The sequence below is a fragment of the Streptomyces sp. NPDC058295 genome, assembly GCF_042880655.1.
Classification (GTDB): Bacteria; Actinomycetota; Actinomycetes; order Streptomycetales; family Streptomycetaceae; genus Streptomyces; species Streptomyces coriariae.
On record NZ_JBHVYO010000014.1, the window covers coordinates 1 to 55,900 of the forward strand.

Annotated in this window: 54 protein-coding genes and 5 tRNA genes (1 of these 59 cut by a window edge); 36 read left to right on the plus strand and 23 right to left on the minus strand. The window is 70.8% G+C overall.

Annotation, left to right across the window (positions count from 1 at the left end):
* The 8 genes from ACFVYS_RS16870 to ACFVYS_RS16905 form a co-directional block, all read right to left on the minus strand.
* Window positions 1–368 (minus strand): ATP/GTP-binding protein (locus ACFVYS_RS16870; RefSeq protein ID WP_046592961.1); only part of this gene is annotated, 368 nt, incomplete at its 3' end.
* Window positions 349–936 (minus strand): DUF742 domain-containing protein, encoded by a 588-nt coding sequence (locus ACFVYS_RS16875; protein WP_355705215.1) that lies wholly within the window; start codon window positions 934–936, stop codon window positions 349–351. The genes ACFVYS_RS16870 and ACFVYS_RS16875, both read right to left, overlap by 20 nt.
* A 95-nt stretch (window positions 937–1,031) precedes the next feature.
* Window positions 1,032–1,445 carry a roadblock/LC7 domain-containing protein gene (locus tag ACFVYS_RS16880; RefSeq protein ID WP_037737006.1) on the minus strand — a complete coding sequence of 138 codons (414 nt, stop codon included), beginning with the start codon at window positions 1,443–1,445 and terminating at the stop codon, window positions 1,032–1,034.
* A gap of 10 nt (window positions 1,446–1,455) precedes the next feature.
* Window positions 1,456–4,797: a nitrate- and nitrite sensing domain-containing protein gene (locus ACFVYS_RS16885; RefSeq protein WP_389502742.1), complete on the minus strand. Its 3,342-nt coding sequence runs from the start codon at window positions 4,795–4,797 to the stop codon at window positions 1,456–1,458.
* 376 nt (window positions 4,798–5,173) lie between these two features.
* Entirely contained in the window at window positions 5,174–5,749 is a 576-nt protein-coding gene (locus tag ACFVYS_RS16890) for an ATP/GTP-binding protein (protein WP_054239771.1), read from the minus strand.
* Window positions 5,730–6,128, minus strand: a complete 399-nt coding sequence (locus ACFVYS_RS16895) for a DUF742 domain-containing protein (protein WP_009190816.1) — start codon at window positions 6,126–6,128, stop codon at window positions 5,730–5,732. The genes ACFVYS_RS16890 and ACFVYS_RS16895 overlap by 20 nt, the downstream gene beginning before the upstream one ends.
* A gap of 112 nt (window positions 6,129–6,240) precedes the next feature.
* Window positions 6,241–6,654 (minus strand): roadblock/LC7 domain-containing protein, encoded by a 414-nt coding sequence (locus ACFVYS_RS16900; protein WP_020128762.1) that lies wholly within the window; start codon window positions 6,652–6,654, stop codon window positions 6,241–6,243.
* A 9-nt stretch (window positions 6,655–6,663) separates the two neighbouring features.
* Window positions 6,664–10,431, minus strand: coding sequence for a nitrate- and nitrite sensing domain-containing protein (locus ACFVYS_RS16905; protein ID WP_389502744.1), 3,768 nt, complete (start codon window positions 10,429–10,431; stop codon window positions 6,664–6,666).
* Between the two features lie 599 nt (window positions 10,432–11,030).
* Between ACFVYS_RS16905 and ACFVYS_RS16910 the strand changes: the two genes are divergently transcribed.
* From ACFVYS_RS16910 to ACFVYS_RS16950, 9 genes are all read left to right on the plus strand, one after another.
* Entirely contained in the window at window positions 11,031–11,219 is a 189-nt protein-coding gene (locus ACFVYS_RS16910) for a hypothetical protein (RefSeq protein ID WP_389502746.1), read from the plus strand.
* A 147-nt stretch (window positions 11,220–11,366) separates the two neighbouring features.
* Window positions 11,367–12,152, plus strand: coding sequence for a fumarylacetoacetate hydrolase family protein (locus ACFVYS_RS16915; protein ID WP_389502748.1), 786 nt, complete (start codon window positions 11,367–11,369; stop codon window positions 12,150–12,152).
* The gene (gene gltX / locus ACFVYS_RS16920; protein WP_389502750.1) at window positions 12,145–13,629 is read left to right on the plus strand and encodes a glutamate--tRNA ligase; all 1,485 of its coding nucleotides are present in this window, start codon (window positions 12,145–12,147) and stop codon (window positions 13,627–13,629) included. Before ACFVYS_RS16915 ends, gltX begins: the two co-directional genes overlap by 8 nt.
* A 95-nt stretch (window positions 13,630–13,724) precedes the next feature.
* Window positions 13,725–14,453: an HAD family hydrolase gene (locus tag ACFVYS_RS16925; protein ID WP_389502752.1), complete on the plus strand. Its 729-nt coding sequence runs from the start codon at window positions 13,725–13,727 to the stop codon at window positions 14,451–14,453.
* A 91-nt stretch (window positions 14,454–14,544) separates the two neighbouring features.
* A tRNA-Gln gene (locus tag ACFVYS_RS16930) sits at window positions 14,545–14,616 on the plus strand.
* A gap of 42 nt (window positions 14,617–14,658) precedes the next feature.
* Window positions 14,659–14,731, plus strand: a tRNA-Glu gene (locus ACFVYS_RS16935).
* A gap of 62 nt (window positions 14,732–14,793) precedes the next feature.
* Window positions 14,794–14,866 (plus strand) — tRNA-Glu (locus tag ACFVYS_RS16940).
* 20 nt (window positions 14,867–14,886) lie between these two features.
* Window positions 14,887–14,958, plus strand: a tRNA-Gln gene (locus tag ACFVYS_RS16945).
* A 29-nt stretch (window positions 14,959–14,987) separates the two neighbouring features.
* A tRNA-Glu gene (locus ACFVYS_RS16950) sits at window positions 14,988–15,060 on the plus strand.
* Window positions 15,061–15,130: 70 nt separating this feature from the next.
* Here ACFVYS_RS16950 and ACFVYS_RS16955 read toward each other — a convergent pair.
* Complete coding sequence (locus tag ACFVYS_RS16955) at window positions 15,131–15,775, minus strand: MerR family transcriptional regulator (protein WP_389502754.1); 645 nt, start codon at window positions 15,773–15,775, stop codon at window positions 15,131–15,133.
* A gap of 38 nt (window positions 15,776–15,813) precedes the next feature.
* Between ACFVYS_RS16955 and ACFVYS_RS16960 the strand changes: the two genes are divergently transcribed.
* Window positions 15,814–16,308, plus strand: a complete 495-nt coding sequence (locus ACFVYS_RS16960; RefSeq protein ID WP_389502756.1) for a DUF4188 domain-containing protein — start codon at window positions 15,814–15,816, stop codon at window positions 16,306–16,308.
* 155 nt (window positions 16,309–16,463) lie between these two features.
* Here ACFVYS_RS16960 and ndgR read toward each other — a convergent pair whose 3' ends face one another.
* Entirely contained in the window at window positions 16,464–17,180 is a 717-nt protein-coding gene (ndgR, locus tag ACFVYS_RS16965; protein WP_007384919.1) for an IclR family transcriptional regulator NdgR, read from the minus strand.
* Window positions 17,181–17,369: 189 nt separating this feature from the next.
* Here ndgR and leuC point away from each other — a divergent pair, with 189 nt between their 5' ends.
* From leuC to ACFVYS_RS16985, 4 genes are all read left to right on the plus strand, one after another.
* Entirely contained in the window at window positions 17,370–18,800 is a 1,431-nt protein-coding gene (gene leuC, locus ACFVYS_RS16970) for a 3-isopropylmalate dehydratase large subunit (protein ID WP_389502758.1), read from the plus strand.
* A 6-nt stretch (window positions 18,801–18,806) separates the two neighbouring features.
* Window positions 18,807–19,400 (plus strand): 3-isopropylmalate dehydratase small subunit, encoded by a 594-nt coding sequence (leuD, locus tag ACFVYS_RS16975; RefSeq protein ID WP_383469244.1) that lies wholly within the window; start codon window positions 18,807–18,809, stop codon window positions 19,398–19,400.
* 275 nt (window positions 19,401–19,675) lie between these two features.
* Entirely contained in the window at window positions 19,676–19,906 is a 231-nt protein-coding gene (locus ACFVYS_RS16980) for a hypothetical protein (RefSeq protein ID WP_028806672.1), read from the plus strand.
* Window positions 19,907–20,044: 138 nt separating this feature from the next.
* Window positions 20,045–20,716 carry an HU family DNA-binding protein gene (locus ACFVYS_RS16985; protein WP_389502760.1) on the plus strand — a complete coding sequence of 224 codons (672 nt, stop codon included), beginning with the start codon at window positions 20,045–20,047 and terminating at the stop codon, window positions 20,714–20,716.
* Window positions 20,717–20,819: 103 nt separating this feature from the next.
* Here ACFVYS_RS16985 and ACFVYS_RS16990 read toward each other — a convergent pair whose 3' ends face one another.
* Window positions 20,820–21,023, minus strand: a complete 204-nt coding sequence (locus tag ACFVYS_RS16990) for a hypothetical protein (RefSeq protein WP_062641780.1) — start codon at window positions 21,021–21,023, stop codon at window positions 20,820–20,822.
* A gap of 9 nt (window positions 21,024–21,032) precedes the next feature.
* Complete coding sequence (cofC, locus tag ACFVYS_RS16995) at window positions 21,033–21,671, minus strand: 2-phospho-L-lactate guanylyltransferase (RefSeq protein WP_389502761.1); 639 nt, start codon at window positions 21,669–21,671, stop codon at window positions 21,033–21,035.
* A gap of 164 nt (window positions 21,672–21,835) precedes the next feature.
* Between cofC and ACFVYS_RS17000 the strand changes: the two genes are divergently transcribed.
* The 3 genes from ACFVYS_RS17000 to ACFVYS_RS17010 are packed head-to-tail and all read left to right on the plus strand — an operon-like array spanning window position 21,836 to window position 24,959.
* Window positions 21,836–22,735 carry a lysophospholipid acyltransferase family protein gene (locus ACFVYS_RS17000; protein WP_389502762.1) on the plus strand — a complete coding sequence of 300 codons (900 nt, stop codon included), beginning with the start codon at window positions 21,836–21,838 and terminating at the stop codon, window positions 22,733–22,735.
* The gene (locus tag ACFVYS_RS17005; protein ID WP_389502763.1) at window positions 22,732–23,742 is read left to right on the plus strand and encodes an NAD(P)H-dependent glycerol-3-phosphate dehydrogenase; all 1,011 of its coding nucleotides are present in this window, start codon (window positions 22,732–22,734) and stop codon (window positions 23,740–23,742) included. Before ACFVYS_RS17000 ends, ACFVYS_RS17005 begins: the two co-directional genes overlap by 4 nt.
* 59 nt (window positions 23,743–23,801) lie before the next feature.
* Window positions 23,802–24,959: a D-alanine--D-alanine ligase family protein gene (locus tag ACFVYS_RS17010; protein ID WP_389502764.1), complete on the plus strand. Its 1,158-nt coding sequence runs from the start codon at window positions 23,802–23,804 to the stop codon at window positions 24,957–24,959.
* 84 nt (window positions 24,960–25,043) lie between these two features.
* Here the strand turns inward: ACFVYS_RS17010 and ACFVYS_RS17015 are convergent, their stop codons facing one another.
* Together ACFVYS_RS17015 and ACFVYS_RS17020 are read right to left on the minus strand one after the other, a co-directional pair.
* Window positions 25,044–25,559 (minus strand): DUF3515 domain-containing protein, encoded by a 516-nt coding sequence (locus tag ACFVYS_RS17015; protein ID WP_389502765.1) that lies wholly within the window; start codon window positions 25,557–25,559, stop codon window positions 25,044–25,046.
* Between the two features lie 20 nt (window positions 25,560–25,579).
* Window positions 25,580–25,813 (minus strand): Lrp/AsnC family transcriptional regulator, encoded by a 234-nt coding sequence (locus ACFVYS_RS17020; RefSeq protein ID WP_020128743.1) that lies wholly within the window; start codon window positions 25,811–25,813, stop codon window positions 25,580–25,582.
* A gap of 206 nt (window positions 25,814–26,019) precedes the next feature.
* On the opposite strand from ACFVYS_RS17020, the gene ACFVYS_RS17025 reads away from it, so the two are divergent.
* On the plus strand, window positions 26,020–26,991 hold the full coding sequence (locus tag ACFVYS_RS17025) for a thiamine-phosphate kinase (RefSeq protein ID WP_389502766.1): 972 nt from the start codon (window positions 26,020–26,022) through the stop codon (window positions 26,989–26,991).
* Entirely contained in the window at window positions 26,988–27,803 is an 816-nt protein-coding gene (gene thiD, locus ACFVYS_RS17030; protein WP_389502767.1) for a bifunctional hydroxymethylpyrimidine kinase/phosphomethylpyrimidine kinase, read from the plus strand. Before ACFVYS_RS17025 ends, thiD begins: the two co-directional genes overlap by 4 nt.
* On the opposite strand, the gene ACFVYS_RS17035 is transcribed toward thiD, so the two are convergent.
* From ACFVYS_RS17035 to rpmB, 3 genes are all read right to left on the minus strand, one after another.
* Complete coding sequence (locus ACFVYS_RS17035; protein ID WP_389502768.1) at window positions 27,778–28,983, minus strand: FAD-dependent monooxygenase; 1,206 nt, start codon at window positions 28,981–28,983, stop codon at window positions 27,778–27,780. The genes thiD and ACFVYS_RS17035 overlap by 26 nt on opposite strands.
* Window positions 28,984–29,040: 57 nt before the next feature.
* The gene (locus ACFVYS_RS17040; RefSeq protein ID WP_389502770.1) at window positions 29,041–32,130 is read right to left on the minus strand and encodes a BTAD domain-containing putative transcriptional regulator; all 3,090 of its coding nucleotides are present in this window, start codon (window positions 32,128–32,130) and stop codon (window positions 29,041–29,043) included.
* Window positions 32,131–32,381: 251 nt separating this feature from the next.
* Entirely contained in the window at window positions 32,382–32,567 is a 186-nt protein-coding gene (gene rpmB, locus ACFVYS_RS17045) for a 50S ribosomal protein L28 (RefSeq protein WP_328678677.1), read from the minus strand.
* A gap of 279 nt (window positions 32,568–32,846) precedes the next feature.
* Here rpmB and ACFVYS_RS17050 point away from each other — a divergent pair, with 279 nt between their 5' ends.
* A complete protein-coding gene (locus ACFVYS_RS17050; protein ID WP_389502772.1) occupies window positions 32,847–34,607 on the plus strand; it encodes a DAK2 domain-containing protein in 1,761 nt (586 codons plus the stop codon).
* 94 nt (window positions 34,608–34,701) lie between these two features.
* On the opposite strand, the gene ACFVYS_RS17055 is transcribed toward ACFVYS_RS17050, so the two are convergent.
* Both ACFVYS_RS17055 and ACFVYS_RS17060 read right to left on the minus strand, forming a co-directional pair.
* Window positions 34,702–37,698, minus strand: a complete 2,997-nt coding sequence (locus ACFVYS_RS17055; RefSeq protein WP_389502774.1) for a tetratricopeptide repeat protein — start codon at window positions 37,696–37,698, stop codon at window positions 34,702–34,704.
* Complete coding sequence (locus ACFVYS_RS17060) at window positions 37,698–39,554, minus strand: HSP90 family protein (protein WP_389502776.1); 1,857 nt, start codon at window positions 39,552–39,554, stop codon at window positions 37,698–37,700. Before ACFVYS_RS17060 ends, ACFVYS_RS17055 begins: the two co-directional genes overlap by 1 nt.
* Window positions 39,555–39,721: 167 nt before the next feature.
* Here ACFVYS_RS17060 and recG point away from each other — a divergent pair, with 167 nt between their 5' ends.
* The 8 genes from recG to mutM all read left to right on the plus strand — a co-directional run bounded on the left by recG (window position 39,722) and on the right by mutM (window position 47,204).
* The gene (gene recG, locus ACFVYS_RS17065; RefSeq protein WP_389502778.1) at window positions 39,722–41,953 is read left to right on the plus strand and encodes an ATP-dependent DNA helicase RecG; all 2,232 of its coding nucleotides are present in this window, start codon (window positions 39,722–39,724) and stop codon (window positions 41,951–41,953) included.
* Between the two features lie 167 nt (window positions 41,954–42,120).
* Entirely contained in the window at window positions 42,121–42,708 is a 588-nt protein-coding gene (gene rsmD, locus ACFVYS_RS17070) for a 16S rRNA (guanine(966)-N(2))-methyltransferase RsmD (protein ID WP_389502780.1), read from the plus strand.
* 26 nt (window positions 42,709–42,734) lie between these two features.
* The gene (gene coaD / locus ACFVYS_RS17075; protein WP_314219165.1) at window positions 42,735–43,214 is read left to right on the plus strand and encodes a pantetheine-phosphate adenylyltransferase; all 480 of its coding nucleotides are present in this window, start codon (window positions 42,735–42,737) and stop codon (window positions 43,212–43,214) included.
* 110 nt (window positions 43,215–43,324) lie between these two features.
* Window positions 43,325–44,434 carry a cell division initiation protein gene (locus ACFVYS_RS17080; protein ID WP_389502781.1) on the plus strand — a complete coding sequence of 370 codons (1,110 nt, stop codon included), beginning with the start codon at window positions 43,325–43,327 and terminating at the stop codon, window positions 44,432–44,434.
* 151 nt (window positions 44,435–44,585) lie between these two features.
* Complete coding sequence (locus ACFVYS_RS17085) at window positions 44,586–45,239, plus strand: YceD family protein (protein WP_389502984.1); 654 nt, start codon at window positions 44,586–44,588, stop codon at window positions 45,237–45,239.
* 2 nt (window positions 45,240–45,241) lie between these two features.
* Complete coding sequence (gene rpmF / locus ACFVYS_RS17090; RefSeq protein WP_007493396.1) at window positions 45,242–45,415, plus strand: 50S ribosomal protein L32; 174 nt, start codon at window positions 45,242–45,244, stop codon at window positions 45,413–45,415.
* A gap of 19 nt (window positions 45,416–45,434) precedes the next feature.
* Window positions 45,435–46,250: a ribonuclease III gene (gene rnc / locus ACFVYS_RS17095; RefSeq protein WP_057601518.1), complete on the plus strand. Its 816-nt coding sequence runs from the start codon at window positions 45,435–45,437 to the stop codon at window positions 46,248–46,250.
* A gap of 93 nt (window positions 46,251–46,343) precedes the next feature.
* Window positions 46,344–47,204, plus strand: coding sequence for a bifunctional DNA-formamidopyrimidine glycosylase/DNA-(apurinic or apyrimidinic site) lyase (gene mutM, locus ACFVYS_RS17100; RefSeq protein ID WP_389502784.1), 861 nt, complete (start codon window positions 46,344–46,346; stop codon window positions 47,202–47,204).
* On the opposite strand, the gene ACFVYS_RS17105 is transcribed toward mutM, so the two are convergent.
* Window positions 47,177–47,578: a winged helix-turn-helix transcriptional regulator gene (locus ACFVYS_RS17105; protein WP_389502785.1), complete on the minus strand. Its 402-nt coding sequence runs from the start codon at window positions 47,576–47,578 to the stop codon at window positions 47,177–47,179. The two genes, mutM and ACFVYS_RS17105, sit on opposite strands and share 28 nt — an antisense overlap.
* A 107-nt stretch (window positions 47,579–47,685) precedes the next feature.
* Between ACFVYS_RS17105 and ACFVYS_RS17110 the strand changes: the two genes are divergently transcribed.
* The 3 genes from ACFVYS_RS17110 to ACFVYS_RS17120 all read left to right on the plus strand — a co-directional run bounded on the left by ACFVYS_RS17110 (window position 47,686) and on the right by ACFVYS_RS17120 (window position 49,695).
* Window positions 47,686–48,273 carry a flavodoxin family protein gene (locus ACFVYS_RS17110; protein ID WP_171399652.1) on the plus strand — a complete coding sequence of 196 codons (588 nt, stop codon included), beginning with the start codon at window positions 47,686–47,688 and terminating at the stop codon, window positions 48,271–48,273.
* 290 nt (window positions 48,274–48,563) lie between these two features.
* A complete protein-coding gene (locus tag ACFVYS_RS17115; protein ID WP_167532579.1) occupies window positions 48,564–48,737 on the plus strand; it encodes a hypothetical protein in 174 nt (57 codons plus the stop codon).
* A gap of 739 nt (window positions 48,738–49,476) precedes the next feature.
* Window positions 49,477–49,695 carry a hypothetical protein gene (locus ACFVYS_RS17120; protein ID WP_385254690.1) on the plus strand — a complete coding sequence of 73 codons (219 nt, stop codon included), beginning with the start codon at window positions 49,477–49,479 and terminating at the stop codon, window positions 49,693–49,695.
* Between the two features lie 486 nt (window positions 49,696–50,181).
* On the opposite strand, the gene ACFVYS_RS17125 is transcribed toward ACFVYS_RS17120, so the two are convergent.
* Both ACFVYS_RS17125 and ACFVYS_RS17130 read right to left on the minus strand, forming a co-directional pair.
* Complete coding sequence (locus ACFVYS_RS17125) at window positions 50,182–50,736, minus strand: AAA family ATPase (protein ID WP_389502787.1); 555 nt, start codon at window positions 50,734–50,736, stop codon at window positions 50,182–50,184.
* The gene (locus ACFVYS_RS17130; protein ID WP_389502789.1) at window positions 50,736–51,494 is read right to left on the minus strand and encodes a GntR family transcriptional regulator; all 759 of its coding nucleotides are present in this window, start codon (window positions 51,492–51,494) and stop codon (window positions 50,736–50,738) included. The genes ACFVYS_RS17125 and ACFVYS_RS17130 overlap by 1 nt, the downstream gene beginning before the upstream one ends.
* 192 nt (window positions 51,495–51,686) lie before the next feature.
* On the opposite strand from ACFVYS_RS17130, the gene ACFVYS_RS17135 reads away from it, so the two are divergent.
* Genes ACFVYS_RS17135 through ACFVYS_RS17155 form a run of 5 tightly spaced genes read left to right on the plus strand, consistent with a single transcriptional unit; the run spans window position 51,687 to window position 55,495 of the window.
* A complete protein-coding gene (locus ACFVYS_RS17135) occupies window positions 51,687–52,436 on the plus strand; it encodes a helix-turn-helix domain-containing protein (protein WP_389502791.1) in 750 nt (249 codons plus the stop codon).
* On the plus strand, window positions 52,433–52,639 hold the full coding sequence (locus tag ACFVYS_RS17140) for a hypothetical protein (RefSeq protein WP_389502793.1): 207 nt from the start codon (window positions 52,433–52,435) through the stop codon (window positions 52,637–52,639). The genes ACFVYS_RS17135 and ACFVYS_RS17140 overlap by 4 nt, the downstream gene beginning before the upstream one ends.
* A gap of 26 nt (window positions 52,640–52,665) precedes the next feature.
* Complete coding sequence (gene repSA / locus ACFVYS_RS17145) at window positions 52,666–54,063, plus strand: replication initiator protein RepSA (RefSeq protein ID WP_389502986.1); 1,398 nt, start codon at window positions 52,666–52,668, stop codon at window positions 54,061–54,063.
* Window positions 54,060–54,254, plus strand: a complete 195-nt coding sequence (locus ACFVYS_RS17150; RefSeq protein ID WP_070390434.1) for a helix-turn-helix domain-containing protein — start codon at window positions 54,060–54,062, stop codon at window positions 54,252–54,254. The genes repSA and ACFVYS_RS17150 overlap by 4 nt, the downstream gene beginning before the upstream one ends.
* Window positions 54,254–55,495: a tyrosine-type recombinase/integrase gene (locus ACFVYS_RS17155; RefSeq protein ID WP_389502795.1), complete on the plus strand. Its 1,242-nt coding sequence runs from the start codon at window positions 54,254–54,256 to the stop codon at window positions 55,493–55,495. Before ACFVYS_RS17150 ends, ACFVYS_RS17155 begins: the two co-directional genes overlap by 1 nt.
* 20 nt (window positions 55,496–55,515) lie before the next feature.
* Here ACFVYS_RS17155 and ACFVYS_RS17160 read toward each other — a convergent pair whose 3' ends face one another.
* Window positions 55,516–55,900, minus strand: the 3' portion of a protein-coding gene (locus ACFVYS_RS17160) for a CAP domain-containing protein (RefSeq protein ID WP_389502796.1). Its footprint extends 752 nt past the window's final position; the window shows 385 of its 1,137 coding nt (coding positions 753–1,137); its start codon lies beyond the right edge, outside the window; the stop codon is at window positions 55,516–55,518.

Below are 55,900 nucleotides of genomic sequence, written 5' to 3' on the forward strand. Positions count from 1 at the left end.
GGGAAGCAGTCGGCGAGACGGCGGGTGTCCACGAGCACGATCGCGCCGATCGCGCCGCGCACCAGGTCGTCCCACATGAACCAGAAGCGGTCCTGGCCCGGCGTACCGAACAGGTACAGGATCAGGTCCTGGTCCAGGGTGATACGGCCGAAGTCCATGGCGACCGTGGTGGTCGTCTTGTCCCCGGTGTGGGTGAGGTCGTCGATCCCCGCGGACGCGGACGTCATGACGGCCTCGGTGCGCAGCGGGTTGATCTCCGAGACGGCCCCGACGAACGTGGTCTTGCCCACGCCGAAGCCGCCCGCCACCACGATCTTCGCGGACGTGGTGGAGCGGGAAGGCCCTCCGCTAGAGCTTGCGAAGTCCACTGAGCACCCTTTCGAGCAATGTCACGGCTGGCTGGCCGCCGGCGCTCTCGTCGCCGCCGGGCTGATGGATGGCGACCAGTCCCGCCTCCGCCAAGTCGGCGACGAGGATCCTGGCCACGCCGAGAGGGATGGTCAGCAGCGCCGAGATCTCGGCGACCGACTTGATCTCTCGGCAGAGGTTGCAGATCCGCTGATGCTCGGGCAGTTGGCCCTGCATCTGGTGCGGCTGCGCAGTGGTGTGCACCAGCGCCTCGATGGCGAGCTGGTAACGCGGGCGGGTCCGGCCACCGGTCATGGCGTACGGACGCACCAGCGGGTTGTTCGACGCCCCTGCGGGCGCCGGCTCCGGGGTGCGGCGGTGCGGCTGTACGGGCTGGATGCGCGGGGCCGACGGCTGGTCGTACGGTGACGGCCCGGGACCCTGCGGACCCTGGGGCGTGTACGGCCGCTGCTGGCTGGGCGCGGAGGGGAAGTTGTAACGGTTCGGGTTCTGGGAACCGTCGCCCTGGCCCTGGGCAGGGCCGTACGACCAGTTGCCCGAATTCGATCCGCCTGGGGGTGTTGCCACTCTCTCTCCTCCTCCGATGTGCCTGGCACCCATCACGTGGAAGCCGCGTCCCGAAACCCTACGGCCTCGGGACGCCAAAACGCACCGTTCGTTTGTTAGTTGAGAAGGCTCCCTTGGAGCTCCGCACGAAGGTCAGGGGTCAGGACCGAACCCGCGCGGTCCACCAGAAGGGCCATCTCATACCCAATGAGGCCGATGTCCGCCTCGGGATGAGCAAGAACCGCGAGCGAGGAACCGTCGGAAATGGACATGAGGAAGAGGAATCCCCGCTCCATCTCCACAACCGTCTGGTTCACGCTGCCTCCCTCGAAGATCCGGGAGGCGCCTGCCGTCAGGGACGTCAGACCGGAGGCGACGGCCGCGAGCTGGTCGGCCCGGTCGCGGGGGAAGCCTTCGGACATCGCCAGAAGGAGTCCGTCGGCGGAGACCACCACGGTGTGGGACACCCCCGGGGTGTTGTCCACGAAGTTGGTGATCACCCAGTTCAGGTTCTGTGCCGCCTGGCTCATCGGGCTCACACTAACGCTCCTGGTTGTAGGTGCTGTCAGGACCGAGGCCCTGGCCGTTCGTTTCACTGCTGCCTGCGCTGCGTCCGCGCTGGACGCCCCTGCGCAGGTTGCTCAACCTGCCACGGACGTCCTCCGGGGCGCGGGAGACCTGAGGGCCTCCCTGGGGGGTGGTCTCGGCGGCGCCCTCGATCAGATTGGCCTTGGGCACCCGCCGCGGCAGGCCGGAGGAGGTGACCCCACCCGCCTTGGGCTTCTTCAGAGCGGAGGCCTGCTGCCAGCGCTCGTCGTTGGCCGAGCGCCAGGAGTCGCCGCCGCCGCCGTTGCTCTCCGCGGGGGAGGCCGCCGGCTCCTGCTTCGCGGGCCGGGCGCCGTTCGCACCGCTTGCGGCGGATCCGCGGCGGGGGAGACCGGCGTCGGTCAGCGCGTGGGAGGCGGAGGAAGACGGTCCCGGACGGTCGAAGCCTACGCGGTTCTGCTCACCCGCGTCAGCGGCCTGCGTGGATTCCGCTTCCGGAGCGTACTGGTCCTGGTAGCCGTTCTGGTAACCGTTCGTGTGGCCGTTCTGCTGGGGCCAGTCGTCCTGGTAGGACTGCTGCTCCTGGTACGGCTGGAAGCCCTCGGAGGCGGCGGCGGGGGCCGCCGGACGCTCCTCCCGGCCGGGCTCCGCATACGCGGGGTCCGGGTAGCCGCCGTTCGACGCGAAGCCGTCGCCCTGCGGAACGCCGTTGTGCGGAAGTCCGCTGTTGCCGGAGAACGACTCGCCCTGCGGCATGCCACCGTTCGGCGCGAAGTACTGGTCGTCGTACGCCGGGCGCTGCTGCTCCTCGTACGACGTCTGCTGGTCGAACGCCGCAGGCTGCTCGGCGTACCCGGTCGCACCGTTGTCGTAGCCGGCCCCGGTGCCCTGCTGGGCGGGGTCGTAGCCGTTCTGCCCGGCGTCGTACGACTGCTGCTGCTGACGGGGCGCGTCGAAGCCCTCGGCCTGCTGCTGCCCGGTCGGCTGGCCCTGCTGGCCCGGCTGGCCCGGCTGGCCGTCCAGGGCCGCACGGCGCTCCTCGCGCATCAGCGAGCGGCCCACCGGGTCCAGGTCGCGGATGTCGTCGGGAACCTCGTACTGGCTGTCGTCGAAGCCGAGCTCCGCGGCGGTGCGCATCGGCAGACCGCTGTTGAAGTCCTCGCCGGGACCGCCGCCGTAGTTCTGCTCCGGGATGATCTGCGAGACGGTGAAATCGTCGCGCGGTTGCTGCTGCTCGCCGCCGCCACCGTGGGTGATGGCGTCCGGGAGCATGACCAGCGAGGTGGTGCCGGCCTGCTCGCCCGAGGGGCGCAGCTGGACCCGGATACCGTGCCGGTCGGACAGCCGGCCGACCACGAACAGGCCCATGCGCTGCGAGATCGCGGCGTCCACCGTCGGCGGGTTGGCCAGCTTGTGGTTGATGTCCGCGAAGTCCTCGGCGGTGAGGCCGATGCCCTTGTCGTGGATCTCGATCATGACCCGGCCGTCGGGAAGACGGGTGGCCGTGACCCGGACCTTGGTCTGCGGGGAGGAGAACGTGGTCGCGTTCTCCAGAAGCTCGGCGAGCAGGTGCACGAGGTCGGTCACGGCACGGCCGTGGATCTCGGCCTCGGGTACGCCGGACAGCTCGATGCGCTCGTACTGCTCCACCTCGGAGGAGGCGGCGCGCAGCACGTCGACCAGCGGGACCGGCTGGTCCCAGCGGCGGCCGGGCTCCTCGCCGGCGAGCACCAGGAGGTTCTCGCCGTTGCGGCGCATACGGGTGGCGAGGTGGTCCAGGCGGAAGAGGTGCTCCAGCTGGTCCGGGTCGGCCTCGTTGTTCTCCAGGTCGGTGATCAGGGTCAGCTGGCCCTCGATCAGGGACTGGTTGCGGCGCGAGAGGTTGGTGAAGATCGCGTTGATGTTGCCCCGGAGCAGAGCCTGCTCGGCGGCCAGTCGGACGGCCTCGCGGTGGACCTGGTCGAAGGCGCGGGCGACTTCGCCGATCTCGTCCCTGGTGTTGATGGGGATCGGCTGGACACGGGTGTCCACCCGGCCCGGGTCGGTGCGCGAGAGCTGGTCGACCAGCATCGGCAGCCGCTGCTCGGCGATACCGAAGGCGGCGTTGCGCAGCTGGCGCATGGCCTGGCTCATCTGGCGGGCCATGAGACTGGCGACGATGAACGCGGCGAGCAGGGCGATGATGACGATGGCGCCGTTGATGATGGCGTCCTGCTGCGCGTCGGAGGCGATCTCTCCGGCGTCGGTCACCGCACGGTCGATGAGCTCGCTCTCGACCTGGCTGTAGCCCTCGAACTTCAGCGTCGCGGCCGCCATCCAGGCATCGGCGGTGACGCCCTTCTCGGCGAGCTGGGCCGGAGACTGACCACTGCTGATCGCCTGGATCATCTTGGTCATGGTCGGCGGAGCGGTGAAGTCCTCGCCCGCGGCGTCGGCCTTGGCCTTCGCGTCGGCGGCCTGCTGCGCGCCCTCCTCGGTCTTCTCCTTCATGACCTCGGTGAGCCGCGCGGCGTCCTCGGTGGTGCCACCGGAGACGTACTCCTGCTGGGCGATGCCCTCGAGGTAGGCGTACGAGGTGAAGGCGGTGAGCTGCTGCCGGAAGACCGTCTCGTCGGGGCTGGGCCGGACCAGCAGGTGCATGCCGATCGCACGCTGGAGGGACTCGGCGCCCTTGGCCAGGGCGACCGCGTAGACGGTACGGCCGTAGGCGGTGATGTTGCCGGTGCCGAGGCCGAGTTCGTTGGAGAACTCCATCAGCAGGTGCTCGACCGCGACGTAGCCCTCTTCGGTCTTCACCGGGTCCAGGGCCTTGGTGTAGGCGGCGGCGCGAATCTTCGTCAGAGTCGGCTCGGCCTCCTCCACCAGCTTCAGACGGCGCTTGAGACCGTCCTTGTCCGGCATCCCGACGACCTCGTCGTGGAAGGCGGTGGCCTTCGCGTCGGTGGTGGCGCGGGCCGCCTTGACGGTCGAGTCGTCCTTCTTGGACTGGAGCAGCGGCTGGGCGCTGACGTCCCGCTCGTTGAGCAGTGCCTCGGCGTACTCGCCGGCGGCGGCCACGATCTTCGCCGTCTTCTCGGCGTCGCGGGCCTCCTGCCAGGTGTCGATCGAGTTCTTCACCTGGAAGCCGCCCATGACCAGGCCGACCACCACGGGTATGAGCAGGATCGCGTTCAGCCGGGTGGGCACCCGCCAGTTCCGTGGGGAGAGACGGCCGCCGCTCTTCGCGGGTGCGGACGCCGGCTCCGAACCGGGCACAGGGGCGGGCGCCGCTCCGCGCGGCGGCGGGGTGAAGTTGCCCCGGGCCGCCGGCTCGGGACTTTGCTTGCTTCGCCTCACTCGACCAACAACCTCTCGGCGGTCGGCACCTTCGTCGTGCCGCAGTGTCTCAGAGCCCGGTCAGCCATCGACCATCAGTACGTCATTGACTATTGGGCAGTTCAGGCATTCCAGCACGACGACCAGCGCTCTTCCAAACATGGGAAAGCGCTGGTTCGATGTGATGTAAGCCCCAGATAAAACGGTCATAAAGAACGAGCCCCGCCAAAAGGCGGGGCTTTCGTGCGCGCAGCGAGACCAAGCGACCGCGACGCGTGTCGGTACCTGTGGATTCCACTGCCGAAACGTTATGAACACCGGAGCCGACCGTGTCAAAGGCCACAGTCGGCTCCAGAACGTCTACGACAACCGCCGTACGGCACCGGGTGCTTGAAAATTACCGCAGTCGCGCCATGAGCGCGTGCTCGACCAGCGTGATCAGCGCGCTCTTGGCATCCGAGCGGTGCCGGGCGTCCGTCGTGATGATCGGGGTGTCCGGTCCGATCTGGAGCGCCTCGCGCACCTCTTCGGGCTGGTAGGGCTGCGAGCCGTCGAAGCCGTTGAGGGCGACGACGAACGGCAGGCCGCTGTTCTCGAAGTAGTCGACCGCCGGGAAGCAGTCGGCGAGACGGCGGGTGTCCACGAGCACGATCGCGCCGATCGCGCCGCGCACCAGGTCGTCCCACATGAACCAGAAGCGGTCCTGACCCGGCGTACCGAACAGGTAGAGGATCAGGTCCTGGTCGAGCGTGATACGGCCGAAGTCCATGGCCACCGTGGTGGTGGTCTTGTCCCCGGTGTGGGTGAGGTCGTCGATGCCCGCGCTCGCGGACGTCATGACGGCCTCCGTGCGCAGCGGGTTGATCTCGGAGACGGCGCCCACGAACGTGGTCTTGCCCACGCCGAAGCCGCCCGCCACCACGATCTTCGCGGAGGTGGTGGCCCGCCCCCCGTCAGAGCTTGCGAAGTCCACTGAGCACCCTTTCGAGCAGCGTCACGTCCGGAGCGCCGCCGTTGTTCTCGTCGCCGCCCGGCTGGTGGATGGCCACCAGTCCGGCTTCGGCGAGGTCCGCGACCAGGATCCGCGCCACCCCGAGCGGCATGGCCAGGAGAGCCGAGACCTCCGCGACCGACTTCACCTCACGGCACAGATGGCAGATGCGCTGGTGCTCCGGGAGCAGCCCCATGAGCGCTGCCGGGTCGGCCGTGGTGCTGATCAGCGCCTCGATGGCGAGCTGATAGCGCGGCCGCGTCCGGCCGCCGGTCATCGCGTACGGACGCACCAGCGGCTGGTCGCCCTCATCCCCGTACGGCTCCGCGTACGGATCATGATGGGCGGTGGGCGGGGTCATGGATCCTCCGGGCGGGACAGCATTCGCGGTCAGTCGTGCCGTCCGTCGAGGCCGGTGGGGGGATTGTGTCGGCCGGACGGTGATTTCGTGAGGTGGGTAGTGCTGGGGCGGGTCAGTGGAGCAGACTGCCCTGGAGTTCGGCGCGCAGGTCGGGCGTGAGGACCGCGCCCGCCCGGTCGACAAGCAGCGTCATCTCGTAGCCGACGAGGCCGATGTCGCACTCGGGGTGCGCGAGAACGGCGAGCGACGAGCCGTCCGAGACGGACATGAGGAAGAGGAACCCTCGTTCCATCTCGACGACGGTCTGCGCGACGCTGCCGCCTTCGAAGATCCGGGAGGCGCCGGCCGTCAGCGAGGTCAGCCCCGACGCGACGGCCGCCAGCTGGTCGGCCCTGTCGCGCGGGAAGCCCTCGGACATCGCGAGCAGGAGCCCGTCGGCGGACACGACAACGGTGTGGGACACCCCAGGGGTGTTGTCCACGAAGTTGGTGATCAACCAGTTCAGGTTCTGTGCCGCCTGGCTCATCTGACTCAACTAACGCTCCTGCTGGTGAGTGGGGCTCGGGAAACTGCCGGTCTGACCGTTGCCGGCCTGACGACCCTGCGCGATGCCCCGACGGAGATTGGTCAGCCGTCCGCGTACGTCGTCAGGCGCACGCGAGACCTGCGGACCGGGTTGGTGCTGTTGCTGCTGAGCCGTGCCCGGGACGAGGTTCGCCCTGGGCACCCGGCGCGGCAGGCCGGACGTGGTGACGCCGCCCGCGGCCGGTTGCCTGACCCGCTCGGCCTGCCGGACGAGTTCGTCGTTCGGCGAGGTGCGCCAGGAGGCATTGGCGGCGGGACGCTGGGGTGCAGCCGGAGCCTGCGGCTCCTGGTGCTGCTGTTGCTGCGGAGCCTGGGCCGCATCGCCCGCCTGCTGACCGTGGAACCAGTTGGTCTCCAGCGTGTCGTAGAGCGGGGTGCGCCCGTCACCGGGACCCGAGGCCGGCGGCAGTGCCTCCGGCTCCGGACGCCCGACGGGACGCTGAGGGCCCGACGGCTGCGCCGGGGTGCCGTAGCCGCCGGACTGCGGAGCGGCGAACTGGCCGGTGGACGAGGGGTCCTGGCGGCCGGGCAGCGAGTGCTGACCGGTCGGGGAGCCGTCGTAGCCGGGTGCGGCGAACTGGCCGGTGGAGCCGTTGTCGTACGCCTGCGGAGCGAACTGGTTCGGGGCCGCCGAGCCGTTCTGGCCGCCGGGGGCGCCGAAGACGTCGGACCGGGTGAAGCCGTTCTCGTCCTGCTGGCCGCTGGTGCCGGGGCGCTGGAACTGCGCCGGGTCCGGCCGGCCGTTCGTGCCCGGACGCTGGAACTGGCTGTTGTCCTGCCGTCCGCCCGGACCCGTCTGGGGGTTGGCCACGGCCGGGAACTGGCCGGTGCTGTGGAGACCGTTCGCGACGGGACGGCCGAAGTCGGCGGGACCCGCCGGGCTCTGGCGGTCGTCGGTGCGCGGGATCGCCGGTATCTCGGCGGTGGCGCCGGGACCCTGCCGGTCGTCGATACGGGGCATGCGCGACGTCTGGGCGACGTCCGGCTCCTCGTGACCGCGCGGGGCGTCCATCGGGCTGCGCGGGACCGGCGGCTGGGCGTTCTCGTCGCCCCAGCTGGTCACCCGCGGCTGCGGGTTGCCACCCGGCAGCTCGGCGCGCGGACCACCGCGCGGCGGCAGCTGCGGCTGACGGCCGCGGCCGCCCTGGTCGGCCTTGTTGCCCCGCGGCTGGGTCGGACGACCACCGAACATGTCCACACCCTGGGAGGCCGTTCCGGCCGCCTGGAGACCCTGCGGCGCGCCCGGCGTCTGACCGCCGAAGCCGGAACCCGCACCGGCCGGAGCCGGTCGGCCCTGCTGGGGCGAGGCCGGAGGCTGCTGCGGTCCGCGCGGCGGCTGACCACCGGGGCGGCCACCGCCGTCACGGCCGGGCAGCGCGGCCCGGGGACCCTGACCGGGAGCGAGCCGGCCGCCGGTGTTGGGACCGGAGCCGAGGGCACCGCCCTGCGAACCGTTCTGCGAGCCGTTCTGGCGACGCGCGGCGGCGACGCCCGCGGCGGCCTGCGCGGCGGCGGGACCACCCGCGACGCTGCCCTGGCCGGGCTTGGGCTGAGGCTTCTTGCCGCCCTGGGCGACGTCCACGGGCAGCATGACCAGCGCGGTCGTGCCACCGGAGTCGGAGGGACGCAGCTGGATGCGGATGCCGTGTCGCTGGGACAGCCGGCCGACCACGAACAGACCCATGCGTCGGGAGACCGACACGTCCACGGTGGGCGGCGAGGCGAGCCGCTCGTTGATCGCGGCGAGGTCCTCGGGGGAGAGGCCGATACCGGTGTCGTGGATCTCGATCAGGACGCGGCCGTCGGGCAGCGCGTGACCGGTGACCTTGACCTTGGTCTGCGGGGAGGAGAACGAGGTGGCGTTCTCGAGCAGCTCGGCGAGCAGGTGCACGAGGTCGTTGACGACCCGGCCGGCCACTTCGGTGGTCGGCACGGAGGCCAGTTCGATGCGCTCGTACTGCTCCACCTCGGACGCGGCGGCGCGGAGCACGTCGACCAGCGGGACCGGACGGGTCCAGCGACGGCCGGGCTCCTCACCCGCGAGGACGAGGAGGTTCTCACCGTTACGGCGCATGCGGGTCGCGAGGTGGTCGAGCTTGAAGAGCGAGGACAGCTGGTCCGGGTCGGCCTCGCGGGACTCCAGTTCGGAGATGAGCGAGAGCTGACGCTGGATGAGGCCCTGGGAGCGGCGCGAGAGGTTGGTGAACATCGCGTTGACGTTGCCCCGCAGCAGGGCCTGCTCGGCGGCGAGGCGGACCGCCTCGCGGTGCACGTCGTCGAAGGCCGCGGCCACCTGGCCGATCTCGTCCCGGGAGTGCACACCGACCGACTCCACGGACGTGTCGACGTCCTGCGGGTCGGACTCGGACAGCTGCTTGACCAGCTCGGGCAGCCGGTCCTGGGCGACCTTGGTGGCGGTCTCCTGGAGGCGGCGCAGCGAACGGATCATGGACCGGGCGACGACGAACGCGCCGACCAGCGAGACACCGAGGACGAGCAGGATGAGCGCACCGGAGATGATCGCTTCGCGCTCCGACTCGGCGCGCAGCTCACGCGCCTTCTGCTCCATGTTCTCGAGCAGCGTGAGCTCGATGTTGCCCATCTGCTTGATCTTGGTGGAGCTGGCGTCGATCCAGTCCTGGTACGACTGCTTGTCCAGCGACTGCAGGCCGCTGGAGGAGCTGAGCGCCCGGTTGGCGTAGGTGTCGGCGTCCTCGATGACCGGGTTGCCCTGCTCGATCGGCTTCAGCAGCTCCTCGGCGCCGCTGTCGCCGTAGATGCTGCGGAAACTCGAGAGCTCGGAGTCCTGGTTCTCGAGGCCGGCCTGGGCGTACTGCCGGTCGTTCTCGGAGAGGTCGCCGTAGACGGTGTTGCCCACCGGCAGCGCCGCCGCGATCACGGCGCGCTGGACGGAGGCGTACTCCTTGGCGGAGGAGAACGCGGCCAGCGCACGCGTGCGCTGGATCATCTCCGGGTTGCTGGTGGCCTGCGCCATGTCCTGGGAGAGGTCGAGCAGGCTGGTGATGAGGCGGTGGTAGGCCTCCACCGTCTGGGTGGAGTTGTTCTTCTCCGCGTAGGCCGTCGACCGGATCTTGGCGAGGTTGGCCAGGTCGCTCAGCAGACCGACGAGGCTGTCCCGGACGCCCTGGAGGTTGCCGTCCGCGGTGGCGCCGTCGATCTCCTCCGACGAGTCCTGGAAGGCGCTGAGCGCGCGGTCCGTCTTCTCGCGCAGGCCCTTGATACCGGGGTCGGTCGCCTTGCCGTTGTGCGCCAGCGGGCCGGCCGAGCGGTCGCGCTCGTCCTGGAGCGCGTCGGCCAGGTCGGTGGCCTGCTTGGTCATGTCCGTCAGCAGCTTCATGTTGTCGAGCTGCTGGATGTCGTCCATCGACTGGTTGATGCGCAGCGCGCCCAGCGAGGTGGCCGCGACCACGGGAAGGGTCAGCAGCGCCACCAGACGCGTGGAGATGCGCCAGTTGCGCAGCGCCACCCGCGGTCCGGGGCCGCTGGGGCCGGTCGGAGGCTTCGTCGGAGCCGGGGGAGGAGTAGTCGCCGACGCGGACGCACCGGGTCGCCCGGAGCGGTCACCGCCGTCGCCGGACGGATTGGGGCCCTGGTTCTGGGCGTGCTGGGGCGAGGAGCCGACTGCCATCGGGCCAGTCCCGCCGTGCGGCTCCGGCTCGGCCGAAGCGCTGCCATCCCTCTTGAAACGTCCCTGCACTAGCGTCGCAACCTCTGGACCAGGCGCCCCTCCGCGCGAACGGAAGGACGGTGTCGGCGTGTTGGCGGGCGTCCTGAATACGCCCGCCAATTGGTCGTGAGTACCGGCGCTCCCCCTGTTCCTCGCCGCCACCGGGCGCGCTGGGCGCCCTCTGTGCGCCGGCTCGATCCCGCGGCGGTCCGAGGAATTCCAACACAGTGCAGGATCTCCAACAAGGCCCGTTGGCCAGGCTGTGACATCCGTGACACGACGTGAGGGTCAAGTTACGGGATGTAGAAAGTGATCCCACGTAAGGCGGACATAAGGGTGGGAAGGGGTGGTGGCCGGGGGGTGTCCCAGTCGCCATGATCAGGAGCGGAATGGATGCTTCAGGTGGTTAATGTCCGTTTCGTGAGGGTCGCCGGGTGGTCCGGAATGGCCGCTTTGCCCAGTGATTCGTGAGCAAACTCACACGCTGATCATGCGACCTTCACGTCTTCACCGGGAATCGCGTGTTTAGCCTGACGCTTTACAGGGATGGCACATCCGACAAACCGCGTCTGTGCGGAGGCCCTTGAGGGCTTCCCGGACGCCCGGACACGACAGGGTCACGTACAACAGTGAAGACGACGACGATGTTCCACAAGATCGCCAACCCCCGGCGTACGACCCTGGCGCACCTCACGGACGCCGACGAACTCCAGCTCCCGGAGCAGCAGGAGCACTCCGTCGAACTTCCCGCCCAGACTGCCAACCCCAAGCGCACCATCCTCATGGAGATGCCGGTGGCGGTCTCCGTCGCGGAGTAGATCTTCACGCGGAGATACGGGCACCGGCCGCCGAATGCTCAAGGCGGCCACCCACGGATGTCAAGGGCGTCCCCGGCCGGGGACGCCCTTCCGCGTTAGCCTGGGGCGTCACACTCCAGCCAGCTCAGTCAAGGGGCCAACCAACCCGTGCGCATCGCCAGGTTCTCCATCGACGGGAACGTCGCCTTCGGCGCGGTCGAGGGCGACCAGCCGGACGAGCTCGTCCTCGACATCATCAAGGGCATCCCGTTCACGGACTTCGAGCTCTCCGGCACCAAGGTGCCTGTGAGCAAGGTCCGACTGCTCCCGCCCGTCCTGCCCAACAAGGTCGTGGCCTTCGGCCGCAACTACGCCGAGCACGCGCGCGAGCTGGGCAACGAGGTGCCGGACGCGCCGTTCGCCTTCTTCAAGCCGTCCACCTCGGTGATCGGCCCCGGCGACGCCATCCAGTACCCGGCCTTCTCCGAGGAGGTCCACCACGAGGCCGAGCTCGCCGTGGTCATCGGCCGGCTCTGCCGCGAGGTCCCCCGGGAGCGCGTCAAGGACGTGATCTTCGGCTACACCTGCGCCAACGACGTCACCGCCCGCGACGTCCAGAAGCGCGAGAAGCAATGGGCCCGGGCCAAGGGCTTCGACACCTCGTGCCCGCTGGGCCCCTGGGTGGAGACCGGCCTGGACCTCGAGACCGCGGGCGACCTCACCGTCCAGCTGACGGTCAACGGGCAGCAGCGGCAGCTCGGCCGCACCAGCGAGATGATCCACTCGATCGAGGATCTGATCGTCAACATCTCCGAGGCCATGACGCTGCTCCCCGGCGACGTGATCCTCACGGGCACCCCGGCAGGGGTAGGCCCCCTGGTCGTCGGCGACGAGGTCGCCGTCACCATCGAAGGCATCGGCACTCTCACCAACAAGGTTGTCAAGCGTGGCTAGCGCACCCGGCTCCCCCGTACGCGTCCGTTTCTGTCCCTCGCCCACCGGTAACCCCCACGTGGGCCTGGTCCGCACCGCCCTGTTCAACTGGGCGTTCGCCAAGCACCACCAGGGCACGCTGGTCTTCCGCATCGAGGACACCGACGCGGCCCGTGACTCCGAGGAGTCCTACCGCCAGCTCCTGGACTCGCTGCGCTGGCTGGGCTTCGACTGGGACGAGGGCCCCGAGGTCGGCGGCCCGCACGCGCCGTACCGCCAGTCGGAGCGGATGGACCTCTACGCCGACGTCGCCCGCAAGCTCCTCGACGCCGGCCACGCCTACCACTGCTACTGCTCCCAGGAGGAGCTGGACACCCGCCGCGACGCCGCCCGTGCGGCCGGCAGGCCCTCCGGCTACGACGGCCACTGCCGCGACCTCACCGAGGCGCAGGTGGCGGAGTACAAGGCCCAGGGCCGCACCCCGATCGTCCGCTTCCGCATGCCCGACGAGACGATCACCTTCACGGACCTGGTCCGCGGCGAGCTGACCTTCACCCCGGAGAACGTGCCCGACTTCGGCATCGTCCGTGCGAACGGCGCCCCGCTGTACACGCTGGTCAACCCGGTGGACGACGCGCTGATGGAGATCACGCACGTCCTGCGCGGCGAGGACCTGCTCTCCTCGACCCCCCGCCAGATCGCCCTCTACAAGGCGCTGACCGAACTGGGCATCGCCCAGGGGACCCCGCACTTCGGCCACCTGCCGTACGTGATGGGCGAGGGCAACAAGAAGCTGTCGAAGCGGGACCCGGAGTCCTCGCTCAACCTCTACCGCGAGCGCGGCTTCCTCCCCGAGGGCCTGCTCAACTACCTCTCGCTGCTCGGCTGGTCGCTCTCGGCCGACCAGGACATCTTCACGATGGACGAGATGACCGCGGCCTTCGACATCGCGGACGTCAACCCCAACCCGGCGCGCTTCGACCTGAAGAAGTGCGAGGCGATCAACGCCGACCACATCCGCCTGCTGGACGTGAAGGACTTCACGGAGCGCTGCGCGCCCTGGCTGAAGGCCCCCTTCGCCCCCTGGTCCCCGCAGGACTTCGACGAGGCGAAGTGGGAGGCGATCGCCCCGCACGCCCAGACCCGGCTGAAGGTGCTGTCGGAGATCACCGACAACGTCGACTTCCTCTTCCTCCCGGAGCCGGCCGTCGACGAGGCCAGCTGGACGAAGGCGATGAAGGAGGGCAGCGACGCGCTGCTCGCGACGGCCCGCGAGAAGCTGGCGGCCGCCGACTGGACCTCGTCCGAGTCCCTGAAGGAGGCCGTCCTGGCCGCCGGCGAGGCGCACGGCCTCAAGCTCGGCAAGGCCCAGGCCCCGGTCCGCGTCGCCGTCACCGGCCGCACGGTCGGCCTGCCGCTCTTCGAGTCCCTGGAGATCCTGGGCAAGGAGAAGACGCTGGCCCGCGTCGACGCGGCCCTGGCGAAGCTCGCCGCATAGCCGCACCCGCGCCGAAGGGGCAGCACCCGGCGACCGGGTGCCGCCCCTTCGGCATCCCCCGGACAGGGCGGCCCCCGCCGCGTTACCGTTGGATCATGAGCATCCTCGCCGTGGTCTGGGACGTGGACGACACCCTCTTCGACTACACGACCGCCGACCGCGAGGGCATGCGGTCCTATCTGACAGCCGAGGGGCTGCTCGACCGGTTCGGTACCGCGGAGCAGGGGCTCGCGCGGTGGCGGGAGGTCACCGAAGAGCACTGGGCCCGGTTCTCGGCGGGCGGGATCACCTTCGAGGACCAGCGCCGGGACCGGGTACGGGCGTTCCTGGGCCGTGAGCTGGCCGACGCGGAGGCCGACGACTGGCTGCTGCGGTACCACGCGCACTACGAGGCGGCCTGGTCGCTCTTCCCGGACGTCCTGCCCGTGCTCGACGACCTCGCCGCCAGCCACCGCCACGCCGTGCTCTCCAACTCCAGCATCCATGTCCAGGATCACAAGCTGCGCACCCTCGGCGTCCACGACCGATTCGAGGTCATCCTGTGCGCGGCGGAACTCGGCGTCTCCAAGCCGGAGCCCGGCGCCTTCCTCGCGGCCTGCGAGGCCCTGTCGCTGGCCCCGCACCAGGTGGCCTACGTGGGTGACCATCCGGAGATCGACGGCCGGGGCGCCGCCGACGCCGGACTGCTCTCCGTGTGGATCGACCGCTACGGCGCGGCCACCGTCGAGCTCCCGTCCGGACGCCACCGGATCGTCTCGCTCGCCGAACTGCCCGCGATCCTCGGCCCCGATACCCGTTTTGGAGCCCGGTCCACCTTCAGGTAATGTTCTTCCTGCGCCGCCGGGGAGCGGGCCGAAAGGCCGGAACCGGAGGAGCAACGCTAGAACAAGAACCCCTACGGGGCTTGCGTTCCAGTGGCCTATGGTGTAATTGGCAGCACGACTGATTCTGGTTCAGTTAGTCTTGGTTCGAGTCCAGGTAGGCCAGCTCGCAGAGCTTATCTGCGCCTGTGGAGATCTACTCCACGAAGCCCCCGTTGTGTAGCGGCCTAGCACGCTGCCCTCTCAAGGCAGTAGCGCCGGTTCGAATCCGGTCGGGGGTACAGATCCTTCCCGCGAGGAGAGCTCGGGTAGCTCCCTCTCTCGTCGATGCAGGATCGCTAGGGCCCCCGTTGTGTAGCGGCCTAGCACGCCGCCCTCTCAAGGCGGTAGCGCCGGTTCGAATCCGGTCGGGGGTACGATTTTCCTTGAATCACCTTGGTCTATGGTGTAATTGGCAACACTACGGTTTCTGGTACCGTCATTCTTGGTTCGAGTCCAGGTAGACCAGCTCTGACCTGCGGAAACGCAGTGTTTTAGGCCCCCGTTGTGTAGCGGCCTAGCACGCCGCCCTCTCAAGGCGGTAGCGCCGGTTCGAATCCGGTCGGGGGTACGCGATCGGAAAGCCCCTCGCTTCGGCGGGGGGCTTTCCGCGTGTCCGGCCGCTTTCCGTGTGTCCGGCCTCAGTCGAAGCCGTACCGCCGCGCCGACTCCTCCTCCTGCGCCAGCCGGTGCAGCGCCTGCATCATCGGCTCGACGAGAATCGCGCCCAGCACCGCCGCCTCGATCCGCTCCGGTTCCGACTCCCGGCTCTCCACGAAGTCCAGGTCCAGTACGGCCGCCCGGTGCATCAACCGGGCGTAGGACACGAGAAGTTCGGCGTTCCAGTCGTAGCCGAGCCGGCGCAGCGCGGCCACCGCCACCACCAGTGAGCGGTACGCGGGGGAGATGGTCGTCAGCTGCCGGGCGTTCGACCAGCCCAGGGTGCCCAGCAGTTCGTCCGCCTCCCGGTGGGCGGCGCGCACGTACTCGTCCTCCGCGTCCGGCTCGGCCACCTGTGGCAGCGCCCACAGGGCCGCGCCGAGCCGGATCGTGCGGCCCAGGGAGTCGTCGTCGACATGGCCCAGCACGTTGCGGACCGTGGCCACCGGCAGCCCGCCCACCTGGATCATCGCCCGCACCAGACGCAGCCGGCGCAGATGCTCGTCGTCGTAGTCGGCGGTCGTGGCGTTCACCTGGCGGCCGGGCGGCACGAGCCCCTCGCGCAGGTAGTACTTGATCGTCGCGGTGGACACACCGCTGCGTTCGCTCAGTTCGGCCAGCCGCATGCCTTGTGCCCTTCATTGGTTAGCGGCACTATCCAAGCATGTCCTTCACAGCCAGCCGTACCACCGCGGACGCCCGGGGAGACGTGGTCGTCCTGCTGATCGGAATGCGCGTCAACCACTTCTGGGCCGTGCATCAGTGGGTGCCGGTCATGCTGGCGATGTTCCGCATGCTGGCGGAGCTGAAGAAGGATCCGGGCCGCGGTCTGCTCTCCCGGGTGCTCCTGACGGCCTCGCCGCGGACGTACTACGTCGTTCAGTACTGGGAGTCGAAGGAGAAGCTGTACGCATACGCGACCGCGCCCGACGCGTTCCACCACGAGGCCTGGGCGAAGATCAACCGCATGGAACGGGGCGGGAGGGTGCGCGGGCACGTGGGGATCTGGCACGAGACGTACGTCGTGCCGGAGGGGTCGTACGAGGCGATCTACGGAGACATGCCGGCGTTCGGCCTCGCGGCGGCGCACGGGCAGGTTCCGCTGGAGGAGCGGGGGCGGTACGCGAAGGACCGTTTCTCGTACCGGTCCGCGCCGTAAGGGCTGCTGCCGTTCGTCGGGTGCGGGTCCGTCGGGGCTCGTCGCGCCCGCGCGGCGGAGTCGCACATCGGCACAGTCCGGCGCCCCCGGGGTGGGTGACCTTGCCGTACCGGAAAGGGCTGCCGCGGCGTTGAGGCCGCCCTTCCCTGCCGGTGTCAGCCGGTGCGGCGCAGGGCCTCCGAGAGGCGGGCGGCCGCGTCGATGACCGCCTGGGCGTGCATGCGGCCGGGGTGGCGGGTCAGGCGCTCGATGGGGCCCGAGACGGAGACGGCGGCCACCACGCGGTTGGAGGGGCCGCGGACGGGCGCCGACACGGACGCGACGCCCGGCTCGCGCTCGCCGATGGACTGGGCCCAGCCGCGGCGCCGTACGCCCGACAGGGCCGTCGCCGTGAAGCGGGCGCCCTGGAGGCCGCGGTGCAGACGCTCGGGTTCCTCCCAGGCCATCAGGATCTGGGCCGAGGAACCGGCCTTCATCGTCAGCGTGGAACCGACCGGGACCGTGTCCCGAAGGCCGGACAGGCGTTCCGCCGCGGCCACGCAGATGCGCATGTCGCCCTGGCGGCGGTAGAGCTGTGCGCTCTCGCCCGTGATGTCACGCAGATGCGTCAGCACCGGTCCGGCGGTGGCGAGGAGACGGTCCTCGCCGGCGGCCGCGGCCAGCTCGGCCAGGCGGGGGCCGAGGATGAAACGGCCCTGCATGTCGCGCGCCACCATACGGTGGTGTTCCAAAGCCACGGCCAGCCGGTGAGCCGTGGGTCGTGCGAGTCCGGTGGCAGCGACCAAGCCTGCGAGGGTGGCCGGACCGGACTCCAGGGCGCTCAGGACAAGGGCTGCCTTGTCCAGAACGCCGACGCCGCTACTGTTGTCCATGCAACGATACTCCCGTCTCACTCTGTGAAACGCAAGTTCATTTTTCCGTGAGACGCGCAACCCTTGGACGCATGGTGGCCCGCGGACCAACGGGCCTGGCGGCGGGTGCCCGGGAACAGGGGCAACGGGCGTCGCCTCCACAAGATCTCTAGTTGGGCCGGTGCGTCATTGCCGGCCGGAGGGAAAGCGATGGGTAGGACACTCGCGGAGAAGGTCTGGGACGACCACGTCGTCCGGCGCGCCGAGGGCGAGCCCGACCTCCTCTTCATCGATCTGCACCTTCTGCACGAGGTGACCAGCCCGCAGGCCTTCGACGGGCTGCGGCAGAACGGCCGCCCGGTGCGCCGTCTCGACCTCACCATCGCGACCGAGGACCACAACACCCCGACCCTCGACATCGACAAGCCGATCGCCGACCCGGTCTCGCGCGCCCAGCTGGAGACGCTGCGCAAGAACTGCGCCGACTTCGGGGTGCGGCTGCATCCGCTCGGTGATGTCGAGCAGGGCGTCGTGCACGTCGTCGGCCCGCAGCTGGGTCTGACCCAGCCCGGCACCACCGTCGTCTGCGGCGACTCCCACACCTCCACGCACGGCGCGTTCGGCGCGCTGGCGTTCGGCATCGGCACCTCGCAGGTCGAGCACGTGCTGGCCACCCAGACGCTGCCGCTGGCCCGCCCCAAGACCATGGCGATCACGGTAGAGGGCGAGCTGCCCGACGCGGTGACCGCCAAGGACCTGATCCTGGCGATCATCGCCAAGATCGGTACCGGCGGCGGCCAGGGCTACATCCTGGAGTACCGGGGCTCCGCCATCGAGAAGCTCTCGATGGAGGCCCGGATGACCATCTGCAACATGTCGATCGAGGCCGGCGCCCGCGCGGGCATGATCGCCCCCGACGAGACCACCTTCGCGTACATCCAGGGCCGCGACCACGCCCCCGAGGGCGCGGACTGGGACGCGGCGGTCGAGTACTGGAAGACGCTGAAGACGGACGCGGACGCCGAGTTCGACGCCGAGGTCGTCATCGACGGTGCCGCGCTGTCGCCGTTCGTCACCTGGGGCACCAACCCCGGTCAGGGCGCGCCGCTTTCGGCGTCCGTCCCCGACCCGGCTTCGTACGAAGACGCTTCGGAGCGCCTCGCCGCCGAAAAGGCCCTGGAATACATGGGGTTGGAGGCCGGGCAGCCGCTGCGCTCCATCAACGTGGACACCGTCTTCGTAGGTTCGTGCACCAACGGTCGGATCGAGGACCTGCGGGCCGCCGCCGCCATCGTCGAGGGCCGCAAAGTCGCCGACGGCGTACGGATGCTGGTCGTCCCCGGTTCGGTGCGGGTCGGTCTCCAGGCCGTCTCCGAGGGTCTGGACGTCGTCTTCAAGGACGCCGGCGCCGAATGGCGGCACGCGGGCTGCTCGATGTGCCTCGGCATGAACCCCGACCAGCTGGCGCCGGGTGAGCGCTCGGCGTCCACCTCCAACCGCAACTTCGAGGGCCGGCAGGGCAAGGGCGGTCGCACGCACCTGGTGTCGCCGCAGGTCGCGGCCGCCACGGCCGTCCTGGGCCACCTGGCCTCCCCGGCCGACCTGTCCGACGCCGAGACCCGTACGCCCGCTGGAGTCTGATCAGTCATGGAAGCATTCATCTCGCACACCGGCCGGGCCGTCCCGCTGCGTCGCTCCAACGTCGACACCGACCAGATCATCCCTGCTCACTGGCTCAAGAAGGTCACGCGGGACGGGTTCGAGGACGGGCTGTTCGAGGCCTGGCGCAAGGACGAGACCTTCATCCTCAACCGCCCCGAGCGGCAGGGCGCCAGCGTGCTGGTCGCCGGACCCGACTTCGGCACCGGGTCCTCGCGTGAGCACGCCGTCTGGGCGCTCCAGAACTACGGCTTCAAGACCGTGATCTCGTCCCGTTTCGCTGACATCTTCCGGGGCAACTCGCTGAAGAACGGCCTGCTCACGGTAGTGATCGAGCAGAAGATCGTGGACGCGCTGTGGGAGCTCACCGAGCGGGACCCGCAGGCCGAGATCACGGTGGATCTCGAGGCGCGTGAGGTGCGGGCCGAGGGCATCACCGCCTCCTTCGAGCTGGACGAGAACTCCCGCTGGCGGCTGCTGAACGGGCTTGACGACATCTCCATCACCCTCCAGAACGAGGGCGACATCGCCGCCTACGAGGCCAAGCGCCCGACGTACAAGCCGAGGACGCTCCAGCTCTGACCCCCGGGCCCGAGCAGGCCCTGAGCAGGTCGAGTTTCGGCCACCGCGACACCCCCGCCGTACCCCCGATCGGTCCGATCGGGGGTACGGCTGTGTCTGCACCCGTTCGGCCCCGTGGATCTTCGCCCCATCTCCCAACTTCCCCCGTTAGAGGGGTTGTTGCCGGGGTACGCGCCTTGTGTGGAAGCGACCGCCGGAAGTGCCGGGGCGGCCGTTTGAGGCGGCAGTTGCCCCCTGGGCGGGCGACAACTCGCCCCAGATGGCACAATCTGTGCATGGAACACGACGGCCAACTCGAGCTCTATACGGCGGTCGCGAACCAGCTCAAGGAAGCGCACACAAGAGTGCGTGCACTGCAAGTCCCGGAGGGCGTACGGATGGCGCTGACCCGGAAGCTGCTGGTCATTACGGCCGCGGCCAAGCACGATCTCGCCGATGCGACAAGGCGTCTGGAGCGGTTCATGGCGGACCTGGACGAGGGGCGAATGCCCGAAGGGGAGCGTTGATCGTCTCCGGAGGGGCCGATTTCGTTGCGGCACAAGGGTGATTAGCCCGTTTCGTGTTTGATTTGCGGTATATATCTGCCTAACGTGCGAAAAAGCTTGAACAGTTTCGTTCCGGCTAATGTCTCCGAAGGGGAAGACGTGAACAAGGCGCAGCTCGTAGAAGCGATTGCCGACAAGGTGGGCGGCCGCCAGCAGGCCGCCGAGGCGGTCGACGCGGTCCTGGACGCCATCGTCCGCGCGACGGTCGCGGGGGACCGGGTCTCGGTCACCGGCTTCGGTTCGTTCGAGAAGGTCGACCGGCCGGCCCGCTACGCTCGCAACCCCCAGACGGGCGAGCGGGTTCGGGTCAAGAAGACGTCCGTGCCGCGCTTCCGCGCAGGACAGGGCTTCAAGGACCTGGTGAGCGGCTCGAAGAAGCTCCCGCGCGGTGGCGAGGTCGCCGTGAAGAAGGCCCCCAAGGGCAGCCTGACCGGCGGCGCTTCCGCCACGGTCAAGAAGGCCGCCGCGAAGAAGGCCGCCCCGGCGAAGAGGGCGTCGGCCGCCGCGAAGAAGACCACGGCCGCGGCCAAGAAGACGACGGCAGCCGCCAAGAAGACCACGGCGACCGCCAAGAAGACCACCGCGAAGAAGGCCACCACCAAGAAGACGACCGCGGCCGCGAAGACCACCACCGCGAAGTCCGCCACCGCCAAGAAGACGACGGCCAAGAAGGCCCCGGCCGCGAAGAAGGCGACGGCGACCAAGGCCCCCGCCAAGAAGTCGACCGCGCGCAAGACCACCGCCAAGAAGACCACCGCCCGCAAGGCGTAGGACAGCAGGGGCACTCACGCGCCGGGCCGGACTCCCTCTCGGAAGTCCGGCCCGCGGCGTGTCGGGGGGCGCCGGGAGGGCCCCGGCGGAGAGCCCGAGCCCGTCAGAACGTCTGGAGCGTCACCAGGGTGATCCGGGGGCTGTCCTTCGGCCCCTCCACCTCGATCCGCACCCGCTGTCCGGGCCGCAGCAGCCGCAGCCCGCCCGCGTCGAACGCCGGGGCGTCGAAGGGCACCGGTGTGCCGTCGTCCAGCAGCACCTGTCCGCTGCGGGTATCGGGGTCGTACGTGTATGCGGTCGCCTGCATGGCGGCAGCCTACTGCCCCGGAATCAACAGATGCGCCGCCGCCGCGGCCGTCCGGGGACCCACCCCCAGGGACAGCGCCGCGCGCAGATCCACGCCGGTGTCCACGTCCTGGCGAACGGAATCCACCCCCTCCGGGCGGAGTTCCACGGCCCCCGTGGAGCGGTGCCGGGCCCGGGAATCCGTGCCGAATGCGGGAAGCAATTCACGGCCGGCGGCCACGGCGAGAAGCGTGGTGCCGATCCCGGCCGCGTCCGGGAGGAAAGAGCGCGGGAATTCCCCGGCCGCCTTCAGGACCCGGGCCAATTCCGACGGGCGCAGGGCGGGCAGATCGGCGTTGAGGGCGGCCAGCGGTGAATCGGGACGGAAGGCGCGCACGGCGGCGGCCCCGTGGGCCAGGGCGGCGTTGAGTCCCCCGCGCGGCTCGTCGGCGACGATCCGGGCGCCCAGGGCCGCCAGGACCCGCCCGGCCAGGGCGTCGTCCGTGACTACTGCCACATCCCGCACCGCAGGTGAGGCCAGTGCGGCCGCCACGGTGTCCTCGGCGAAGGCGAGGGCGAGGCCCGGGCGCAGCCCGTCGGTGGCGGCGTCCGCGAGCCTGCTCTTGGCCAGCGCCAAGGGCTTCAGGGGTATGACCAAGGTCCACTGCACCGGCGTACCGTCCCTCTCGTGTCGCGGCCATTGTCACCCGGCCCATCCACCGGCCGGACGCGCGGGCGTACCGTGTTCTCGACAGACCGGCGGCCCGGGGCGACACTTGTGCGGCCCCCAGGCCCCGGAGCAGGCCATGGGAAGTCCTAGAGGAAGGTGTCCGCGTGCCCCGCCGCAGAATCGGCTTCTGGTACCGCTTCGCTGCGGTCCTCTGCAAACCCTGGCTGGTGGTTCTGATCAAGCGGGACTGGCGCGGAATGGAGCATATTCCGGACGACGGCGGTTTTATCACCGCGGTGAACCACAATTCGCATGTCGATCCCTTCGCCTACGCGCACTTCCAGTACAACAGCGGACGCGTGCCGCGATTCCTGGCGAAGAGCGGTCTTTTCAAGGAGGGATTCGTCGGCGCCGCGATGCGCGGCACCGGGCAGATCCCCGTCTACCGCGAGAGCTCGGACGCGCTGAGCGCCTTCCGGGCCGCGATCGACGCCGTGGAGCGCGGCGAGTGCGTCGCGTTCTACCCCGAGGGCACCCTGACCCGCGACCCCGACGGCTGGCCCATGACCGCCAAGACCGGTGCCGCGCGCGTCGCCCTCCAGACCAAGTGCCCGGTGATCCCCGTCGCCCAGTGGGGCGCCAACGAACTCCTGCCGCCGTACGCCAGGAAGCCCAACCTCCTTCCGCGCAAGACCCACCACGTGCTGGCCGGCCCGCCCGTGGACCTCACGCGGTTCTACGGCCACGAGATGACTCCGGAACTCCTCAAGGAGGCGACGGAGGTCATCATGGCGGCCGTCACCGCCCAGCTGGAGGAGATCCGCGGCGAGAAGGCGCCCGAGACGCCCTACGACCCGCGCCGCGAGCGGATCGAGCAGCGCCGCCGCACCCGGGCCGAGAACGGGACGGCATCCGGTGCGGAGGGCCGTGCGGAGTCCGGTGCCGAGGCCGCCGCGGAGATCGACGGCGCGGTGTCCGGACACGCGCAGACCAGCCACGCGCAGAGCGGTCACACGAAGACCACGCACGCGCGGACCAGTCACGAGGGGGAGAACAGCAAGTGAGCAAGTCCGTGAAGGCGGCCGTCTTCGGTACCGGATCATGGGGGACCGCCTTCGGTACGGTCCTCGCCGACGCGGGCTGCGAGGTGACGCTGTGGGCACGCCGTCCCGAGCTCGTCGACGCGGTCAACTCCACGCACACCAACCCCGACTACCTCCCCGGCGTCGCACTCCCGCGCAACCTGCGCGCCACCGCCGACGCGGCGGAGGCCGCCCGGGACGCCGACTTCACCGTCCTCGCGGTCCCCTCGCAGACCCTGCGCGCCAACCTCGCCGACTGGACGCCGCTGCTCGCCCCGAACACCGTCCTGGTGTCGCTGATGAAGGGCGTCGAGCTCGGTACGACGATGCGGATGAGCGAGGTCATCGACGACGTCGCCAAGGTGGGCCCCGGCCGGATCGCCGTCGTCACCGGGCCCAACCTCGCGCGGGAGATCGCCTCCCGGATGCCCGCCGCGGCCGTGGTCGCCTGCACCGACGAGGCCGTCGCCCAGAAGCTCCAGGCCGCCTCCCACACGCCGTACTTCCGCCCCTACACCAACACCGACGTGGTGGGCTGCGAGCTGGGCGGCGCGGTCAAGAACGTGATCGGCCTCGCGGTCGGCATCGCGGACGGCATGGGCCTCGGCGACAACGCCAAGGGCTCGCTGATCACGCGCGGCCTCGCCGAGACCACCCGGCTGGGACTGGCGATGGGCGCGGACCCGCTGACCTTCGCCGGACTCGCCGGGCTCGGCGACCTGGTGGCGACCTGCTCCTCGCCGCTCTCCCGCAACCACACCTTCGGCACCAACCTCGGCAAGGGCATGACCCTCCAGGAGACCATCGCCGTCACCCGGCAGACCGCCGAGGGCGTCAAGTCCTGTGAGTCGGTGCTGGATCTGGCCCGCCGGCACGGCGTCGACATGCCCATCACCGAGACGGTCGTCGGCATCGTCCACGAGGGGAAGCCTCCGGTGGTCGCCCTCAAGGAGCTGATGTCGCGCAGCGCGAAGCCCGAGCGACGCTGAGCGAACCCGGTGGGCGGACGCTGACTCCCGGCCCTACCACCGGGTACTCTCAAGCCGATATGAGCACCGAGAACCTCCCCCAGAGCCCTCAGCAGCCCGTCCGCAAGCCGCGGGTGGCCGTTGTCTTCGGCGGTCGCAGCTCCGAGCACGGGATCTCCGTGGTCACGGCCGGCGCGGTCCTGCGGGCCATCGACCGGACCAAGTACGAGGTCCTGCCGATCGGCATCACGCGAGAGGGCCGCTGGTACCTCACCGCCGACGCACCCGAGCGCATGGCGATCACCGACCGCCGTACGCCCGACGTGGACGAACTCGCCGAGTCGCGGGACGGCGGCGTGGTGCTCCCCGTCGACCCCGCCAACCGTGAAGTCGTCTACTACGAGCCGGGATCGGTGCCGAAGGCCCTCGGCGAGGTCGACGTCGTCTTCCCGGTCCTGCACGGCCCGTACGGCGAGGACGGCACCCTGCAGGGTCTGCTGGAGCTCTCCGGCGTCCCGTACGTGGGTGCGGGTGTGCTCGCCTCGGCCGTCGGCCAGGACAAGGAGTACATGAAGCGGGTGTTCACCTCCTTCGGGCTCAAGGTCGGCCCGTACGTGGTGATCCGGCCGCGCGAGTGGGAGCAGGACGAGCAGGCCGCCCGCAAGAAGATCGTCGACCTCGCCGGCGAACACGGCTGGCCGCTCTTCGTGAAGCCCGCGCGCGCGGGCTCGTCCATCGGCATCACCAAGGTCGACGACCTGTCCGGGCTCGACGAGGCGATCGCCGAGGCCCGGCGCCACGACCCGAAGATCCTGGTCGAGGCGGCGCTGCGGGGCCGCGAGATCGAGTGCGGTGTCCTGGAGTTCGAGGACGGCCCCCGCGCCTCCGTCCCGGCCGAGATCCCGCCGCCGGACGCGCACGCGTACTACGACTTCGACGCCAAGTACATCGACTCGACCCCGGGGATCGTCCCGGCGCCGCTGACGGACGAGGAGACGGCGGAGGTCCGCGGGCTGGCGGTGGAGGCCTTCGAGGCGGCGTCCTGCGAGGGCCTGGTCCGGGCGGACTTCTTCCTCACGGACGAGGGCGAGTTCGTCATCAACGAGATCAACACGATGCCCGGCTTCACCCCGATCTCCATGTACCCGCAGATGTGGCAGGCGACCGGCATCGACTACCCGGAGCTGGTGGACCGCCTGGTGCAGGCGGCTCTGCGCAGGTCGACGGGCCTGCGTTGATCCACGTCTGACCGATCCGGGTCCGGTCCCGGACCGATCCGGGTCCGGTCCCGGACCGATCCGGGACCGGACCGGTCGGATGATCTAGTCGGCGATCCCCACGGGGATCGCCTTCTTGATGGCCGGAGCCAGATCGACCAGAGCCCCGGAGCTGTCCGCGCTCTCGGGCACCGTCACCTCGACATACGCGCCCCGATTGGCCGTGGTGAAGCGGCTGCCCCCGCCGTCCCGCTTCTCCATCAGCCAGTCGACGCCGTTCACCCCGCCGGCCACCGCGTCCGGGTCGGTGCCCTCGGCGACCTTCGGGTCGATCATCTTCGGCGGCCGCGTGACACCGCAGCGCAGTATGATCGCCGGGCCTCCCCAGCCCGCGGTCAGCGCGGAGGCGGGCTCGGGATCGTGGCGGCTCTCACCGTCCACCTTCGACGGCAGTACCTTGTCCAGGTTCCGGCACAGCTTCGTCGCGTTCGCGCCGGGGCTGGGAACCACCGTCGACGCGCTGTCGTCTGCTGAGGAGCAGCCCGCGGTCGCGAACAGCAGGACGAGAGCGGGCAGCCCGAGGACAGTGCGGTGCCGGTGCCGGTGCCGGAAAAGGTTCACCGGCCAAGGTTAGACGGGGGCTACAGATGCACGACCGGGCAGGTCAGGGTGCGGGTGATCCCGTCCACCTGCTGGACCTTGGCGACCACCATGCGGCCGAGGTCGTCCACCGTGTCGGCCTGGGCCCGCACGATCACGTCATAAGGTCCCGTCACGTCCTCGGCCTGGACGACGCCAGGGATTTTGCCGATCTCCTCGGCGACGGTCGACGCTTTGCCGACCTCGGTCTGGATCAGGATGTACGCCTGTACCACGGAACCTCCAGGGCGGCCACGAGGATCATGTGGGGAAAAGGAACGCCACGGTATCGCGTCGCCGCTCGCCGCGGGGAGACCTGCGCGAACCACGGCTCGCGCGCCGGGGTGCGGGCAGGACAGAAGTTGACGGCTGACTCGACCGTATCGAGGACACTGGTTACGCGCGACCGGGCACGTACAGGTACAGAAGGGGTGAAAGGGCAATGAAGGGCACTGTTGGTGAGCTCGGGGAGTTCGGGCTCATCAGGGAGCTCACCTCCCGTCTCACCACCACCCCCGCGGTACGGGTCGGCCCCGGCGACGACGCCGCGGTGGTTGCCGCGCCCGACCGCCGGGTCGTGGCCAGCACCGACATCCTGTTGGAGGGCCGGCACTTCCGCCGCGACTGGTCCACGGCCTACGACGTGGGCCGTAAGGCCGCCGCGCAGAACCTCGCCGACATCGCCGCCATGGGCGCGGTGCCGACGGCCCTGCTGCTCGGCCTCGTCGTGCCCGCCGAACTGCCGGTCACCTGGCCGTCCGAGATGATGGACGGCCTGCGCGACGAGTGCCAGGTCGCCGGTGCCTCGGTGGTCGGCGGCGACGTCGTACGGGGCGACACGATCATGGTGTCGATCACCGCGCTCGGCGACCTGCGCAACCAGGAGCCGGTCACCCGGGGCGGCGCCCAGCCCGGCGACCTCGTCGCGGTGACCGGCTGGCTGGGCTGGTCCGCCGCCGGGTACGCGGTCCTCTCCCGCGGCTTCCGCTCGCCCCGCGCCTTCGTCGAGGCCCACCGCCGTCCCGAGCCGCCGTACCACGCGGGTCCGGCCGCGGCCTCGCTCGGCGCGACGGCGATGTGCGACGTCAGCGACGGGCTCATCGCCGACCTCGGGCACATCGCCGAGGCCAGCAAGGTCCGGATCGACATCCGCTCCGGCGCCATCGACATCCCCACCCAGATGCACGACATCGGGCAGGCCGTCGGCGTCGACCCGATCCAGTGGGTGCTGACCGGGGGAGAGGACCACGCGATCGTGGCGACCTTCCCCCCGGACGTGAAGCTGCCCGCCCGCTGGAAGGTGATCGGCGAGGTGCTCAACCCGTCCGCCCTGCCCCAGGTGACGGTCGACGGGGCGCCCTGGACCAGCAAGGGCGGCTGGGACCACTTCGGGGACGGGGACCTGGAGTCGTGAGCTCGTCGACGGCCCCGCCCCGGGTGCTGACCGTCGCCGGCTCCGACTCCGGCGGCGGGGCCGGGATCCAGGCCGACCTGAAGACGATGCTCGCGCTCGGCGTGCACGGCATGAGCGTGATCACGGCCGTCACCGCCCAGAACTCCCAGGGCGTGCAAGGGGCTTGGGAGCTTCCGGTGGAGGCGGTACGCGCCCAGTACCGCAGCGTCGTCGACGACATCGGCGTCCAGGCGGTGAAGACGGGCATGCTCGCCTCCGCCGAACTCGTCGAGACGGTCGCCGAGTTGCTCGCGGGCACCGGTGCTCCCGTCGTCGTCGACCCGGTCGGGGTCTCCAAGCACGGGGACCCGCTGCTGGCCGCCTCCGCGCTGGACTCCGTACGGACGAAACTGCTGCCGGTCGCCACCGTCGCCACCCCGAACCTCGACGAGGTGGCCCAACTGACCGGCGTGCGGGTCGAGTCGGAGGAGCAGCTGAGGGACGCGGCGGCCGCCGTGCTGGTGTACGGGCCGCGCTGGGCGCTCATCAAGGGCGGCCATCTCCCCGGTGCCGCCGTCGACCTGCTGACGGACGGCCGCGAGGAGCACTGGCTGCGGGCACCGAGGTACGACAACCGGCACACGCACGGCACGGGCTGCACCCTCGCGTCCGCGATCGCGGCACAGCTGGCGAAGGGGAGCTCCGTACCGCAGGCGGTGACGGCGGCCAAGCATTATGTCACCGGGGCGATCGCCGCCGGGTTCGCCCTCGGCGCCGGCATCGGCCCCGTGGACCACGGATGGGATCTCACCCGGGGTACGGCCGGAGCCTGATGTCGGTCGCGGCCTTCTCGGTGAGCCGCTTGAAGACACCGGCCAGCAGCGGCGAGCCGAGCAGCCGGTACATCCGGTCCCGGTTGCGGATGCGCCGCTCGGTCGGCGGGGCGAAGAAGGGGCCCGCGTTGCCGGAGATCTTCTGGCAGCCCTTGGCGAAGGACCGGATCCTGCTCTCGTACTCGGCGAACGCGGTCCGGTGGTCGCCGCCCGCGAGGGCCAGCTCACCGGCCAGGACGTGGGCGCCGACGACGGCCGCGCCCGTTCCCATGCCGCCCATGGTCGCGCCGTACCCGGCGTCCCCCAGCAGGGCCACCCGGCCCTCGGCGAGGCGGTCGACGTGGATCTGCGCGATCGCGTCGAAGTACAGCCGGTCGGCGTCCGCGAGCGCCCCGAGCACCTTCGGCGCCTCCCAGCCCATCCCCGCGAACCGCTCGGCGAGGATCCGCTTCTGCGCGGCGATGTCCCGCCGGTCGTAGGCGAGTTGCTCCGACCGGAAGACCAGCAGCGCGCCGGCGCGGTCGGGGTCGCCGTCGTAGTTGCCCAGCGCGATCGCGCGGCCCGGCTCGCTGTACAGCCGGCCGGTACGGTCCAGGCCCAGGTCGTTGGGGACCTCGAAGGCGGCCACGTAGTGATCGAAGAAGCGCAGGTAGCGGGACTCGTCGCCGAAGACCAGCCGGCGGGTGTTCGAGTGCAGGCCGTCGGCGCCGATCACGAGGTCGAAGCGGCGCGGGGCGTTCTCCTCGAAGGTCACGTCGACGCCCGCGGCGGTGTCCGTGAGGTCGGCGATCGAGTCGTCGAAGACGTACTCCACGTGGTCCCGGGTGCGTTCGTACATGATCTGCGCGAGGTCTCCGCGGAGGATCTCGACATCACCGCTCATCATCTCGGCCGGCAGGTCCACGCGCGGCGAGCCGTCCGCGGCGACGACGATCTGGCGGCCCATGCGGGTCTGACGGGCGTGGATCTCGTCCCAGATGCCCATGGAGGTGAGGATCTCGCGGTGGACGTGCCCCCGGAAGTCGACGGCGAAGCCGCCCGCGCGCAGGTCCGGGGCCCGCTCGACGACGGTGACGCGGGCCCCGTACCGGACGAGGTGGAGCGCGAGCGCCGGGCCGGCGACGCTCGCCCCGGAGATCAGGACGGACAGATGGCTGAGGCTGCTGTGGGTCTTCGTCATGTGCGGGAGCCTCCCGGCGGCCGCTGACCGTTCCCCTACCGCCCGCCTACCGGCCGCTTACCGCCCGCCTTCCGCCCTCCTGCCGTCCCGCTGCGGTTCGCCGACGGTCGCCGACCGCCGGCTGCGGCCCAGCGCGAAGGCCGTGTCGTACGCCTGCGGGGACAGCCTTCCGCGGACGTCGTGCACCGTGCGGACGACATCGGGGTCGCCCAGGAGGACCGTGCCCCGCAGGCCCGCGGCGGCGCCCAGGAGCTCGGCCGCGCGCTCGGGCCGCGGGGCGACGGAGGCCAGGGCGTCGGCCAGATCGGCCAGCGCCAGGACGTCGAACGACTCCAGCGCCGGTGCACGGGCCTGCTCGAACCACTCGCGGGCCGTCTCGTCCTGTCCCTCCGCGGCGGCGGTGCGCCCCAGCCCGACGAGGAGCCGTACCGTCTCGCTCGTGCTGAACCAGGTGGCGGTGCACAGTTCCAGACCGCTCTCGTAGTGCACGCGCGCGTGGGCGGTGTCACCGGACAGCCGGGCCACGTCACCGAGGCCCCGCCGGGCGCCTGCCACCTTGTCGGGCACGCCCGCCGTGCGGGCCAGGGCCGCGGAGCGGGTGAAGTGCGCGGCCGCCTCCTCGGCGTCACCCCGGTGCAGCAGCACGGCCGCGCGGGAGCGCAGCAGGTCCGCGATCTCCTCCGGGGCCTCCAGTTCCCGCACGTACGCCAGCCCCTCGTCGAGCAGCTCCAGTGCGCGCGCGTGGTCACCGCGGCCGTCGGCGAACAGGGCCAGCGGATCGAGGCAGTTCGCCATGCCCCAGCGATCGCCGGTGGCCCGGAAGCCCTCGAGGGAACGGGCGAAGGAGGCCTCCGCGGCGGTCGCGCGGCCGGCGTAGAGCTCCTGGTAGGCCAGGCCGAGGTCGAGCAGCGCGTGACCCCACGGCTCCTCACCGACCTGGACGCGGACGTGCTCGTCCGCGGTGAGCAGGGGGCCGCCGGTGAGCGACCACACGATCACGGTGAACGGCAGCCGCAGCGGCCGGTCGAGGGACCGCATGACGGCCACCGCGCGCGCGACGCGCGCCGCCTCGCCGGGGTCGTCGCCCCGCCCGGCGACGGTGTTCATCAGACAGAGCGCGTACTCCTCGGTCGGCTCGCCGGGCGGCTCGTCCCCCACGGCCGCCAGCAGCGCGCGGGCCTGCGGCAGCTGTTCGCCGTGCAGCCCGCGCAGCCGCCGGAACCAGGTGAGTGTCGCCATAAGCCGCAGGGCGGCGGCGGGATCGGTGGCGGTCAGAAGGCCCACGGCGGCGTCCAGGTTGTCGTGCTCGGCGTCCAGCCGGGCCAGCCAGGGGAGCTGGTCCCGGCCGCGCAGATACGGTTCCGCCCGCTCGGCCAGCCGCAGGAAGTACCGGGCGTGCGCGTCCCGCAGGGCCGGTTCACCGGCGCATTTCTCCGCGGCGAACACCCGGATCGTCTCCAGCATGCGGTAGCGGCCCTCGGTCGCCGCCTGGCTCTCGGTCATCTCCAGGAAGGACTTCTCCACCAGCGAGGCCAGCAGGTCCTCCGGGTACGGCAGTCCGCACACCGTCTCCACCGCGTCCAGCGTGGCACCCCCGGAGAACACCGTGAACCGGCGGGCCAGCTCCCGCTCCTCCTCGTCCAGCAGATCCCAGCTCCACTCCACGACGGCGCGCAGGGTGCGGTGCCGGGGCGCCTTGGAACGGTCGCCGCGGGACAACAGCCGGAACCGGTCGTCGAGCCGGTCGGCCAGCTCGTCCGGGGTCAGGGTGCGCAGCCGGGCCGCCGCCAGTTCGATCGCCAGCGGCAGCCCGTCGAGGGCCGCGCAGATGCCGGCCACGCGCGCGTGGCCGTCGAAACCGGGCCGCACGGCACGCGCGCGGTCCAGGAACAGCCGTACCGCGGGATCCGGCGGCAGCGGCGGCACCGGGACCAGCACCTCGCCGGTGATCCCGAGCGACTCCCGGCTGGTCGCCAGCACCCGCACCCCGGGGCAGGACGCGAGCAGCAGGGCCGTCAGCCGGGCCGCGTCCTCGACCAGGTGCTCGCAGTTGTCGAGCACCAGCAGCAGCTCGCGGTCCTCCAGCACCGCCGAAAGCCGGCCCGTGCCGTCCCCGGCGGGCGTACGGAACCCTTCACGCACCCCCAGTGCCGCGAGCACGGCGTACGGGATCCGCGCTCCGTCCGAGAGCGGCGCCAACTCGACGAAACACACGTCCTCACGAGCCGCCGAGGGAGAGGGGAGGAGGAGCGCCGCGCCACGCGCGCGTGCCGCCTCGATCGCCAGCCGGGTCTTTCCGGCGCCGCCCGGCCCGGTGAGGGTGACGAGCCGCGCCTCGGACAGCGCCCCGGCGATGCGGGCCAGTTCGCTCTCGCGGCCGACGAAGCGGGTGAGCTGTACGGGCAGGGAGGACCGCCCGGATCCGTCGCCCCGGAGAAGCTCCAGGTGGAGCGCGGCCAGCTCGGGCGAAGGGTCGGCGCCCAACTCCTCGGCGAGGACCCGCCGGGCCTCCTCGAACACGGTGAGCGCCTCGGCGGGCCGCCCGCCCGCGTGCAGGGCCCTCATCAGCTGTCCGTACAGCCGCTCGCCCAGCGGGTGCGCGCTCAGCAGGCCCCGCAGCTCGGGCACCAGGTCGGGCCCGGCGCCGAGCAGGAGATCGGCCTCGACCCGGTCCTGTACGGCGCCCAGTCGCAGTTCGTCGAGGCGGGCCCGCTCGGCGTGCGCGTCGGGGAGGTCCGGCAGGGCCGGGCCGCGCCACAGGGCGAGGGCCTCGCGCAGCAGGACGGCCGCCCGGGCGGGGTCCGCGGCGGCGAGAGCGGCCCGCCCCTGCCCCGTCAGCCGTTCGAAGCGGTGGAGGTCGACGGCGTCGGGCGGGACGGCCAGCCGGTAGCCGGCCGGAGTGGCCTCGATCACCGCGTGCGGGGCCAGGCGGCGGCGCAACCGGGAGACCTGGGACTGGAGCGCGTTGCCGGCCCCGGAGGGCGGCTCGGCGCCGTACAGCCCGTCGGTCAGGCGCTCCACGGAGACGCCACGGCCGGGCTCGAGCAGCAGCAGGCTGAGCAGGGCGCGGGGACGGGGACCGCCGGGGTCGACGGGCGTGCCGTCGCCGGTGCGGAGGTCGAGGGTGCCCAGGATGCCGAAGCGCATTCCCCGGAGTCTGGCAGGCGGCGGGGCCCGGACATCGCGATCCGAGGCACCGGGATCTGGGGCACCGGGATCTGGGGCACCGGGTCAGAGGCACCGCGGTCTGGAGCACCGCGATCTGGGGCGGCGCGATCTTGGGCACAGCAGAAAGCCGGCCCACCTGGGTGGACCGGCTCTATGCAGCGAACCAGCAGTGGCCGCGCGCGTTGGGGGTCCCCCCGACTCGAGCGGAGTCGAGAGTGGGGGGATATGCGTCAGCGCGAGACCTTGCCGGCCTTGATGCACGAGGTGCAAGCGTTCACGCGCTTCGGCGTCCCGCTCACCACGGTACGAACGCGCTGGATGTTGGGGTTCCAGCGACGGGACGTACGGCGGTGCGAGTGCGAGATGTTGTTGCCGAAGCTCGGCCCCTTGCCACAGACGTCGCAGTTGGCAGCCACGGGTCACTCCAAAGACTTCAGATGCACTTACGGATGATCCCGGCATGCCGAGATCAGGATCTAGGATCTGAGTGGCGCTGCCAGGGGGATGGCCCGATGCGGATCGGGCAACCGGAGCAGCATACAACGACTGCGCCAGTGCAACGAAACTACCATGGCTGCTCAGGGGCCTGCCCCCCGCCCCGGTCGGCCCCCGCCCGCTCCCGCCCGGCCCGCTTTCCGGCGCACACCGGCCCGGGGTCTACGCTGCGTCCAGTCCAGCAGCTCAAGGAGGCGCAGGTGGCGCAGGTGCCGCAGACATTCTTCGATGCTCTCGCGGTGCGCACCTGGTGCGGCCTGACACTCACGGCGCTGGGCCGCGCGCGCGAGGAGATCGACGCGATCAACGTCTATCCGGTCGCGGACGGGGACACCGGCACCAACCTGTACCTGACCGTCGAGTCCGCCGCGACCGCCGTCGAGGCGGTGTTCGCCGGCTACGAGGCCGGTTCCGGTGCCGGCTCGGTGCCCGCGGGGAAGCCCTCTCTCGCCGACGCCGCGCGCGCGATGGCGCACGGCGCGCTCATCGGGGCGCGCGGGAACTCGGGGACGATCCTCGCGCAGCTGCTGCGGGGAATGGCCCAGGTGCTCACCGCCGAGGGTGAGACCCCGCACACCGACGGGAACGGACTGGGCCTCGCCCTTCGGCACGCGGCCGACTCCGCCCGCCAGGCCGTCGCCCACCCCGTCGAGGGCACCGTGCTGTCGGTCGCCTCGGCCGCCGCCGACGCGGCGGAGGGAGCCGAGGGGGACTGCGGGACGGTCGCCAGGGCGGCCTACCGGGGGGCGTGCGTGGCGCTCGCCGCCACCCCGGGCCAGCTGGCCGTCCTGGAGCACGCGGGAGTCGTGGACGCGGGCGGCCGGGGGCTGGTCGCGGTCCTCGCGGCTCTGGTGGAGACGTTCACGGGGGAGGTGCCGGAAATCTCGGGCGCCGTGTCGGCAGCCGCTGCCGCAGCCGCGGCCCACGGGCGCGTGGAAGCCGCGCGGGCGGCGGACCGCGCCGAAGACGGGCGGGACGGCGAAGTCCGCGAAGCCGGCGAGGGCGAGGAAGCCGAGGGCGGTGAGGGTGGCGAGGGTGGTCCCGCCTTCGAGGTGACCTATCTGCTGGAGGCCGAGGACACGGCCGTGGCGCGGCTGCGGCAGCGGCTGGACGCCCTGGGCGACTCGCTGGTCGTGGTCGGCGGCGACGGCCTGTGGAACGTGCACGTGCACGTGGACGACGCGGGCGCCGCCGTGGAGGCGGGCGTCGAGGCGGGCCGGCCGTACCGGATCCGCATCACCCACTTCGGCGCCGACGACGCGCACACGCGCGGTGGTGAGCGTCCGCCGCGCGAGCGCGTCCAGCGGGCGGTCGTCGCCGTGGTGCCCGGCGAGGGCCTGGCCGGGCTGTACACCGAGGCGGGCGCGACCACCGTGCTCGCCCGCCCCGGGGAGCCGCCCGCCAGTGGAGAACTCGTCGAGGCCGTACGACGGGCACACGCGCGTGAGGTCGTGCTGCTGCCCAACGACGCCGATCTGCGGCACACCGCCGCCGCGGCCGCCGAGCAGGCCCGCACGGAGGGCATCCGGGTGGCGCTGATCCCCACCCGGTCCGCGGTCCAGGGGATAGCCGCGCTGGCCGTGCACGAGCCGGACCGCCGCTTCGACGAGGACGTGGTCTCCATGACCTCGGCGGCGGGCGCCACCCGCTACGCCGAGGTCACCGTCGCCGAGCGCCAGTCGTGGACCATGGCCGGCATCTGCCAGGCCGGTGACGTCCTCGGGCTGATCGACGGGGACGTGGCCGTCATCGGCTCCGATGTCACCGCCGCCGCCGAGACCGTCCTGAACCGCATGCTGGCGGCGGGCGGCGAACTCGTCACCCTCGTGCTCGGCGACGAGGCGCCCGAGGGTGTCGCCGAGCGCCTGGAGGCACGGGTGCGGGAGGCCTACCTCGCCGTGGACACGGTGGTGTACCGGGGCGGACGGCAGGGTGCGTTGGTGTTGATCGGGGTGGAGTAGAGGTGACGTGGGGGCCGCGTCAGAGCGGTGAAGCAGGGGTGCCGTAGGGATGCAGTAGGGGTGCAGTAGAGGGCGGGGCGGCCGATGGGATCGTTCAACGGTCCCTCTGTTCCTCCGCCGCCTGCAGCAACTGCTCCGCCTCGGCCCGCCGCGCCCGCACCGTCTCGTCCTCCCCGTCCTCGTCGCTGCCGCTGAAGGCGTCCGGGTCGGCATCGTCCTCGGCATCGGCGTAGGCCCGCAGCACCGCACGCGCGCGTGCCGCCGCCGCGGCGGGGCGTCCCAGGTCGGTCTCCAGCCAGCCCGCGGCCAGCTCCGCGCCGGTCCGGGCGTGCACGGTGCCCTCGCCCAGGGCGACGAACACCGCGACGGCCTCGGCCATCTGGGAGAGCGCCTCGTCCAGGGTCGCCCGGATCGAGTCGTCGTCGGCGTCCTCGGCGGCGGAACGGGCGAGCAGGTCACCGAACTGGCGGTGGGTGTGGCCGAGTTCGGAGACGAGCCGCAGCCGCGCCTCGTCGTCGTCCGCGGCGTCGAACGCGTCCGCGCACTCCTCCACGGCACTCGTCATCAGGTCGCGGGCCGCGTCCGTCCCGTCCTCGGTGCGCAGCGCCAGCCACGCGCGGGCACGCAGCGAGCGGACGAGCCCGTGGACGTTGCCGAGGCCGCGCCACAGCTCGCCCGCGCGCTCGTAGGCCCGGTCCGCCTCGGTGCGCAGACCGGCCTGGCCGAGCGACTCGGCGGCCAGATGGGCGAGGGTCGCGTGGTCGTGCTGCTCGGGCCAGTGCCGGGCGATCTCGGCGGCCTGGAGCCGGCGTTCTGCGGCGTCCCGGTGTTCGCCCAGCTCGCTCAGACAGTCACCCAGCCACCACTGCGTCTGGACGACCGCGCCGTCGCCGTGCGTCTCGGCGGTCAGCTCCGCCAGCGCGGACTCCAGCACCTCCGCGGCCTCGGCCCAGCGGCCCTGCCGCACCAGGAACCCGCCGAGCTGGTGCCGCGCCCACGCGCCGAGCGTGGGGCCCGCACCCGCCTCGTCCGCCCAGTGCGCCGCCTCCAGGGCGTGGTCCGCGGCCTCCTCGGCCTCCCCCCGGCCCCCGACGACCTCGGCGAGCTGGAGGTGCAGCTGGGCGCGCCCGACCGCCTCCAGGAACGGTCCGCCGTGCTCCAGGGCCGCCCGCAGGGCCCGCTCCGCCTCCCTCATGTCACCCAGCTGATGGGCGAGACCGGCCAGCCGCGCCTCGTACTCCACGGCGAACCACGGCAGACCCGTCGCGATGAACTCCGCCGCGGCCCGCGCGAACAGCTCCGCGCCCGCCTCCGGGTTCCCGGAGTGCGTCGCCAGCTCCGCCAGCATCGCGTGTCCCTCGGCGACCCGGGCGGCGAGCCGTACGTCGGTCCCCGCGCGCCCTTCGACGAGTGCCAGAAGCTCCCGCACCGCCGCCTCCGCCTCCGCGAGAACCGCCTCGTCGACGACCTCCCCCTCGGCCTCGTGGACGCGCCGCATCAGGATCCGCGCCCGGCCCATCAGCACACCCGCCGCCTGCGGCACCTCCGTGTCGCCCTCGGCGTACAGCGCGAGCACCCGGTCGTACGGCTCGGCGACCGCCGCCAGCGCCTCGTCGATCCCGCCGGCCAGCGCACGGACGTACGCCGCACGCGCGCGTGCCGCCAGGGCCTCGCCGGGGTCGCCGGCCCGTGCGTACAGCTCGGCGGCGTGCTCGAACGCTTCGGCGCCGTCCGGACCGAGACCTATCGCCTCGTGGTCGGCGATCTCCGCGCGGTCCCGCGCCTCCAGCTCGACGCCCTCCACCTCCTCGGCCAGCCGGGCCACCCGCGCCCACGCCTCGACGGCTTGCGGCCGGAGGGTGTCGGACAGCCGCCGGGCCTCGGCGAGCAGGACCGCAAGGTCCGGTTCGACGGCCTCCTGCACCGGAGCCGGAGCGGCCGCCCCGGGCGCCGCCGCGGCCACGGCGGAGGCGGGACGAGCCGCCCGCACGCCCAGCGGCAGCCGTTCCACCAGGGGCTGCCGGGCCATACGCGCGCGTGCCCGCTCGCTGACGTACGACGTGCCGTTGCGCTCGTCGAAGCGCGCGGCCAGCGCCAGGACCTCCGCGCGCGCGTGCTCCGCGAGTTCCAGCGCCGTCCACTCCCGCCCGGCCGGCCCGGGCACCCGCTGACCGGCGAGACCCAGCTCGCACAGACGGTCCATGAGCAGCACCACCACGCTCAGGAACTCCAGCCTGCTGTGCGGATGCCCCTCGTCCGTGAAGTACGCCGGCCGCTCCGCGAGCAGCTCCAGGCCCCGCGCCTCGTTGCCCGTCAGCGCGCAGAACTCGACGTGGTCGGCGTAGGCGCCCCGCATGCTCTCCATGGACCGCACCAGGCGGAAGCCACGCAGATGGTGCGCGCGGGCCTCCTCCGGGCGGCCGAGCCGCAGCAGCGGCACCAGGGACGACGCGAGCACCGTGTGCGGCTCGTGCGCACACGTGTACTCGCCCTCCAGGACCGGCGCCCACAGCGCGAGCGCCTCCGCGTCGCGGCCCCGCTCCGCCTGCCACCAGCCCTGTCCGTGCAGCTCGCACGCGTGACAGTCGGCCATGGTGTCCCGGTCCGCGGCCAGCCACGCGGAGAACGCCCGCTCCGCCCGCTCCACGTCGCCCACGTGCGCGGCCACGCTGAACTCGGCGCTGCGCACCGCGCGCGTGGAGTGCCCGGCGAGCCGGTAGCGGTGCTCCATCTCGCCGAGCCACTTCTCGACCGACGCCAGCGGCACGTGCGGCTGGTCGAGCATGCCGGCCGACATCCACTTGAAGACCCAGTGCAGCGAGTGCGTCTCGTACTCGTCGAACTCCTCGGGCCGCTCGTCCCACATGCGCAGCAGCCGCGCGAAGGGGACGAACATCTTGGCCTTCTCGGAGCTGTAGTTGTAGACCTTCAGCTGGTGCCCGAGCGCCTCGATCACGGCGAGCGGGATGTCGAGCCTCTCGGCCTCCACCAGCAGCTGCTCCGCGCGCGCGTTGCGGGCCGGGCCCTCCGGCTGCTCGCCGTTCTCCGCCATCGCCCGGCGGAGGGAGTCGAAGTCCGTGATCTCGCTCATCAGTGACCGCCCTGTTCCTCTGTCGGCTCCCCGGGTGCCGACTCCCCGTGCGTGGCCCATTCCAGGAGGCCTATGAACGCCCGGTTCAGCAGCGCCGAATCCGCGGGCCGCAGCGGGCGCTGCGCCATCAGCAGCGCCTGCCCGTACAGCGACTCCGTGGCGGTGCCGATCAGCTCGGGATCGTTCAACGAACTGATCCGCCGTATCAGCGGGTTGAGATGGTTGAGCACCAGCCGCGCACGCGGGGCGCTCCCGCGCAGCGAGCCCAGAATGCCCGCCCACAGGTCGTCGGCCTGCGCCTCGGCCTGCGCGCGTGCCTGCTCGTGCCGGGCCCCCCGGTCGTCGAGATGCAGCGCGGGCACCGACAGCGGGTGAAAGGCCCGCAGGACGACATCGCAGCCCAGCGGGTCGAGCTTCGCCCGCGCGGCCGCCAGGAAGCCCGCCAGCGCCGGCTCGTCGGCCGCGGCGACGGTGTCCAGGTGGGCGGTCACGGTGTCCGCGTCCAGCTCGGCGACGACCGTTCCCGGCCGCACCGACGGCAGCGCCTCGACCAGCTCGCTGTCGTACGTGTAACCGCCGTTGACCACCCCGACGCCCTGGGCGGACGCGATCGGCGCGACCTGCCGGTACTCCTCCACGGTCCGCGTGAAGTGCACCACCGGGTGCCGCTGCGCGAACTCCTCCAGCGACAGCCGCCCGTCGGTCGTCTCGAAGGGCAGCCACGGCAGCATCGTCCGCAGCATCTCCTCGTCGTGCCGCGCCAGGGACTTCACGCCCAGGTGGTGCACCTCCAGGAAGTCCGCGAGCCGCTTCGGGTCACCGGCGGCCAGACCCGTCAGCCACGACCGGATCCGTTCCCCCAGCGCCTCCCGAACCGCCGCCAGCGTCTCGTCCTCGTACAGCGACTCCCGCGAGGCCGTCGGCCGCAGACTGTCGGTGTCCAGGACGCAGCGCACGAAGAACGCCCAGTCGGGCAGCAGCTGTTCGCCCCGCTCGGTCAGCAGCATCCCCTTGAGGTGCACCCGGTGACCGGCACGCTGCGCCGGGCTGACCGCCGACGGCAGCACGTACGCCACCCCGCGGACCCCCGCCACCGGCAGGTCCAGCTCCACCGAGTCCAACGGCGTGAACCCGAACAGCTCGTGACAGTGCCGGGCCAGGGCCACCCGCCGGTTGGCGGGGGAGGGGTAGGACCGGTTCCAGGGCGCCGGCAGATCGGTGACCGCCTCGTCGCCGACCCGGACGTCGTAGGGCAGCAGGGATCCGAAGTCCCGGGCCAGCGCCAGCACCCGCGGCTCCGTGAGCCACTCGCCTGCACCGGCCCGCGCCACCAGATGCACGGTGGTGCCCGGCTCGGGGCGCTCCTCGTGGGGCAGCGTCCGCACGGTGTAGGAGCCGTCGTCGCGCGCCGTCCACTCCACCGGCGGCGCGTCCGGCGTGCGGGCGCTGCGGCTGACCACGCGGATCCGTTCGGCCACCACGAAACAGGCCAGCAGCCCGATGCCGAACTGCCCGAGGAAGTCCGAACGGACGTCCTGGAGCCCCTCGGCGCGCTTGGAGCTGCGCCCGATCGTCGCCAGCAGGCTGTGCACGTCGGCCTCGGTGAGCCCGACGCCGGAGTCCTCCACCCGCAGCCGGCCCTCGGCCGCGAACAGCCGCACCCGCGCCGGGGCATCGGGCTCCTCGGCCCGCCGGGCGGTGATCGCGTCCACGGCGTTCTGGAGCAGTTCCCGCAGGTAGACCTTGGGGCTGGAGTAGAGGTGATGGGACAGCAGGTCCACCAGACCACGCAGGTCGACCTGGAACGTGTGAGGCGGCTGGGGTGCCTGGGATGGCTGTGAGGTCTGGGAGTCCATCGCTGCAGCGCCGCGGGCTGGGGGAGGAGCACGGCGCGGGGTCGGGCGGTCCCGGTGGGGCGGTGACCGCGGATGATGGCCGGAGCGCGTCATCCTAGAGCCCGAACGAGCCGCCTGACCAGGGGTTTCGGGACACGTATACGGCAATGTCAGTGGCGTGGTGTGCAATGGATCTCGTGCCCGCGCTGAAAGAACCACTGCAACAACCACTGAAGTCAGTGCTCGGCCCCGCCACCGCGAAGGTGATGGCCGAGCACCTCGGCCTGCATACCGTCGGCGACCTCCTGCACCACTACCCCCGCAGATACGAGGAGCGCGGCCAGCTCACCCACCTCGCCGACCTCCCCATGGACGAGCACGTCACCGTGGTCGCCCAGGTCGCCGACGCCCGTCTGCACAGCTTCGCCTCGGCCAAGGCCCCCCGGGGCAAGGGCCAGCGCCTGGAGGTGACCATCACCGACGGCAGCGGCCGGCTCCAACTGGTCTTCTTCGGCAGCGGCGTCCACAAACCCCACAAGGATCTCCTGCCGGGCACGCGCGCGATGTTCTCGGGCAAGGTCTCGGTCTTCAACCGCCGCCTCCAGCTGGCCCATCCGGCCTACGAACTGCTGCGGGCCGACACCGACGAATCGGTCGAGACCTGGGCCGGCGCCCTCATCCCGCTCTACCCCGCCACCGCGAAACTGGAGTCCTGGAAGATCGGCAAGGCGATCCAGACCGTCCTGCCCAGCGCGCAGGAGGTACTCGACCCCCTTCCGGACTCGCTGCGCGACGGCCGCGGGCTGGTCTCCCTCCCCGAGGCCCTGCTGAAGATCCACCGCCCCCACACCAAGGCGGACATCGCCGACGCCCGCGCCCGGCTGAAGTGGGACGAGGCGTTCGTCCTGCAGGTAGCCCTCGCCCGCCGCCGCCACGCCGACGCCCAACTCCCGGCCGTCCCCCGCGAGCCCGCCGCCGACGGCCTGCTGACCTCCTTCGACGCCCGTCTCCCCTTCACCCTCACCGAAGGCCAGCAGAAGGTGTCGAAGGAGATCTTCGACGACCTGGCGACGGACCATCCGATGCATCGGCTGCTGCAGGGCGAGGTCGGTTCGGGCAAGACCCTGGTCGCCCTGCGCGCCATGCTCGCCGTGGTCGACGCCGGCGGACAGGCCGCCATGCTCGCCCCCACCGAGGTCCTCGCCCAGCAGCACCACCGCTCCGTCGTCGAGATGATGGGCGAGCTGGCCGAGGGCGGCATGCTGGGCGGCTCCGAGCGGGCCACCAAGGTCGTGGTGCTGACCGGTTCCATGGGCACGGCGGCCCGCCGGCAGGCGCTGCTCGACCTCGTCACCGGAGAGGCCGGCATCGTGATCGGCACGCACGCGCTGATCGAGGACAAGGTCCGCTTCCACGACCTCGGCCTTGTCGTCGTCGACGAACAGCACCGCTTCGGCGTCGAACAACGCGACGCTCTGCGTGGCAAGGGCAAGCAGCCCCCGCACCTGCTGGTCATGACGGCCACGCCCATCCCGCGCACCGTCGCCATGACCGTCTTCGGCGATCTGGAGACGTCCGTCCTCGACCAGCTCCCGGCCGGCCGCTCGCCCATCGCCAGCCATGTCGTCCCGGCCGCCGACAAGCCGCACTTCCTGGCCCGCGCCTGGGAGCGGGTCCGCGAGGAGGTCGGCAACGGCCATCAGGCGTACGTGGTCTGCCCGCGCATCGGCGACGACGTCGACGAACCGGGGAGCCCGAAGAAGGCCGGCGCCAAGAAGAAGTCCCCCGAGGACGAGGCCGAGAAGCGGCCGCCGCTCGCCGTCCTGGACATCGCCGGCCAACTCGCCAAGGGGCCCCTGCACGGCCTCCGGGTCGAGGTCCTGCACGGTCGCATGCCCGCCGACGACAAGGACGCCGTCATGCGCCGCTTCGCCGCGGGCGACACCGACGTCCTGGTCGCCACCACCGTCATCGAGGTCGGCGTCAACGTCCCGAACGCCACCGCGATGGTGATCATGGACGCCGACCGCTTCGGCGTCTCCCAGCTGCACCAGCTGCGCGGTCGCGTCGGCCGGGGCTCGGCGCCCGGACTGTGCCTCCTGGTCTCCGAGATGCCGGAGGCGAGCGCGGCCCGCCAGCGCCTCAACGCCGTCGCCGCCACCCTCGACGGCTTCGAGCTCTCCCGGATCGACCTCGAACAGCGCCGCGAGGGCGACGTCCTGGGCCAGGCCCAGTCCGGCGCCCGCTCCAGCCTGCGCGTACTCGCGGTCATCGAGGACGAGGGGGTCATCGCGGAGGCGCGCGAGGAGGCGGCCCGCCTGGTCGCCGCGGACCCGGAGCTGGAGACCCTGCCCGGCCTGCGCACGGCCCTGGACGCCCTCCTGGACGAAGAGCGGGAGCAGTACCTGGACAAGGGCTGAGGCCGGCCGCCCCCAACGCGGGGCGGCCTCAACGCGGGGCGGCCCCGAGGCCGCCCCGCGCCGGGGCCGCGACGGTCCACGGCCCGCGGCCGCTCCCGCCGGAGCGCACCCGCACACCCGCGCCTGCCAGACTGGACGGGTACCCGTCCCCGAACAAGGACCCCGAGATGACCCGCGTGATCGCCGGTGCAGCCGGTGGACGACGCCTGGCGGTCCCGCCAGGCACCGGCACCCGTCCCACCTCCGACCGCGCACGCGAGGGTCTCTTCTCCACCTGGCAGTCCCTGCTGGGCGGCCGCCCCCTCGGGGGCGAACGCGTCCTCGACCTGTACGCGGGCTCCGGCGCCGTGGGTCTGGAGGCCCTCTCCCGGGGCGCGGGCCACGCCCTCCTCGTCGAGGCCGACGCGCGGGCGGCGCGCACGGTCCGGGAGAACGTGAAGGCCCTCGGTCTGCCCGGCGCGGAGGTCAGGGCCGGCAAGGCCCGGCAGATCATCCAGACACCGCCGACCGACCCGTACGACCTCGTCTTTCTCGATCCCCCGTACGCCGTCTCGAACGACGATCTTCGCGAGATCCTGCTCACACTCCGCTCGGGGGGCTGGCTCGCGGCCGATGCCCTCGTCACCGTGGAGCGCAGCACCAGAGGCGGGGAGTTCCCCTGGCCGGACGGCTTCGAGGCACTTCGGGCCCGTCGCTACGGCGAGGGAACGTTTTGGTACGGTCGCGCCGCCTCTACGTGCGAAGACGCACGATGACCGGACTGGAGAGCGAGGGACCACAAGTGCGCCGTGCCGTCTGTCCCGGGTCGTTCGACCCGATCACCAACGGACACCTCGACATCATTTCCCGTGCCTCTCGTCTGTACGACGAGGTCTATGTCGCGGTCATGATCAACAAGGCCAAGAAGGGCCTGTTCGAGATCGACGAGCGGATCGACCTGATCCGCCAGGTCACCGCCGAGTACGGCAACGTCCGGGTCGAGGCCTTCCACGGCCTCCTCGTCGACTTCTGCAAGCAGCGCGAGATTCCGGCCATCGTCAAGGGTCTGCGGGCGGTCAGCGACTTCGACTACGAGCTGCAGATGGCCCAGATGAACAACGGCCTGTCGGGCGTCGAGACGCTGTTCGTGCCGACCAACCCCACGTACAGCTTCCTCTCCTCCTCCCTGGTCAAGGAGGTCGCCACCTGGGGCGGCGACGTCTCCCACCTGGTGCCGCCGCTGGTCCTGGAAGCACTGGGCGAACGGCTCAGGAAGGACTGACCCCGGGACCGGTCCGCTGACGGCTCGTCATCCGGTGTCCGGCGGACACCTCATGGCCGTACAGTCGTCCCGTCCGTCTCCAACACAGCGCAGAGAGTGGCGAGCAACCGGTGGACGTGCAGAAGAAGCTCGACGAGATCGTCACGGCGGTCTCCAGTGCCCGGTCGATGCCGATGTCGGCCTCGTGCGTGGTCAACCGCGCGGACCTGCTCGCCCTGCTGGAAGAGGTGCGCGCGGCCCTTCCCGACTCCCTCGCCCAGGCCGAGGAGTTGATCGGCGGCCGTGAGCAGATGGTCGAGCAGGCCCGCCAGGAGGCCGAGCGGATCATCACCACTGCGCACGCCGAACGCGGCTCCCTGATCTCCGACACCGAGATCGCCCGCCGCTCCCAGAACGAGGCGGACCGCATCCTCGCCGAGGCCCGCAAGGAGGCCGAGGAGGTCCGCGCCGAGGCCGACGACTACGTCGACTCCAAGCTCGCGAACTTCGAGGTCGTCCTCACCAAGACGCTCGGCTCCGTCGGCCGCGGCCGCGAGAAGCTGCTCGGCACCGGACCCGGCACCGACGAGCACGGCTACGAGGACGAGGACGCCCCCGAGCGCAGCCACGACCCCGAGACCCTGCGCCGCGACGCCGACGCCTACGTCGACACCAAACTGGGTGCCTTCGAGGCGGTCCTCGCCAAGACCCTGGACGCGGTCGGTCGCGGCCGCCAGAAGCTGCACGGCCGTATCGCCACGGACGACCTCGGCGCCCTCGCCGACGACGCCACGATGTTCCAGCACTCCTCCGACGCCGACTACCTCGCCGACCTGACCGCCCTCGCGGAGCAGGACGCCGCGGCGGCGCAGCCCGTCCAGCAGCCGTACGACCAGCCGGAACCGCAGCCGGCCTACGGCTACCAGCAGCAGACGGACCCCTACGGCGGCTATCAGCAGCAACAGCAGCAGGGCTACGGCCAGCAGGACGCCTACGGCTACCAGCAGCAGGCCGACCCGTACGCCCCCACGTTCGACTACGCGCAAGCGGGCGGGGCCCCCCTCCAGGGCTACGACACCCAGCAGGCCCCGTACGACCCGAACCAGGCCGTGCAGCAGGGCCAGCAGCAGGGCCAGCAGCAGGGCCAGCAGGGATACGCCCTCGACGAGACCAGCCTCTTCGACACCGGCATGATCAGTGCCGAGCAGCTGCGCGCCTACGAGCAGGAACGCGGCCTGTAGCACCGGTACGGCCCGGGAAAGGCCCCGGATTGGGCTGTGGGCGAATGCTCCAGTATCCTGGCTCTTCGGTCGCGTGTACGTCCGCGATCACAGCTGCCCGCAGCACCGTAGTAGGGCAGCGTCCCCCGAGCTCAGAAGATCGAAAGCAGGAATGGCCCTGAACGCCCGCCTCGACCACCGCAAGCCTCTCGTGTTCGACACGCACGAGCTGGGGCGGCGTCCTGGTGCGCTACAGCGCCTGACCCGCGAGTTCGACGCTCCCCGGGATCTCGGGATCCAGGGAGTGATCGGAGTGCCGGAAGGCTCCCCCGTGGAGCTCGACCTCCGACTCGAGTCGGTCATGGAAGGTGTGCTCGTCACAGGCACCGCCCGTGCACAGGCCGAGGGGGAGTGCGTAAGGTGTCTGGAGCCGCTGGAGCTGCAGCTCGAAGCGGACTTCCAGGAGATGTTCTCGTACCCTGACGCCGACGACCGGGGCCGCCCCAAAGCGGAGCCGGTCGACGACGCCGAGGAAGACGAGGACAGGCTCTTCATCGAGGACGGCTTGTTCGACCTCGAACCCGTGCTGCGTGATGCGGTGGTGCTCGCACTGCCGATGCAGCCGGTGTGCCAGGACGACTGTCTGGGCCTGTGCTCCGAGTGCGGAGCGCGGCTCACGGACGACCCGGACCACCACCACGACGCCACCGACATCCGTTGGGCGGCATTGCAGGGACTCGCCGGTTCACTCGAAGACGGCGAGAAGGACGAGATGAGTGGCGAAGCGCCTCGATCGGCGCCCGCCAACGAGAAGCAGGAGAAGTAGCCGTGGCTGTTCCGAAGCGGAAGATGTCGCGCAGCAACACGCGCCACCGCCGGTCGCAGTGGAAGGCTGCGGTCCCCACCCTGGTTGCGTGCGAGCGCTGCCACGAGCCCAAGCTGCAGCACATTGCGTGCCCGTCTTGCGGCACCTACAACAAGCGCCAGGTTCTCGAGGTCTGAGCGGCTGGTGAGAGGCTCCATGTCTGACGCCAAGGCGGACACGACCGCCAAGAAAAAGGCGGAGAACACGGCCTCGTCCCACACGCTTCTGGAAGGGCGGCTCGGCTACCAGCTCGAGTCCGCCCTTCTGGTGCGTGCGCTGACCCACCGTTCCTTCGCATACGAGAACGGCGGCCTGCCGACGAACGAGCGGCTGGAGTTCCTCGGGGACTCCGTGCTCGGCCTCGTCGTCACGGACACGCTGTATCGCACCCACCCCGACCTGCCCGAGGGCCAGCTGGCCAAGTTGCGGGCCGCGGTGGTCAACTCGCGTGCGCTGGCGGAGGTCGGTCGTGGCCTCGACCTGGGCTCCTTCATCCGGCTCGGCCGGGGTGAAGAGGGCACGGGCGGCCGGGACAAGGCATCCATCCTCGCCGACACCCTCGAAGCGGTGATCGGCGCGGTCTATCTCGATCAGGGCCTCGACGCGGCCTCCGAACTGGTGCACCGCCTGTTCGACCCGCTGATCGAGAAGTCCTCGAACCTCGGTGCCGGCCTGGACTGGAAGACCAGTCTCCAGGAGCTCACCGCGACCGAAGGCCTCGGTGTCCCCGAGTACCTGGTCACGGAGACCGGCCCCGACCACGAGAAGACCTTCACTGCTGCTGCCCGCGTCGGAGGCGTCTCGTACGGCACCGGCACCGGCCGCAGCAAGAAGGAGGCGGAGCAGCAGGCCGCCGAGTCCGCATGGCGGTCCATCCGGGCCGCGGCGGACGAGCGTGCCAAGGCGGCGAAGGCCGTCGAGGCCGTTCAGGCCGCCGACGGCAGCCCGGACCCGGAGTCCGCCTCCGCCTGATGAACAGCGACACCGCAGCACAGTAGAACAGCAGTACGAGATGAGCGCCCGCCCCCCCCCGCTGGGAGGCGGGCGCTCCGTACGGGGGATCCCATGCCCGAGTTGCCCGAGGTCGAAGTCGTCCGGCGCGGTCTGGAGCGGTGGGTCGCCCATCGCACGGTCGCCGAGGCCGAGGTGTTGCACCCGCGTGCCGTACGCCGTCATGTCGCCGGCTCCGAGGACTTCGCGCACCGGCTCAAGGGCCACCGCATCGGTACCCCCAGCCGCCGGGGCAAGTATCTGTGGCTGCCGCTGACGGACACGCACCAGGCCGTCCTCGCCCACCTCGGTATGAGCGGGCAGCTCCTGGTCCAGCCGCACGAGGCCCCCGACGAGAAGCATCTGCGCGTCCGGGTGCGCTTCGCGGACGCGGTGAACACCGAGCTGCGCTTCGTCGACCAGCGCACCTTCGGCGGCCTGTCGCTGCACGACACCACCCCCGACGGCCTTCCGGACGTCATCGCGCACATCGCCCGTGACCCCCTCGACCCACTGTTCGACGACGAGGCGTTCCACCAGGCCCTGCGGCGCAAGCGCACCACCATCAAGCGCGCCCTGCTCGACCAGTCGCTGATCAGCGGGGTCGGCAACATCTACGCGGACGAGGCGCTGTGGCGTGCGCGTCTGCACTACGACCGTCCGACGGCGAACTTCACCCGTCCCCGCACGCTCGAACTCCTGGGCCATGTCCGGGACGTGATGAACGCGGCCCTGGCCGTGGGCGGCACCAGTTTCGACAGCCTGTACGTCAACGTCAACGGCGAGTCGGGCTACTTCGACCGGTCGCTGGACGCGTACGGACGCGAGGGTCTGCCCTGCAAGCGGTGTGCGACGCCGATGGTCCGGCGCCCGTGGATGAACCGGTCCAGCTACTTCTGCCCGAAGTGTCAGAAGGTGCCGCGCGTCCCGTCGTAGCGCTCGCGGGCGGCCAGTACGTCGCCCATCCGCCCCTCCACGCAGTGGATGAGGGACAGCAGCCGCTCGGCCACCTCGCGTCCCAGCGGTGTCAGTTCGTAGTCCACGCGGGGCGGGTTGGTCGGCTGGGCCTCGCGGTGCACCAGGCCGTCACGCTCCAGCGCGTGCAGCGTCTGCGACAGCATCTTCTCGCTCACGCCGTCCACCCGGCGGCGCAGCTCGTTGAAGCGCAGGGAACCCTCGTACAGCGCCCCGAGCGTGAGTCCGCCCCAGCGGCCCGTGACGTGCTCGAGCGTGCCGCGCGAGGGGCAGGCCTTGGCGAACACATTGAACGGGAGGTCCTGGTCCTCCACGCGCTCCTGGGTGACGTCCATGCCTCAAGCGTACGCGAAGGCAGCGCTACCCGGGAGGTTGCGCTAACTAAAAGTTAGTGCTTTCCTGTGGTTACCGCATCCGACCTGCCCTGTTCAAGGAGTGCCGCATGTCCACGCCCGTCATCGCTGTCGCCTACCACTCCGGCTACGGCCACACCGCCGTGCTCGCCGAGGCCGTCCGGGCCGGGGCCGCCGACGCCGGGGCGGAGGTGCGTCTGATCAAGGTCGACGAGATCACCGAGGAGCAGTGGACGCTGCTCGACGGCTCCGACGCGATCGTCTTCGGCTCGCCGACCTACATGGGGACCGCGTCCGGCGCCTTCCACGCCTTCGCCGAGGCGACCTCCGCGCGCTGGGCCACCCAGGCGTGGAAGGACAAGCTCGCCGCCGGGTTCACCAACTCGGGCTCCAAGAGCGGCGACAAGCTGCACACGCTGCAGTTCTTCCAGATCCTCGCCGCGCAGCTCGGCATGCACTGGGTCAACCTCGGCCTGCTGCCCGGCTGGAACAGCAGCACCGCGTCCGAGCACGACCTCAACCGTCTGGGCGTCTTCCTGGGCGCGGCCGCGCAGACCAATGTCGACGAGGGCCCGGACGCCGTCCACAAGGCCGACGTGGCGACGGCGGAACACCTGGGGCGGCGCGTCGCCGAGACCGCGAAGGTCTTCCTGGCCGGCCGCGCCCAGGCTGCTTGATCGTTTCTGCGGGTTCCGGTACCCGCCGCTCGCTCCCTCTTCGGACCTAGTAGCCGAAGAAGTGACGGGCCGGGTCTCTGACCTGCGGCCGTGCATTCGGTCAACGCTGCGACCTGCGACTTAGCCGTCGGTGGTTGTCAGCGTTGGTCGTCATTGAGCACCCCCGCACGGCCCAGAGACGGCCCGAGCGGGGGTGCACTCGGCCGTCCACGATCGGTACATCCCCCCGGACTAGTTTTGCCGCCTGCTTCAAGGGCACACGGCCAGTGACACTCCGCGGAGGTACTGAGATGAGCGCCGGAGAACGGGCCAAGGCGAAGGCCGAACAGGTGGTCGGAAAGACTGTGCGGAAGGCGGCCCACGCTGTGCACAAAGGAACCCTCGAAGCAAAAGGCGCCGCTCTCGAAGCACGGGGCATGATGCGCGGCGCGAAAGAACGGTCCAAAGGCTCCCTCAAGCACTGACAGGTCGCTGCTGTACCGCACGGAGGGCCTGACCACGGTGGTCAGGCCCTCGGCGTGTGTCCGGTCCGATTACCTACAAGCGTGGTGGGAGTCCCTCGTCCTGGTCGGCTGGGCGGACAGCCATGGCGACAGCGCGGCCGGCGTGCTGGCATACGGCGGATCGCTACCTAGATGTCGCCATGCACCGCTTTAGGAGCGAGGTTGGGGATCACAGGCGTTGCGGACTCCCTGTCTGGGCCAGAGCCCGGCGAGTTCACCCCTGCGGACCTCGGTTCCCCGTGAGTTCCCGTCGGTACTGGCACGGAAGTGGCACGCTAGGCTGCGGCCATGCCCGAGATCATTCCGACGGACTCAGAAGCCGAGAGGGCGAGGGGACGCGCCCCGCTGTGGCTGGACGTCGAGGATCTTCGTCGGCTTGCATCCCACTGCTGCTGCTCCGAGGACACTTCGGAGGAAGATCGTGAGCAGTGCGGGCGCATCCGCTTCCGGGCGTCAGCAGCGCTCCACAAGCACGGACTGAGTCGCTGACTGTTGCCAACGGACAGTCTCGAAAACCGTCGTGGCAGCGATGTCACCGTGGGTTCAAATCCCACACCCACCGCAGGTAGCGCGATGAGATCGGCCCCTGACCAGCCAACTTGGTCGGGGGTTGTTCTCGTGTGGTCGCACCGCGATTGCCCGTAGTTCCCCGTGGCTTCCCGCTCGATCGGGCACGTGAGGGGCACGGTAGCCTCACGGCATGACCGCACAGCCACGGATCGGCTCCGTCTGGGCTCGACGCGTCCCGGATTACCCGCAGCACGACCGAGACTTTCGTGTGACTGGGGTGTTCACCAAGGGTGATGTCACCTACGTCGAAGTTGAGGATCTCGAAAGCGGCTCACTGAGCAGGGGACTGCTTGAGTACATGCTCGACTACGCGAAGCCCCTGACTGGCGGCGACGGCACGGCGTACTGATCCTTAGCTCCTGTACCTCGTGGAGCCTCCCTTAACCCACCACTCAGCCCGGCTCCCATCCCGTCTGCCGTCGGCCCACACACCGTGGAGCGGGCGTGGTTCAGGGCGTCAAGGTGGAGCGCCCTGCTGGACGAACGACCTTGACGCCCTGGGCCGCGACTGCTCGGCTCTGCCTGGGTCGACGGCAGACGGGATGGGAGCTCCCCGCACCAGCCACTCACGGCCGGCACTCGCGAACGGTGCCCCCGCCATCCTGGAGCCTGAGCGCCCCCGCCGGAGGCATGTCCTTGGCCTGCGGGTGACTTCCTCGCTTCTGCCCGCATGCACGTAGCGCGCCGCCGGGGCGCGGCCAGCCGGGGCGCGGCCAGCCGGGGCGCAGACAGGAGGCAGGCCGCGCCGCAGAGGCGGCGCGCGCCCGCGCCGTGCGCGGGCTCTTGATGAGGTAGAGAAACCTGTAACTCGCGCCTGGCGCTTCACAGTTCTGGGCTACGGGCGAGCCTGTTCGGCATGCAGGGTCTTCAGTACAGACTCGGGGTCGCCGTCGTAGACAAGGTGCGGCTCATCAGGCGCTGGGGGCACGAATCGAGTGCGGTAGCGGAGCAGGTCAGTCTCCGCGAAGTAGATCGAGTTCGGATCATCCTCGTGCCGAACATTGCGCTTGCTCACTCGGGACCACAGTTCTTCGTGGCTGGCCTCGAGGTAGACCACCACCGAGGTCGCGCCAGCATCGACAGCGACTGATCGCCATCGGGCACGGTCTTCCGGCGTCCAGAAACCATGGTCAATCACCACATCGTGCCCGGCCTGGAGCTCCTCACGGAGTTGCACCGAGATCTCTTCGAGGATCGGCCGCTCAAGGGTCGGAAACGTGCCTCGGGGGAAGTCGACCCCGTACACACCGTGTCGGCGGAACATCTCCTCGTCCGGGCAGAGCCTCGTGAACCCACGGGCTGTCAGCGCGTGGGCCAGCGTTGTCTTGCCTGAGCCAGGAAGCCCAGCCATCAGGACGCAGAACGGTTGGCGGGTGCCGTTGGCGGCCATCACTGGTTGACTTCCGATGCGGTTTGCCAACTACGGCCGGGGCCGCCGAGGTCTACGCCGTACTCCACGACGGTGCCTTCGCTGTCGACGAACTTCGCCGTCATCACAACCACGGGCTCCCGCGGCGACTTGGTGGCGTCCAGTTCCAACAGCTCCGCATCCTCCGGGGTCAGCAGTCGCGCCGACGCGGTGTCGAACCGATGGGTGATCGGTCGCCCGGTGGCCTGCGCGATGAGCTGAAGCGATGTTCCCCCAGTGAGCCGCTCACTGCTCGTGAGCTGCGGGATCAGCTCTTCGTAGCGAACGGGAATCCACGACGTCGAGTGCGCGACGATGCCGTGTCGGTCGCGGTACACCCGGCTTCGCCGGATCACGTTCGAGCCGGGCTTTATGTCCAGCGCTTGAGCTACGTCGGTGGGCGCCGGCACTACCGAGGCCCTGTGGGAGTCCGACCGTTCACCGGTTCCCCAGCTGGACCCGGTGCGGCGTCCACGGTCTTGGCGCTGGGCTCCCGAGGACATAGAGGCGGGACGGTCCAGAACCTCGGTGCCGATCCCATGAATGCCTCTGACCAGGCCCTCGTTACGGAGTTTCCGCAATGCCTTCTCGGCAGTCGCGGCGCTGACGCTCCACTCCTGCGACAGGTTCTTGATGCTCGGCAGAAGTGAGCCCGGCTGTAGTTCGCCGGACGTGATCAGTTCCGCATAGTGGGCGGCAATCTGCGCATAAGGCGCTCGATTGTCGGCCTGGTCCGCCATTACTTCAACTCCCTTGCCTCAGTGGCTACTTCCCTAGCGTACCGCTTGACACCCTAAGGTGCCCTAGGGAACCCTAAGGATGTACCGCTGGATAGGTAAGTGAGACCCGGCACCAACTATGTCTGCCCAGGGACGGCGCTCAACCGCCAAGAAGAACCGCCGCCCCTGGCTCCCACGAAGGGAAGCCCCATCATGCCTGCGACCCGGACCTCTTCGCATTCGACCACCGGTAATGAGCGGTTACGCGGTGCCATGGTCGCCGCGAACGTGACCATCGAGGGCCTGGCCGATCACCTCGCCGTCGACGCCAAGTCGGTCGACCGCTGGCTGAACTCGGACCGGACTCCGCACGCCCGGAACGCTGAAGCCGCCGCCAAGCTGCTGGGTGCCGACGCCTACCACCTGTGGCCCAAGCTGGCCGACCGGCACCGCTCCGCGCCGACTGCTCAGGATGAGGTCGTCGCCTGCTACCCGATGCGCAGCACGGTCCCTTACGGGCTGTGGCGCTCCACCCTGGCCGGGGCCACCACGGTGATCGATCTGGCGGTGGCCAACCTGCTGTTCCTGGCTGACGCCGTGTGGGACCTGCCCACGCTGCTGGCCGACAAGTCCGCCGCTGGCGTCCGGGTCCGCATCGTCACCCCCGAAGACTTCGCCGGGCCGGTCACCGGACTGGGCGACGTGTTCCCCTCGCTGCTGTCGGTCCCCGGCCTGCGGCTGTCCACTCACCCCGGCCTGCGGGCCGACGTGATGCGCGCCGATGATGACCTGCTGGTCACCACGCCGATCGATGGGCTGACCCCGGCTTTGGCCCCGGTGCTTCACCTGCGCCGCCTCGGTGCGGCTCCGATGGTCGGCGGCTACCTCGCCACGCTCGATCACCTCTTCGCGACCGCTACTCCGGCACGCCCGGTCTCGCACCTGCGGGCGGTGGCGGCATGAGCGTCCTCGCCTCCTGCTTCGATCTCCTGGACCTTCCGGCCCGGTCGACCGCCTGCCCCGGCTGCGGCGTGCACGCTCCGGCGTGGTCCCGCGTCCCGGTCGACGGGCTGAGCATCCTCACGCACGACGGTGACCTGATCTGCCCCCGTGACCAGTCCTTCGGCTACCCCCCGGTCCCGGGACAGTTGGAGGCGGCCGCGTGAGGGACTTCCCCGTCTCCCCGGCTGAGGTGGCCCCGATGGCTGCCTCGGTGGGGGTCGACCCCCTGACCCTGGCGGACATGCTCCGGGTGGCGAACTCGCCCGGCTTCGACCGCTGGCAGGAACAGATCCGCCGTACCGGTGGCTGCACGAACCCGATCCGCCTCGCTGGCCAGACCGTCACCCGTGACGCCAAGACCGGGGACGTCCTGTACTCCTACAGCACCGAGCAGGAACCGGGCGGCATGCTCCGCGTCGCCTGCGGCAACCGGCGGGCCTCGCGCTGCCCGGCCTGCGCCTGGACCTACGCGGGCGACACCTACCACCTGATCCGGGCCGGGATCACGGGCGACGAACGCAAGGACGTCCCCGAAACCGTGCGGGATCACCCCCGCGTCTTCGCCACCCTGACCGCGCCCTCGTTCGGCTCGGTCCACAACCGGCCCGACTCCGGCCGCTGCCGCTGCGGTGCCCAGCACGGCGACGACGACCAGGCGCTCGGCAAGGCGCTCGACCCGGAGAGCTACGACTACGCGGGCGCGGTGCTGTTCAACAACTTCGCCGGGGACCTGTGGCGTCGCTTCACCATCTACCTGCGCCGCGAGATCGCCGCCCGCGCGGGCCTGACCCAAGCGGCCCTGAAAGAGGTCTGCCGGGTCTCCTTCGGCAAAGTAGCCGAGTTCCAGAAGCGCGGGGCCGTGCACTTCCACGCCGTGGTGCGCCTCGACGGCCCGGCCGGTCCCGACTCGACTCCGCCGCCATGGGCCACGGTCGCTCTGCTCGACGGTGCGATCCGCGCCGCTGCCGGACGGGTCTCGGTGCCGGTGCCTGCGGCCGGTGACTTCCCCGCCCGCGTCCTGCGCTGGGGCTCGCAGGTCGACGTCCAGCCCATCGGCGCTCTGGGCCGCGAGGAGCTGACCGAACAGGCGGTGGCCTCCTACGTCGCAAAGTACGCCACCAAAGCGGCCGAGACCACCGGCACCGTTGACCGCCGGATCGGGGAGCTGTCGGAGCTGGACAAGCTGCCGCTGCCCGCGCACACCCGGCGGCTGATCGAGGCGTGCCGGGTGCTCGATGACGCCTACCCGGAACGGCTGCTGTGGCGCTGGGCTCACATGCTCGGCTTCCGCGGCCACTTCTCCACCAAATCCCGCCGCTACTCCACCACCCTCGGCGCGCTGCGCCAGGTGCGGGCCGACTACCGCGCCCGGCAGGAACGGCGTGACCGCGGGCTCTCCGAGGACCTCGACGACACGGAGGGCTCCACGCTCGTGCTCGCCCACTGGACCTACGCCGGACAGGGCCACACCCCCGGCGAATCCTGGCTCGCCGCCAACATCGCTCGCGACCTGCGGCTGAACCGGGAGACAGCACGCGAAGCACTCGCCGACCTGGACCACATGGACGACATGGGGGCCTGGACATGAAGCGCTCGCTGCCCGATCGCTACCTGACCCCTGTCGACCTGGCCGATCTCCTCGGCGTCCCGGTCGAGACCGTCTACCAGTGGCGCCGCAAGCAGACCGGACCGCGTGGTTTCCGCGTCGGCCGGCACCTCCGCTTCGACCCCGAAGACGTCCGCGTCTGGGTCGAATCCCAGATGGAAAGGGCCGCCTGATGGCCGGGCACATCCAAGACCGCTGGTTCAAGGCCGAGCCGGGACCGGACGGCAAGACCGTGAAGGTCAAGACCGACCGCTTCGGCGTCGGCCTCCGCTACCGCGCCCGCTACATAGGGCCGGACGGCTCCGAGAAGTCCAAGAGCTTCCCGGACAAGCAGAAGCGCAAGGCGGAACAGTGGCTCGCCAACATCGAGGCGGACATGTCGCGCGGTGACTACGTCAGCCCGGACGCTGGCAGGGTCACGTTCGAGCAGTACGCCACGGAGTGGATGACCACGCAGATCACCGGCCCTCTGACGCGGGAGTCTGTCGAGAGCCGGTTGAAGCTCCATGCGATCCCTCACCTGGGTACGCGGCCGATCGGTTCATTCACCCCGTCGCATCTCCGTCTGTGGCTGCGCACCTTGGAGGATCGAGGGCTGTCGGCCGGGTACCGGCGCGGGATCTTCGCGCACGTCTCCACGGTTTTCACGGCTGCCGTGGAGGACCGGGTCATTCGCGAGAACCCGTGCCGCGCTCGGTCGGTGCGCGCTCCTCGCCTCGAGCCTCGCAAGGTCAAGCCCTGGCCCGCCGAGCGAGTGATAGGAGTGCGCGCGGCTCTGCCGGAGAGCTACCAAGCTCTCGTGAACGTCGCCGCCGGATGCGGTCTGCGACAGGGGGAAGTCTTCGGCCTGGCCGTGGAGGACGTGGACTTCCTCGGTGGGGTGATGCACGTGGTCCGGCAGGTCAAGCTGCTGCAACGTCATCGGGCGGTGTTCGCTCCGCCCAAGGGAGGCAAGGAACGTGACGTGCCTCTGCCTGAGTCGGTGGCCTTTGCGCTGGCTGCGCACCTGGAGCGTCACCCGGCCGTGAAGGTCACCTTGCCGTGGAAGACGCTCGACGGTCCTCCGGTCACGGCATCGCTGATCTTCACCGGCTCCATGGGCCTGGCCCTCGACCGGAACCGCTTCAACGATCGGGTATGGCGGCCGGCGCTTCGGGCTGCGGGCGTGGAGACCGGGCGGGACAACGGCATGCACGCGCTGAGGCACTTCTACGCCTCGGTGCTCTTGGACGCGGGGGAGAGCATCAAGGCTCTCAGCGAGTATCTGGGGCACCACGACCCCGGCTTCACGCTGCGCACGTACACGCACCTGATGCCGTCCAGCGGGACCCGAACCCGGGCCGCCGTGGATCGCGTCTTCGCGGACAAGGACCCCACGGGCGACGGCCCGGACACGGCCCGGGAGAGTTCCTAGCCGTCTGACCTGCGGTTATCTCAGTAGCCGAAGTCCTGCGTCCACCAGGGGCCGCCGGAGCCCAGGTGGACACCGACGCCCAGCGTCTTGAAGTCGCAGTTCAGGATGTTGGCCTTGTGGCCGGGGCTGTTCATCCAGGCCTCCATGACCGCGGCCGCGTCGGCCTGGCCACGGGCTATGTTCTCGCCGCCGAGGTCGGATATCCCGGCCTTCGCGGCCCGGTCCCACGGGGTCGCCCCGTCCGGATCGGTGTGGTCGAAGAAACCGCGCGCGGCCATGTCGTCGCTGAACTCCTCGGCCAGCTTCGACAGCGCGCTGTTGGCGGAGACGGCACTGCACCCGACCTTGACCCGCTCCTCGTTGACCAGCTTCAGCACCTCGGCCGCGGCCTGCGCCTCGGCCGAG

Coding starts and splice junctions, on each gene's coding strand:
- mutM (WP_389502784.1), top strand. CDS start 46,344: ATGCCCGAGTTGCCCGAGGTCGAAGTCGTCCGGCGCGGTCTGGAGCGG.
- ACFVYS_RS17010 (WP_389502764.1), top strand. CDS start 23,802: ATGAGCACCGAGAACCTCCCCCAGAGCCCTCAGCAGCCCGTCCGCAAG.
- ACFVYS_RS17085 (WP_389502984.1), top strand. CDS start 44,586: ATGGCCCTGAACGCCCGCCTCGACCACCGCAAGCCTCTCGTGTTCGAC.
- ACFVYS_RS17025 (WP_389502766.1), top strand. CDS start 26,020: ATGAAGGGCACTGTTGGTGAGCTCGGGGAGTTCGGGCTCATCAGGGAG.
- ACFVYS_RS17135 (WP_389502791.1), top strand. CDS start 51,687: ATGCCTGCGACCCGGACCTCTTCGCATTCGACCACCGGTAATGAGCGG.
- ACFVYS_RS17140 (WP_389502793.1), top strand. CDS start 52,433: ATGAGCGTCCTCGCCTCCTGCTTCGATCTCCTGGACCTTCCGGCCCGG.
- ACFVYS_RS17035 (WP_389502768.1), bottom strand. CDS start 28,983: ATGACGAAGACCCACAGCAGCCTCAGCCATCTGTCCGTCCTGATCTCC.
- rsmD (WP_389502780.1), top strand. CDS start 42,121: ATGACCCGCGTGATCGCCGGTGCAGCCGGTGGACGACGCCTGGCGGTC.
- ACFVYS_RS16925 (WP_389502752.1), top strand. CDS start 13,725: ATGAGCATCCTCGCCGTGGTCTGGGACGTGGACGACACCCTCTTCGAC.
- ACFVYS_RS17110 (WP_171399652.1), top strand. CDS start 47,686: ATGTCCACGCCCGTCATCGCTGTCGCCTACCACTCCGGCTACGGCCAC.
- ACFVYS_RS17105 (WP_389502785.1), bottom strand. CDS start 47,578: ATGGACGTCACCCAGGAGCGCGTGGAGGACCAGGACCTCCCGTTCAAT.
- ACFVYS_RS17060 (WP_389502776.1), bottom strand. CDS start 39,554: ATGGACTCCCAGACCTCACAGCCATCCCAGGCACCCCAGCCGCCTCAC.
- ACFVYS_RS16880 (WP_037737006.1), bottom strand. CDS start 1,445: ATGAGCCAGGCGGCACAGAACCTGAACTGGGTGATCACCAACTTCGTG.
- ACFVYS_RS16900 (WP_020128762.1), bottom strand. CDS start 6,654: ATGAGCCAGGCGGCACAGAACCTGAACTGGTTGATCACCAACTTCGTG.
- ACFVYS_RS17055 (WP_389502774.1), bottom strand. CDS start 37,698: ATGAGCGAGATCACGGACTTCGACTCCCTCCGCCGGGCGATGGCGGAG.
- ACFVYS_RS16895 (WP_009190816.1), bottom strand. CDS start 6,128: ATGACCCCGCCCACCGCCCATCATGATCCGTACGCGGAGCCGTACGGG.
- ACFVYS_RS17155 (WP_389502795.1), top strand. CDS start 54,254: ATGGCCGGGCACATCCAAGACCGCTGGTTCAAGGCCGAGCCGGGACCG.
- ACFVYS_RS16955 (WP_389502754.1), bottom strand. CDS start 15,775: ATGCGGCTGGCCGAACTGAGCGAACGCAGCGGTGTGTCCACCGCGACG.
- ACFVYS_RS16990 (WP_062641780.1), bottom strand. CDS start 21,023: ATGCAGGCGACCGCATACACGTACGACCCCGATACCCGCAGCGGACAG.
- ACFVYS_RS17125 (WP_389502787.1), bottom strand. CDS start 50,736: ATGGCCGCCAACGGCACCCGCCAACCGTTCTGCGTCCTGATGGCTGGG.
- ACFVYS_RS17040 (WP_389502770.1), bottom strand. CDS start 32,130: ATGCGCTTCGGCATCCTGGGCACCCTCGACCTCCGCACCGGCGACGGC.
- ACFVYS_RS17150 (WP_070390434.1), top strand. CDS start 54,060: ATGAAGCGCTCGCTGCCCGATCGCTACCTGACCCCTGTCGACCTGGCC.
- rnc (WP_057601518.1), top strand. CDS start 45,435: ATGTCTGACGCCAAGGCGGACACGACCGCCAAGAAAAAGGCGGAGAAC.
- recG (WP_389502778.1), top strand. CDS start 39,722: ATGGATCTCGTGCCCGCGCTGAAAGAACCACTGCAACAACCACTGAAG.
- ACFVYS_RS16960 (WP_389502756.1), top strand. CDS start 15,814: ATGTCCTTCACAGCCAGCCGTACCACCGCGGACGCCCGGGGAGACGTG.
- ndgR (WP_007384919.1), bottom strand. CDS start 17,180: ATGGACAACAGTAGCGGCGTCGGCGTTCTGGACAAGGCAGCCCTTGTC.
- ACFVYS_RS16980 (WP_028806672.1), top strand. CDS start 19,676: ATGGAACACGACGGCCAACTCGAGCTCTATACGGCGGTCGCGAACCAG.
- leuD (WP_383469244.1), top strand. CDS start 18,807: ATGGAAGCATTCATCTCGCACACCGGCCGGGCCGTCCCGCTGCGTCGC.
- ACFVYS_RS17115 (WP_167532579.1), top strand. CDS start 48,564: ATGAGCGCCGGAGAACGGGCCAAGGCGAAGGCCGAACAGGTGGTCGGA.
- ACFVYS_RS17120 (WP_385254690.1), top strand. CDS start 49,477: ATGACCGCACAGCCACGGATCGGCTCCGTCTGGGCTCGACGCGTCCCG.
- ACFVYS_RS17130 (WP_389502789.1), bottom strand. CDS start 51,494: ATGGCGGACCAGGCCGACAATCGAGCGCCTTATGCGCAGATTGCCGCC.
- leuC (WP_389502758.1), top strand. CDS start 17,370: ATGGGTAGGACACTCGCGGAGAAGGTCTGGGACGACCACGTCGTCCGG.